At 69.8% G+C, this 57,300-nt stretch carries 47 protein-coding genes and 7 pseudogenes (2 of these 54 running past the window's edge); 24 read left to right on the top strand and 30 right to left on the bottom strand.

Features of this window, described 5'->3' with window-relative positions; all coding sequences use genetic code 11:
• Positions 1-2,626, top strand: partial view of an AAA family ATPase gene (locus tag KBY19_RS07020; RefSeq protein WP_307843456.1) — the 3' portion only. 194 nt of this gene lie to the left of the window's left edge; 2,626 of the gene's 2,820 nt are visible here — the last part of the coding sequence; its start codon lies beyond the left edge, outside the window; it ends in the stop codon at positions 2,624-2,626.
• A 168-nt stretch (positions 2,627-2,794) separates the two neighbouring features.
• Here the strand turns inward: KBY19_RS07020 and KBY19_RS07015 are convergent, their stop codons facing one another.
• Positions 2,795-3,385, bottom strand: a complete 591-nt coding sequence (locus KBY19_RS07015) for a hypothetical protein (protein WP_210965394.1) — start codon at positions 3,383-3,385, stop codon at positions 2,795-2,797.
• A gap of 538 nt (positions 3,386-3,923) precedes the next feature.
• Here KBY19_RS07015 and KBY19_RS07010 point away from each other — a divergent pair.
• Positions 3,924-4,811, top strand: coding sequence for a PP2C family protein-serine/threonine phosphatase (locus KBY19_RS07010; protein ID WP_307843455.1), 888 nt, complete (start codon positions 3,924-3,926; stop codon positions 4,809-4,811).
• A 138-nt stretch (positions 4,812-4,949) separates the two neighbouring features.
• Here the strand turns inward: KBY19_RS07010 and KBY19_RS07005 are convergent.
• The 5 genes and pseudogenes from KBY19_RS07005 to KBY19_RS06985 form a co-directional block, all read right to left on the bottom strand.
• A pseudogene (locus tag KBY19_RS07005) lies at positions 4,950-5,180 on the bottom strand (ABC transporter permease); the annotation flags it as partial.
• A gap of 150 nt (positions 5,181-5,330) precedes the next feature.
• Complete coding sequence (locus KBY19_RS07000) at positions 5,331-5,657, bottom strand: DUF1048 domain-containing protein (protein WP_099886136.1); 327 nt, start codon at positions 5,655-5,657, stop codon at positions 5,331-5,333.
• 1 nt (position 5,658) lies between these two features.
• Complete coding sequence (locus KBY19_RS06995) at positions 5,659-6,015, bottom strand: DUF1048 domain-containing protein (protein WP_210956862.1); 357 nt, start codon at positions 6,013-6,015, stop codon at positions 5,659-5,661.
• Positions 6,012-6,338 carry a PadR family transcriptional regulator gene (locus KBY19_RS06990; RefSeq protein ID WP_210956863.1) on the bottom strand — a complete coding sequence of 109 codons (327 nt, stop codon included), beginning with the start codon at positions 6,336-6,338 and terminating at the stop codon, positions 6,012-6,014. Before KBY19_RS06990 ends, KBY19_RS06995 begins: the two co-directional genes overlap by 4 nt.
• A 251-nt stretch (positions 6,339-6,589) precedes the next feature.
• Complete coding sequence (locus KBY19_RS06985; RefSeq protein WP_099886139.1) at positions 6,590-7,360, bottom strand: methyltransferase domain-containing protein; 771 nt, start codon at positions 7,358-7,360, stop codon at positions 6,590-6,592.
• Positions 7,361-7,421: 61 nt separating this feature from the next.
• On the opposite strand from KBY19_RS06985, the gene KBY19_RS06980 reads away from it, so the two are divergent.
• Positions 7,422-7,859: a MerR family transcriptional regulator gene (locus KBY19_RS06980; RefSeq protein ID WP_099887038.1), complete on the top strand. Its 438-nt coding sequence runs from the start codon at positions 7,422-7,424 to the stop codon at positions 7,857-7,859.
• 404 nt (positions 7,860-8,263) lie between these two features.
• Here KBY19_RS06980 and KBY19_RS06975 read toward each other — a convergent pair whose 3' ends face one another.
• The gene (locus tag KBY19_RS06975; protein WP_185019228.1) at positions 8,264-8,920 is read right to left on the bottom strand and encodes a TetR/AcrR family transcriptional regulator; all 657 of its coding nucleotides are present in this window, start codon (positions 8,918-8,920) and stop codon (positions 8,264-8,266) included.
• Positions 8,921-8,999: 79 nt separating this feature from the next.
• Here KBY19_RS06975 and KBY19_RS06970 point away from each other — a divergent pair, with 79 nt between their 5' ends.
• Positions 9,000-9,407 (top strand): RidA family protein, encoded by a 408-nt coding sequence (locus tag KBY19_RS06970; protein ID WP_099886141.1) that lies wholly within the window; start codon positions 9,000-9,002, stop codon positions 9,405-9,407.
• A gap of 628 nt (positions 9,408-10,035) precedes the next feature.
• Here KBY19_RS06970 and KBY19_RS06965 read toward each other — a convergent pair.
• On the bottom strand, positions 10,036-10,368 hold the full coding sequence (locus tag KBY19_RS06965; RefSeq protein WP_185019230.1) for a hypothetical protein: 333 nt from the start codon (positions 10,366-10,368) through the stop codon (positions 10,036-10,038).
• Between the two features lie 559 nt (positions 10,369-10,927).
• Here KBY19_RS06965 and KBY19_RS06960 point away from each other — a divergent pair.
• From KBY19_RS06960 to KBY19_RS36295, 3 genes and pseudogenes are all read left to right on the top strand, one after another.
• Positions 10,928-11,377: a hypothetical protein gene (locus tag KBY19_RS06960; protein WP_210965393.1), complete on the top strand. Its 450-nt coding sequence runs from the start codon at positions 10,928-10,930 to the stop codon at positions 11,375-11,377.
• 19 nt (positions 11,378-11,396) lie between these two features.
• Positions 11,397-12,662 carry a hypothetical protein gene (locus KBY19_RS06955; RefSeq protein ID WP_185019232.1) on the top strand — a complete coding sequence of 422 codons (1,266 nt, stop codon included), beginning with the start codon at positions 11,397-11,399 and terminating at the stop codon, positions 12,660-12,662.
• Positions 12,663-12,919: 257 nt separating this feature from the next.
• A pseudogene (locus tag KBY19_RS36295) lies at positions 12,920-13,033 on the top strand (IS5/IS1182 family transposase); the annotation flags it as partial.
• A gap of 86 nt (positions 13,034-13,119) precedes the next feature.
• Here the strand turns inward: KBY19_RS36295 and KBY19_RS06945 are convergent.
• Both KBY19_RS06945 and KBY19_RS06940 read right to left on the bottom strand, forming a co-directional pair.
• Positions 13,120-13,569: a GNAT family N-acetyltransferase gene (locus KBY19_RS06945; protein WP_210965391.1), complete on the bottom strand. Its 450-nt coding sequence runs from the start codon at positions 13,567-13,569 to the stop codon at positions 13,120-13,122.
• A 462-nt stretch (positions 13,570-14,031) separates the two neighbouring features.
• Complete coding sequence (locus KBY19_RS06940; RefSeq protein ID WP_210956867.1) at positions 14,032-14,265, bottom strand: nuclear transport factor 2 family protein; 234 nt, start codon at positions 14,263-14,265, stop codon at positions 14,032-14,034.
• Positions 14,266-14,776: 511 nt separating this feature from the next.
• Between KBY19_RS06940 and KBY19_RS06935 the strand changes: the two genes are divergently transcribed.
• Positions 14,777-15,355, top strand: coding sequence for a LysR substrate-binding domain-containing protein (locus KBY19_RS06935; protein ID WP_210965390.1), 579 nt, complete (start codon positions 14,777-14,779; stop codon positions 15,353-15,355).
• Entirely contained in the window at positions 15,286-15,483 is a 198-nt protein-coding gene (locus tag KBY19_RS37740; RefSeq protein ID WP_368860984.1) for a hypothetical protein, read from the top strand. Before KBY19_RS06935 ends, KBY19_RS37740 begins: the two co-directional genes overlap by 70 nt.
• A gap of 159 nt (positions 15,484-15,642) precedes the next feature.
• Here the strand turns inward: KBY19_RS37740 and KBY19_RS06925 are convergent, their stop codons facing one another.
• Complete coding sequence (locus KBY19_RS06925; RefSeq protein WP_307843454.1) at positions 15,643-18,489, bottom strand: AAA family ATPase; 2,847 nt, start codon at positions 18,487-18,489, stop codon at positions 15,643-15,645.
• 371 nt (positions 18,490-18,860) lie between these two features.
• On the opposite strand from KBY19_RS06925, the gene KBY19_RS06920 reads away from it, so the two are divergent.
• From KBY19_RS06920 to KBY19_RS06910, 3 genes and pseudogenes are all read left to right on the top strand, one after another.
• Positions 18,861-19,856, top strand: a complete 996-nt coding sequence (locus tag KBY19_RS06920; protein ID WP_210965389.1) for an MBL fold metallo-hydrolase — start codon at positions 18,861-18,863, stop codon at positions 19,854-19,856.
• A 52-nt stretch (positions 19,857-19,908) separates the two neighbouring features.
• Positions 19,909-20,445: an SRPBCC family protein gene (locus KBY19_RS06915; RefSeq protein WP_210965388.1), complete on the top strand. Its 537-nt coding sequence runs from the start codon at positions 19,909-19,911 to the stop codon at positions 20,443-20,445.
• Positions 20,446-20,575: 130 nt separating this feature from the next.
• Positions 20,576-22,062, top strand: a pseudogene (locus KBY19_RS06910) (carboxylesterase/lipase family protein).
• Positions 22,063-22,232: 170 nt separating this feature from the next.
• Here the strand turns inward: KBY19_RS06910 and KBY19_RS06905 are convergent.
• Positions 22,233-23,189, bottom strand: coding sequence for a LysR family transcriptional regulator (locus tag KBY19_RS06905; RefSeq protein ID WP_210965387.1), 957 nt, complete (start codon positions 23,187-23,189; stop codon positions 22,233-22,235).
• A gap of 146 nt (positions 23,190-23,335) precedes the next feature.
• On the opposite strand from KBY19_RS06905, the gene KBY19_RS06900 reads away from it, so the two are divergent.
• The gene (locus KBY19_RS06900) at positions 23,336-23,701 is read left to right on the top strand and encodes a darcynin family protein (protein ID WP_185019236.1); all 366 of its coding nucleotides are present in this window, start codon (positions 23,336-23,338) and stop codon (positions 23,699-23,701) included.
• 199 nt (positions 23,702-23,900) lie between these two features.
• Here the strand turns inward: KBY19_RS06900 and KBY19_RS06895 are convergent.
• Positions 23,901-24,486 (bottom strand): annotated as a pseudogene (locus KBY19_RS06895) (DinB family protein).
• 305 nt (positions 24,487-24,791) lie between these two features.
• Positions 24,792-25,472: a TetR/AcrR family transcriptional regulator gene (locus tag KBY19_RS06890; RefSeq protein WP_099886153.1), complete on the bottom strand. Its 681-nt coding sequence runs from the start codon at positions 25,470-25,472 to the stop codon at positions 24,792-24,794.
• A gap of 152 nt (positions 25,473-25,624) precedes the next feature.
• Here KBY19_RS06890 and KBY19_RS06885 point away from each other — a divergent pair.
• Positions 25,625-26,552 (top strand): annotated as a pseudogene (locus tag KBY19_RS06885) (NADP-dependent oxidoreductase).
• Between the two features lie 154 nt (positions 26,553-26,706).
• Here KBY19_RS06885 and KBY19_RS06880 read toward each other — a convergent pair.
• Complete coding sequence (locus KBY19_RS06880) at positions 26,707-30,399, bottom strand: hypothetical protein (RefSeq protein WP_210965386.1); 3,693 nt, start codon at positions 30,397-30,399, stop codon at positions 26,707-26,709.
• Complete coding sequence (locus KBY19_RS06875; RefSeq protein ID WP_247690687.1) at positions 30,389-31,240, bottom strand: DUF4132 domain-containing protein; 852 nt, start codon at positions 31,238-31,240, stop codon at positions 30,389-30,391. The genes KBY19_RS06880 and KBY19_RS06875 overlap by 11 nt, the downstream gene beginning before the upstream one ends.
• A gap of 876 nt (positions 31,241-32,116) precedes the next feature.
• Between KBY19_RS06875 and putP the strand changes: the two genes are divergently transcribed.
• Complete coding sequence (gene putP, locus KBY19_RS06870) at positions 32,117-35,710, top strand: sodium/proline symporter PutP (protein WP_210956900.1); 3,594 nt, start codon at positions 32,117-32,119, stop codon at positions 35,708-35,710.
• Positions 35,711-35,814: 104 nt separating this feature from the next.
• On the opposite strand, the gene KBY19_RS37175 is transcribed toward putP, so the two are convergent.
• The 5 genes from KBY19_RS37175 to KBY19_RS06845 form a co-directional block, all read right to left on the bottom strand.
• Positions 35,815-35,943: a hypothetical protein gene (locus KBY19_RS37175; protein ID WP_282102991.1), complete on the bottom strand. Its 129-nt coding sequence runs from the start codon at positions 35,941-35,943 to the stop codon at positions 35,815-35,817.
• 252 nt (positions 35,944-36,195) lie between these two features.
• On the bottom strand, positions 36,196-36,987 hold the full coding sequence (locus tag KBY19_RS06860; protein ID WP_210965385.1) for an ABC transporter permease: 792 nt from the start codon (positions 36,985-36,987) through the stop codon (positions 36,196-36,198).
• Positions 36,984-37,919: an ABC transporter ATP-binding protein gene (locus tag KBY19_RS06855; protein ID WP_210965384.1), complete on the bottom strand. Its 936-nt coding sequence runs from the start codon at positions 37,917-37,919 to the stop codon at positions 36,984-36,986. The genes KBY19_RS06860 and KBY19_RS06855 overlap by 4 nt, the downstream gene beginning before the upstream one ends.
• A gap of 211 nt (positions 37,920-38,130) precedes the next feature.
• Entirely contained in the window at positions 38,131-38,454 is a 324-nt protein-coding gene (locus tag KBY19_RS06850) for a transcriptional regulator (RefSeq protein WP_099886158.1), read from the bottom strand.
• Positions 38,451-38,915 carry a hypothetical protein gene (locus tag KBY19_RS06845; RefSeq protein ID WP_185019238.1) on the bottom strand — a complete coding sequence of 155 codons (465 nt, stop codon included), beginning with the start codon at positions 38,913-38,915 and terminating at the stop codon, positions 38,451-38,453. The genes KBY19_RS06850 and KBY19_RS06845 overlap by 4 nt, the downstream gene beginning before the upstream one ends.
• A 671-nt stretch (positions 38,916-39,586) precedes the next feature.
• Here KBY19_RS06845 and KBY19_RS06840 point away from each other — a divergent pair.
• Positions 39,587-39,808 (top strand): annotated as a pseudogene (locus tag KBY19_RS06840) (MBL fold metallo-hydrolase); the annotation flags it as partial.
• A 141-nt stretch (positions 39,809-39,949) separates the two neighbouring features.
• The gene (locus KBY19_RS06835; RefSeq protein WP_307843453.1) at positions 39,950-40,519 is read left to right on the top strand and encodes a DinB family protein; all 570 of its coding nucleotides are present in this window, start codon (positions 39,950-39,952) and stop codon (positions 40,517-40,519) included.
• A 136-nt stretch (positions 40,520-40,655) separates the two neighbouring features.
• On the opposite strand, the gene KBY19_RS36290 is transcribed toward KBY19_RS06835, so the two are convergent.
• Complete coding sequence (locus tag KBY19_RS36290) at positions 40,656-41,054, bottom strand: TetR family transcriptional regulator C-terminal domain-containing protein (RefSeq protein ID WP_307843452.1); 399 nt, start codon at positions 41,052-41,054, stop codon at positions 40,656-40,658.
• A 751-nt stretch (positions 41,055-41,805) separates the two neighbouring features.
• Positions 41,806-42,429: a TetR/AcrR family transcriptional regulator gene (locus KBY19_RS06825; RefSeq protein WP_180289985.1), complete on the bottom strand. Its 624-nt coding sequence runs from the start codon at positions 42,427-42,429 to the stop codon at positions 41,806-41,808.
• A 114-nt stretch (positions 42,430-42,543) separates the two neighbouring features.
• On the opposite strand from KBY19_RS06825, the gene KBY19_RS06820 reads away from it, so the two are divergent.
• A complete protein-coding gene (locus KBY19_RS06820) occupies positions 42,544-43,980 on the top strand; it encodes an amidase (RefSeq protein WP_210965383.1) in 1,437 nt (478 codons plus the stop codon).
• A gap of 824 nt (positions 43,981-44,804) precedes the next feature.
• Here the strand turns inward: KBY19_RS06820 and KBY19_RS06815 are convergent.
• Both KBY19_RS06815 and uppS read right to left on the bottom strand, forming a co-directional pair.
• Positions 44,805-46,274 carry an oxygenase MpaB family protein gene (locus KBY19_RS06815; RefSeq protein WP_210965382.1) on the bottom strand — a complete coding sequence of 490 codons (1,470 nt, stop codon included), beginning with the start codon at positions 46,272-46,274 and terminating at the stop codon, positions 44,805-44,807.
• Positions 46,271-47,035 (bottom strand): polyprenyl diphosphate synthase, encoded by a 765-nt coding sequence (uppS, locus tag KBY19_RS06810; protein ID WP_307842639.1) that lies wholly within the window; start codon positions 47,033-47,035, stop codon positions 46,271-46,273. Before uppS ends, KBY19_RS06815 begins: the two co-directional genes overlap by 4 nt.
• A gap of 363 nt (positions 47,036-47,398) precedes the next feature.
• Here uppS and KBY19_RS37735 point away from each other — a divergent pair, with 363 nt between their 5' ends.
• The 6 genes from KBY19_RS37735 to KBY19_RS06780 all read left to right on the top strand — a co-directional run bounded on the left by KBY19_RS37735 (position 47,399) and on the right by KBY19_RS06780 (position 53,769).
• Positions 47,399-47,842, top strand: a complete 444-nt coding sequence (locus KBY19_RS37735; protein ID WP_099886162.1) for an AMP-binding protein — start codon at positions 47,399-47,401, stop codon at positions 47,840-47,842.
• Positions 47,764-48,297 (top strand): hypothetical protein, encoded by a 534-nt coding sequence (locus KBY19_RS06800; RefSeq protein WP_210965381.1) that lies wholly within the window; start codon positions 47,764-47,766, stop codon positions 48,295-48,297. The genes KBY19_RS37735 and KBY19_RS06800 overlap by 79 nt, the downstream gene beginning before the upstream one ends.
• A 192-nt stretch (positions 48,298-48,489) precedes the next feature.
• Positions 48,490-48,699, top strand: a complete 210-nt coding sequence (locus tag KBY19_RS06795) for a hypothetical protein (RefSeq protein WP_099886164.1) — start codon at positions 48,490-48,492, stop codon at positions 48,697-48,699.
• A 390-nt stretch (positions 48,700-49,089) separates the two neighbouring features.
• Positions 49,090-49,251 carry a class II lantibiotic LanA gene (locus KBY19_RS06790; RefSeq protein WP_099886165.1) on the top strand — a complete coding sequence of 54 codons (162 nt, stop codon included), beginning with the start codon at positions 49,090-49,092 and terminating at the stop codon, positions 49,249-49,251.
• A 91-nt stretch (positions 49,252-49,342) separates the two neighbouring features.
• Positions 49,343-52,459, top strand: coding sequence for a lantibiotic dehydratase (locus KBY19_RS06785; RefSeq protein WP_210965380.1), 3,117 nt, complete (start codon positions 49,343-49,345; stop codon positions 52,457-52,459).
• Entirely contained in the window at positions 52,456-53,769 is a 1,314-nt protein-coding gene (locus KBY19_RS06780; protein WP_210965379.1) for a lanthionine synthetase C family protein, read from the top strand. The genes KBY19_RS06785 and KBY19_RS06780 overlap by 4 nt, the downstream gene beginning before the upstream one ends.
• Before the next feature lie 72 nt (positions 53,770-53,841).
• Here the strand turns inward: KBY19_RS06780 and KBY19_RS36285 are convergent.
• From KBY19_RS36285 to ureG, 5 genes and pseudogenes are all read right to left on the bottom strand, one after another.
• Positions 53,842-53,966, bottom strand: a pseudogene (locus KBY19_RS36285) (alpha/beta hydrolase); the annotation flags it as partial.
• A 71-nt stretch (positions 53,967-54,037) separates the two neighbouring features.
• Positions 54,038-55,132: a hypothetical protein gene (locus tag KBY19_RS06775; RefSeq protein ID WP_210965378.1), complete on the bottom strand. Its 1,095-nt coding sequence runs from the start codon at positions 55,130-55,132 to the stop codon at positions 54,038-54,040.
• Positions 55,129-55,374 carry a hypothetical protein gene (locus KBY19_RS06770; RefSeq protein ID WP_210965377.1) on the bottom strand — a complete coding sequence of 82 codons (246 nt, stop codon included), beginning with the start codon at positions 55,372-55,374 and terminating at the stop codon, positions 55,129-55,131. The genes KBY19_RS06775 and KBY19_RS06770 overlap by 4 nt, the downstream gene beginning before the upstream one ends.
• Before the next feature lie 911 nt (positions 55,375-56,285).
• On the bottom strand, positions 56,286-57,074 hold the full coding sequence (locus tag KBY19_RS06765; protein WP_247690686.1) for an urease accessory protein UreD: 789 nt from the start codon (positions 57,072-57,074) through the stop codon (positions 56,286-56,288).
• Positions 57,075-57,157: 83 nt separating this feature from the next.
• On the bottom strand, positions 57,158-57,300 hold the 3' portion of the coding sequence (gene ureG, locus KBY19_RS06760) for an urease accessory protein UreG (protein WP_210965404.1). Its footprint extends 601 nt past the window's final position; only the last 143 of its 744 coding nucleotides appear in the window; its start codon lies beyond the right edge, outside the window; it ends in the stop codon at positions 57,158-57,160.

The following is a 57,300-nucleotide window of genomic DNA, read 5'->3' as shown; positions in this document are numbered from 1 at the left end:
GCCGTTCGCCGGTCTGCACTTGCTGCTGCGGCCCGCTCTCGACCGCATCGATGTGCTGCCCGCACCGCAGGCACGAGCCCTGCGGGGGGCGTTCGGACTCGCATCAGCCGAACCGGGCGACCGTATGCTCGTCGGCATCGCCCTCCTCTCCCTCCTCGCCGAGTTCGCCGACCAGGGCCCCCTCCTGTGCCTCGTCGACGACGCCCAATGGCTGGACCGGGCATCGGTCGAGGCCTTGCTGTTCGCCGCGCGGCGGCTCGACGCCGAAGGCATCGCGCTGATCGTCTCCGCCCGGACCGGTTTCGCCGCGCCCGGACTCGCTCAGCTACCGCTGACCGGGCTGGATGCCCCCGCCGCCGCCGAACTCCTCGACGAGCACGCCGCCGCACTGTCGCCCGTCGACCGGTACCGGGTGCTGGCAGAAGCCCAGGGCAACCCACTCGCTCTCCTCGAACTGCCGGCCGCCCTGGCTGCCGACCCGACGGTCCTCGCCGGTCAGGCTCTGCCCATGACCGGCACGGTCCAGGCGGCCTTCCTCGACCAGGTGCGGCGGCTGCCCGAGCCGAGCCGGCACCTGCTGCTCGTCGCGGCCGCCGAGGACACCGGCGACCGCGATGTCGTCCTGCGCGCGGCCGCCGACCTCGGCTGCCGACCGACGGACCTGGTGCCCGCCGAGGAGGCCGACCTGCTGCGGGTGGACAACCGCACCGTGCGCTTCCGCCACCCCCTCGTCCGGTCGGCCGTCTACCAGGCGGCCCCGTTCAGCCTGCGTCTTGCGGTGCACACCGCCCTCGCCGAGGTCCTCGACCAGCCGGAGGACGCCGACCGGCGCGCCTGGCACCGCGCCGTGGTGGCCACGGGCCCCGACGCGCAGGTGGCCGCGGAACTGGAGAGCACCGCACAGCGCGCCGCCGCGCGAAGCGGATACGCCGCGGCGGCAGCCGCCTACGAGCGGGCCGCACAGCTGACCTCGCCCGGCCCCGACCACGCCCGCAGACTCGTGCTGGCCGCCGAAGCGGCCGCCGAGGAAGGCGATGTCGAGCGCATGGCGGAACTCGCCGGTCGCGGCGCCGCGCACGCCGACGACCTGGCCCTGACCGTCCGGGCCAACCGGGTCCGCGCCGCCGCCGCGTTCCACCAGGGTTCGCTCCGCACGGCCTGCCGGCTGCTGGCCGAGGCTGCCGCGCTCACCCGGGACGACGACCCGTCGCTGGCCGCCCACATGATGCTCGACGCGGTGCACGCCGCCTGGTACCTCGGCGAACGCGAGATCGCGGAGACCGCAGACCAGCTGGACGCCCTGCCGTTGCCGCCCGAGGACCCGCTCACCCACGTCGCCCGCCTGCTGACCTGGGTCGTGCGCTCCGCGATCGGACAAGGTGACCGCCGACCGCAAACCCTCACCCGACGCATCGCCGCCGCCCAACGGAGCGGATTCGGCGGACCGCACGACACCATCCTGGTCGGTGCCACCAGCCTCCAGGCCGCCGGCCACGACACCGAGGCACACCGGGTCGCCGGGGAACTCCTTGCCCGCTGCCGCACCCTGGGGCAGCTCGGTCCGACGCCGCCGGTGCTGGCGTGTCTCGCCAGAGCGTCGACCTTCCTCAGCCGCCACTCCGACGCCTGGGACGAGGCGACCCAGGCGCTGCAGCTCGCCCGCGAGCTCCGGCACCGGCAGTGGATCGCCGAGACCAGCGGCATACTGGCCTACCTGGCCGCGGTGAGAGGGGACGCGCAGGACTGCCACGCCTTCGCGGACGAAGCACTCACCGCACCGGAACCCGGCGTCACCGCACCCGGTACGCCCTGGGCACACTGGGCGCTGGCCCTGCTCGACCTGGGCCACTCCCGCTGGGAGGCCGCCCTCAACCGGCTGGCAGCCCTGCACGCCGGACCGGTACGACATCAGCTTCCCGGCCTGCGGAGCATCCCCGACCTGATCGAGGCAGCGGTGCGGCTCGGCCGACCGGCTGACGCCCGCGAGCCGCTCGCCCGGCTCAACGACTGGGCACGCCAGACCGAGCAGCCGTGGGTCGAGGCGCACGTGCAACGCTGCCGAGCCCTGCTCGCACCGGAAGCCGACGCCGAGGAGCTGTACCGGGCGGCCCTGCGGCTGCACCCCGACGACAGACAGTTCGAACGCGCCCGCACCGCGCTGCTCTACGGCGAATGGCTGCGCCGTATGCGCCGCAAGTGCGATGCCAGAGGCCAGCTCCGCGAAGCCCACGAGACGTTCCGGAGACTGGGCGCCACCCCCTGGGCGCAGCGGGCTCGCGCCGAACTCGACGCGACCGGCGAAGTCGCCCCGCAGCCCGCGGCCGCAGACGGAGCACTGGCCGTACTCACCCCGCAAGAGGGGAAGATCATCCGGCTGGCCGCACGCGGATTGTCCAACCGTGACATCGCCGCACAGCTCTTCCTCAGTCCCCGCACCGTCGGATACCACCTTTACAAAGCTTTCCCCAAACTCGGTGTCACCGCCCGGGCCGAACTCGCCGCCCTCGACCTCCTGGACACCGTCGAGCACCGTCCGCACCCCGGAGCCGTTCCACCTTCCTCAGCCTCGTACCAAGAACGTGCCCACCACCAGGCGAGTCCGTCCAACCTGACGAAGCACCATTGAGAGGCCCTCACGGAAGCTGCTGAACATGTGGCTTTCGGCTTGGGGGCGGTGGCTTGTGAAAGGCGGCACGGCGAGCTCAGACCGACCTCCCCGATTCGTCTGGGAGTGGGTCGCGCGAACCGCGCCTTGGCGTGGCCGGCAGGCCGGCGTTGTGGTGGCGCCGGGTGGTCAGGAGACGAAGTCGTGGAGGGCGGGCAGTGCCGCGGTCGTCCCGACAGGTGCTATGTGGACCACGGCTTCCTCGAACTGGAAGTAGGAGAGCCCTTCGTGGCGCGGGCCGATGACGAGAAGGTTGCGCCCGCAGCGCCAAGCGGCGTGCCGCCAGTCGCCGGATCCCATGGCCAGGGTGCCGCCTTCGGTTCTGAGATCGCGTTCTGGGGGGCCGAGGCGTTGAGTGAAACTGGTGATGGCGTCGTCGATCTGCGCGTCGAACACCTCCCGCCCGGCGTTCTCGTGGCTCGACCAGCCAGGCAAAGTACCCCAGAAGTCCTCAGCCCATTCCTCGCCACCAACCCAGTAGAAGTGGGCAAACGACAGGGACAGGTAATCCCCGAGATAGGCGAGATGGCCTTCGGCGGTGATGAGAGTGTCCTCCAAGGGCAAGTCGTCGCTTTCCCGCCAGCCCAGACGTCCCACTGCTGCCTCAAAGACCGCCCGGTCGTCCCACGGCAGTTCCGCCAGGCCGACGATCTGCTGCACAAGGAGGGGTGTGACGGGGCAGGCGGCGACGTGGTCGGCGATCGGGTCCTCGTCTGTCATGGCGGAACGATATCCAGCTCATATGACCACATTGACTCTCACCCCACGTGATCTTCAGCTGGTCGGTCCGAGTGTCTGTCGCCGGATCGGACGACCTGAAATCTGACGGACGCGGAACTGCTCTGTCTCTCCGTCGCACAGGTTCTGCCGGGCTTTCCCTCTGCCCGGCACTGGATAGGATTCGCGCATGCCTGGCGACCTGGTATAGACCGGAAGACACCGTCCGACTCGCCGCCCAGCGCCTGCTGCATCGCCGGTGTGGGGGCAGGGAACTGGAGCGGCTGCGGGTTATACAGGGACGGTGCCTTCTGGAGAGCGTGTTCGGGTTGCGGGGCGGTCGTGGCAGCCGCGCCGTGTGTTGCTGGCGCTTCCGCTCGGGCTGATCGCCGTTGTCACGGTGGTGGATATCCTGGCCCCGCCTGACGTGCACCTCGGGCCCTTGCTGGTGGCGGCGCCGGCTGTCACGGCCGCCATCGGCGGGCCCTGGCTCGTGGCATCGGTGGGAGCTGTTGCCACGGCAGCGCAGCTCACGATCGGTGTGACACGGCGTGGGTGGCTGACCCTCAACCATCAGATGCAGATTCTCGCTCTGCTGGTCGTCACTGCGGTGATTGCGGTGTTCGTCGCCTTGCGTGAGCGGCAGCAGCGGGAGATGACCCAGGTGCGTTCGGTCTCCGAGGCCGTGCAGCGGGTGTTGCTGCGTCCGCTGCCCCCGCGTCTGGGGCCGCTGCGTGTTGCTTCGGTCTATCTGGCCGCCGAAGCCGAAGCGCAGGTCGGCGGTGACCTGTTTGCCGCCGCCCGCACGGAGGGACAGACGCGTGTGATCGTCGGTGATGTGCGGGGGAAGGGGCTGAGCTCGGTCAGTGACGCGGCTCTGCTGCTGGGCGCCTTCCGGGAAGCGGCACACCAGCACGCCGATCTCTCCGCGCTCTCCCTGTATCTGGAGCAGAGCGTCAGCCGGGACCTGGTCGAGCTCACCGAGACCGACCAGGGCAGCGAGGAGGACTTCATCACCGCCGCCATCGTGGAGATCCCCGACGACCAGGCCGTGGTGCGCGTGGTCAACTGCGGTCACCCGCCGCCGTTGCTGGTGCGCGGCCGGAGTGTCACACTCCTCCGGGCCGAGCAGCCCGAGACCCCGCTGGGGCTGGGCGCGTTCGCCGCATCGGACTACCGGGCCGACACCTTTCCCTTGGAGGATGACGACGTGCTCCTGCTGTACACGGACGGTGTCATCGAGGCGCGGAACGCGGCAGGAGTCTTCTATCCGCTGGCCGAGCGGCTCACCGCGTGGACGGGAGACGACGCCGAGACCCTGGTACGGCGGCTGAAGGACGATCTGCTCGCCCACAGCGGTGGCAGTCTGGGCGACGATGCCGCCGTCGTCGCCCTCCAGCGCACCCCCACGCCATCGCACATCCCGTAGCACGACAACGCCGTGCACCGGCGCTTCCTGGTCCGGCAACCGGCCGTGCCGCTCATGCAGATCGAGATCGACCTCCCGCGTATCGAGCAACAGGACGTATTCACGGAGACGCCTGGGCAGGCCCGGGGTGGTCCGCGTCTACTTCGGGTCGCGGTTGAACTGCGCCGTCGACCAGCGATAGCCGAGCGCGACCAGGCCGACCCACCAGGCGATCGCGATCCAGCCGTTGTCGCCGATCTCGGTGCTGAGGAGGAGTCCGCGGAGGGTTTCGATGGCGGGGGTGAAAGGCTGGTACTCGGTGATCAGCTGGAACCAGCCCGGCATGGTGTCGGCCGGGATGAACGCGCCGGAGACGAGGGGGAGGAGGACCGAGCGAGGTCTTATCCGCCGTTCGACCACTCGGTGGACAGGATCTGCGGCGGCTTCCGGCGGCCGACCGGCCCGTGACTGCCGGCGCTGCGCCGAGGCGGACGAACCGCGTGTGAGGGTTGTGCGCGCTGGTATGAGGCGACGGGTGGGTTACTTCTCGGCCGTTCCGGATTCCCGACTGATGGACTCCTGGTAGACGTCCGCATAGGTGCGTGAGTCCGCGACCAGGTCGTCGCAGAACGCGGCGACGTCCGTGCCGATGAGTTCCAGAACCCCCTTGCCCGCGGCGGCGCCTTCCTCGAAGAAGTCGACGATCCCGGGGAGCAGGGACCCGTCAGGCAGGTCGACCGGTCCGACCTTGAACAGGTACTTCTGCATCTCCTTGTAGACGATCTGGTAGTCCGGCGGGAGCGCCTTGACCCGGGCCAGGTGCGCCCGCCACTGCTTCTTGCCCTCGACGATGTCCTGGATGCTCACGTCAGCCTCCCAGCCGGCTCAGCTTCTTTGCGACATTCCTGTTCAGCTGCTCGCGCCACCGGTCGCGATAGGTGCGAGCCCCTTCACCACCGGCCAGCGCGGCGCAGAAGCCTGGGATGTCGTCGCCGAGTACCTCATGGACGCTCTGCCCGTCGGCCGCTGCTACTTCGAGAAGCCCCAAGGCGGCGTCGAGGATCGGCAACAGGTTGCGGCCGGTGAAGTCCCCATAGGGGAAAAGGTGGGCGATGATCTGTCCCCACGCCGCCCGGTAGTCGGCCGGCAGGGCCTCGGCCCGGGCTTCGAATACCTTCCATTCCCGGGTGAGATCGCTGCCTGTGATCTTCTCCCAGAAGTTCATCTCCCGCCCTCCTTGAGCTTGTTGATGCGTGATGAGACGTACTGCCATTTCGCCCAGAACTTCGCGAGCTCCTCGCGTCCGGCGTCGTTGAGCGCGTAGAACTTGCGCGGCGGACCCACTCCTGATGGTCGTTTCGTCACCTGGACGAGTTTGTTCCTCTCCAGCCTCAGCAAGATCGTGTACACCGTCCCCTCGGTGACGTCGTCGAAGCCAAGCTCGTGCAACTGACGGGTGATGGCGTACCCGTAGGTTTCCTCGCCGCCGATGATTTCGAGCACGCACCCTTCGAGCGTGCCCTTCAGCATCTCCGTCAGGTCGTCCATCGCTAGTCCTCCTCGGCCCCCCAAGCAGTACTTCGTAGCACCGAGTACCACTATACGGTATCACCGAGTAGTGGAGGCCGTCAGCGACCGGCGAACACGGGCCAGACCGGGCCAACCGTGAAACCAAGACAGGGGACCACCGCGACCGCCCTCGCACGCGCCGTTCCGAGGCCAGAGAGCTGACGCAGCGGAAGCCGGTGCCGTTGTCGAGCATCGCGGCGTCGGCCGAGCGTTGGGCAACGCAGGTGTGACTAGGCGGAGGCGGCGGCCACGAAGAACGGAATGGCGATGAACAAGCGGCCGGCATCGGCGCGCCGACGCTGCTCGATGAGCCACTCGTCGGCCTGAGCACGGTCGACGGCGCCGCTCGTGCAGGCCGGCTCGGCGAGCCTGGTGAGCAGTGACAGCATCGCGGGGTCGGTGAACACGCTGGTGTGCACCTCGACGGTGACGTCGTCGAAGCCGCCGTCCAGGAGAAGGTTGCGGTACTGGCGGCCGGCGCGGGGCGTGCCCAGGAGGTCGGCGCGGGCATGCACGATCGTGCGGGTGAGCGCCGCGTCGTCCGAATCGATCATGATGGCGTCCCAGTCCTGCCCGACCAGGACTGCCCTGCCGCCCGGGGCAAGGACGCGCCGGGCCTCGGCCATCGCGCGCCCTGGTTCCCGAAGCACATGGAACACCTTGTCGGCGCGGTAGCCGCGCACGCTTCCGTCGGCGAACGGCAGATTCTCCGCTCCCGCCTCCCGGAACTCGGTCGCCGCCCACCGTTCCCGGGCTGCGGTCAGCATCACCGGGTCGGGGTCCACGCCCACCGCGTGGATGCCGCGTTCGGCCAGCTCGGCGACGGCGCGCCCGGCGCCGCAGCCGATGTCCACGACAGTCGAGCCCGGGACGAGAGACAGCAGTTCGTAGGAGCGGGCCCGCAGCCGGGTGGCGCTGGGCAGCTGGTCCGCCGCGTCGAGGAGGGCCAGCAGGGACTGGGTGTCGCGGTGCTCTTCCACCGCTTCCTGGTTTCTGGACATGGACGCCAGGCTGCGACTTAATGTCGGCGTGAAGTCAAGCGAAGACCACGGCGCCGCCGGCATGAGCATCGGTGCTCTTGCGGCACGCTTCGGCCTGGCCACTCATGTCCTGCGGCATTGGGAGTCGATGGGCCTGCTGCACCCCGACCGGGACGCGGGCGGGCGCCGCCGCTACGGTGCGGACGACCTCACCCGCGTGGCGATAATCCTCATATCCAAGGAGGCCGGCCTCGGCCTGGACACCATCAGGAGCCTGTCCGCCACCGTCGACCGCACCACCCGGCACAAGATCCTGCATCCCGAGGCCGAGAAGCTCCGATCGAGAATCGCGGCAGCCCAGGTCTCATTGGAGCTCATCGAGGGCGGGCTGAGCTGCGCACACGAGGACATCACCCAGTGCCCGAACTACCAGCGGCTCATCGCCGAGCGGGCCGGCCCCCGAGTGCCGGCGCGCGGGCGGGCGCAAGACGGGAACCCGCCTGCTGCGCGGACCGATTGAGCACCGGTCGGCCGGCGAGCCAGTGATCATCGCTGTGGCGCCGACCTCAGGAGACGGCACACCCAGGGCCCGACAGGTGCTCGGGGCATGGCGGCGTGCTGGAGGTGTGGCTGGTCGGCGCTTGCGGCTTCGACCGGGTGCTGGGAGAGCAGTGGGTCGTGGTGCTCGTTCGCCCGGTCAGGGTGCGGTGCAGCGTCAGGGCGAGCTGCTCCGGGCCCGGTGGCTGCGGCCGTGTTCCTGCCTCTGGCTGGTACTCCGTCGTGCCATTCGTCGCCGCCAGTACGGTTTCGGTAGGGCGGCCGGGAGGACGGCCGCCTGCCCTAGACCCCGCCGTACTGCCGGACCACACTCCGGCCGAAGCGGTGCCGCACTTGGGAAACGACACCTTGTCGACGCCCTACACCTCAGGCCGGATCGCCTCGCACAACCGCGCGGCGATCCGCCACCGCACCGGGTGGCTGGCCCCAGCCCTGCTCGACCGACTGGCGGCATCGGGCGGGTTCGTCTCCTGCACTGGTGAACAGTGCGGTCAGCATGGGCGCACCGTGAGCAAGTGTCTGGTGCGGCAGGGGGCCTGTGGCGACGAGTGAGGCGAGTCCGTGGCCAATGGTCCAGCTCTGTGTCGCCAGTTCCAGCGGGTCGACCTCATCACGGAAGCGCCCGCTCGCCCGGGCCCGCTCGACGGATCGGACGAGACGGTGCAGGGTCTCGTCCGCGGCGTCGCCGTCTTCGAGGTCGAAGCCCGCGTCGAACATGACGCGGTAGAGGTCGGGATTCTCCAGTGCGTTGGCCAGATAGGCGGCGCCCAGGGCGGCGAGGTCTCGTACCGGGTCTGCGGACATCTTGACGGCTGCGAGTCGGGTGGCCAGGCGTGTGAAGCCTTCTTGTCGCAGTGCCTTCCAGAGGCCGTCCATGCCGCCGAAGTAGGTGTAGACGGCCATCGTCGATACGCCGGTTCCGGCGACCAGGGTGCGCAGTGTGACCGGTTGCCTCGTCCGCAGCATCTGTGCGGCCCGGTCGAGCAGCAGGGAGCGGACCGCTGGGTCTTTCGTCCTCGCCATGACACCACAATACATAGCATCGCTATGTTTTGATGGTGCAGATCTTGCCGCTCCATATGCCACGAGGAAGAGGTCGCTCATGTCTGTGACGCTGCTCAATCCCGAGGGATTGCCGAAGCCCGAGGTCTACCGGCAGCTGTCGGTAGCCACCGGTTCGAAGCTGGTGTTCCTCGCGGGACAGGTCGCCCGCGACGCCGACGGCCGGCCTGTGGGCCAAGGGGACTTCGCCGCGCAGGTCGAGCAGTGCTATCTCAACATCAGCACCGCTCTGGCCGCGATCGGCGGCTCCTTCGATGACGTGGCGAAGCTGACCGTCTACGTCGTCGACTGGAGCTCCGAGAAGATGCCGCTGCTGGGTCAGGGCGTGAGCCGGGCGGCAGCGAAACTGGGCATCGACCCGGTCAAGCCGATCACCCTGCTGGGCGTCGCGGCGCTGGGGGAACCGGACCTGCTGGTCGAGGTCGAAGCCACTGCGGTCATCGCATAGCCGTAGCACCGCGAGCAGGGCGACTCCGGGGCCGACCATGCTGAGTCGGGGGGCCTGACGGACGGTGAGTGGGCAGTGCCGGAGGCGCCTTTACCGGTGAGCAACGACCGGTGCGGCCGGTGGCGCGATCACCAGCAGGTGAACAACGGGACCGTCCACCGTCGGGGCGCAGTTGCGGGCACTGCCCGAACGCTTCGGCCCAATGGAAGACCGTCCACACGCGGCACTTCCTGCGGTCGGCCGACGGAACTGGGAGAAGCTCCTGCGGCACGTCCGGTCCGCCGCCGACGCCGAAGGCAGCATCGACTGGAACACCAACGCCGACTCCACCAGCACGCGCGCTCACCAGCACGCCGCCGTCCGGGTGATGGCTCGGACCTTGATCTCGGTCTCTCCGCACTTCAGGCGCACGTCGAGACCCCTGTCGTCGATGCCGTACCGCAGGACTCGACGTGGTACCGCAAGGCCTCGGGGCCATCACCGCATGCGCGTGGCCCACCGACGGCGGAGAGACGCGCCTGGCACCGGCGTCGTCAGCTCCCTGTCCTTTCACGCCCGCTTCCGAGAAGCCCCTCCTGCGAGACAGGCCTGCTCGGATAGGGGAGCCCCTGACGTGCACCTCGGTGTTTCAGCTGCTGCGGATCTGCTGCGGGTGCGCGGCCGGTCCGCTCCGGCGGCGCAGCCGTCGTCGCACGTGTATGGCGCCGCCCAGTACGGCGGTGCCGGCTCCCCATGCCATCAATTGCCTGGCTCCGCTCCACCGGGCAAGGCGGGCGTGTTCGCACACGGGCGTGAGATAGGAGTCTCCTGAGGCGGTCTTGAGTGTGCGGGGGGAGAGGAGGGATCCACACTCCTCCCGCACTGTCGCAGTCGGATCGGCGGGATCCTCGTTCGCGTGGAACGGCACCAGCACCACGACGACCGAGGTCACGAGCAGCAACACCGGGATGGACCACAGCACGAGGGCCACTGTCAGCCTCTTCCACCGTTGCGCTGTTCGTCCTGCTCGGGTTGCTGCGGCCTTGGTCATTGCCGGTGTTCCTCCCCGCCGAGTGCTTCCCGCGCCCGGATGCACGGTGCGCACCTGTCTCATGCCCGGAGTCGGTTCCCTGAGGGCTCACCTCGTCGGCGATGCGACAGACGGTTGGTGTTGGCAGGCTCCCGTCTTGCACCTTGCACGCTTGCGCTCAGCGTAGCCATCGACGCTCCTCGTCAACGGCCGGGCTCTGCGTGTTCGCCCGGCGCGCTGGCACGTGTGCGACCGTGACAGGTTTCCGGCTCTCGCGTCCGATTCTCAGGGCCTCTTCGGGTTTCTTCGTGTCAGGGGTTCGGAGGCGCATTGATGCTGATCGATGCTACTGGGGCAGCAGGTTCAGCGTGCGGTGCTCGACCGGTGCGGGGATACCATGCCCACGTCACGGAACGTCACGAATGGCGAGAGAGCTGAGGGCACGTTGGACTCGTTCACGGCGGAGTGGGGTGCGCTGGTTACGCGGGCGCACGAGGGGCACGATTCGCGGATGCGGCTCGACTCCGCAGCTGCGGAGGGCGGCGGGGGCACCGGCCCGGGTGGTGCCGATCGGCTGGCCTCGGACCCTGCGGCGAAGAAGGCTTCGGCGAAGTATGTCGACGAGGAACTGCTGCCGCAACTGCGCAGCGCGGGCCGCATGGCCGGGCAGCCGTCCGAAGGCTCCCAGCCGGGGATGCTGGGCAGCGAGCGCGCTCAGCCTGGCGGCACGATGCATACCTGGGAGGCCTGGCAGGGCGTCGAGCACGTGTTGCGGCAGTGGGGCAAGCAGGTCCGCAACCTCGAACAGCGCCTCCAGGGCGAGCGGGACGCACTGCGCGGAGTGCGGGTGCTCTTGCAGTCGAGGGACGGTCTCGTGCACCACTCCATCTTGACCGGCAGGGACCTCTACCAGCCCACTCTTCCCGGCAACGAACCCACCGGCCTGCGCCCGGCCCGGTAGGGGCAGAAGGGTCGGGGCGATGACGCTCACCTTCCGCGACATCATGTCCGCCGACGCGACCGAACTGGAGGATGCCGCAGCGGCCTTCCGGCGCATGGGCAAACGCTTCGGTGAGCTGCACACCGACTACGACGCCCGCGTGCGCGGCCAGGTCTCCAGAAGCTCCTGGGAGGGCCTCGCGAGAGTGGGCTACGACGAGGTGGCGCGTGTCTCCTCGGGCCAGTTCGGCGATGCCAAGCACCAGGCCCAGAACATCGCCACCTTGCTGACCAAGGCGTACGACGACCTGGCAGACAGGAAGCGGACCCTCGGCCGGCGGGTAAAGGCCGCTGAGGAGGACAGGATGAGTGTGGACGGCGACGGCCGGGTCACGCTCGACACCACCGAACTCAACGAGGGCGAACGCCTGGCCAGAGGGCACGACAACACCTACGCCGAGGCCCTCGACGAAGAGGTCGCGAAATGGCAGTCCCGTATCGACGCGGCCGTCGAGGCTGTCAACGACACGGACGCCGCGATCAAGAAGACCCTCATCGCCGCCGTTGAGCCACCCGATAGCCGCGCGGCCGGAGCACACGGGTTCAACCCCGAGAAGGTCGAGTACACGCCCCCGGGAACCCGGCAGGACCTGGATCGGATCCTCCGCGACTATCAGGTCGACCCCGACTCGGGCGGCTTGGTCGAGTATCCCCGCAACTGGATCCTGCACGCAGGTGCCCTGGTCCTGGAGATGAACGAGAGTGTCACGGAGCAGGAGGCGGACATGCTCGACGGTCTGGGACTCAGCGGGTTGAAGGACTTCAAAGAGGTAAAGGGCAAAGCATTCGACACCGCCGACGACCGGTTCGCGCCCGAAATACGAAACGGCAATCCGGACCGGAACGACAACCACAACGACGCTTTCCGCCACACCTACTGGAACGCGCTGATGACGAAGAAGTACGGCGCCCAGTGGACCGAAAAGTACGCCACCACCCACGAGGCCCGGCCCGGTAACCAACCCGAGCGCGAAGCCATGGACCTCTACAACAACGAAATCGGCAGACGCATCGCCCAGGACCACCCCGACGCGAGCGAGGAAGAACTCGCCGACCTGGTGGAGAAAACCGTGCGAGACGGCGACACGGTCGTAGTCGACCACGGCGGAGGCCGTCTGACCTTCAGTGACCGGATCAGCTCCCGTGAGACCGGCGAGCCGAAGCTCCAGCCCCCCGAGCGAGGACAACCCGGCAAGTCCAGCAGCCTGGGCGGCGGCTCGGCAGTCGGAGAAGACAGCGGAAGCTGAGGAGCGGAACCGGCGCCCGCAGCGAACCCGCTCGGGCGGTCGGGCTCACCGGCCGTACGGATATGCCGCAGCTCGGAACCACTCGGCACGTGCTCGCAGCAGCTCGTCCTGGCGGCGTCGCCGCCGAGCCGGACGACCACGGGCTCGGACGCTCGCGCGGCGGGCCGGCGACCAACAAGAACCGTACTTGCCTGCGCCGACATGGCATCCGCTGCACCATTCCGGACAAGGCCGACCAGGCCCGCGACGGCGAGAACCGCGGCTCGCGCGCCGACCGTCCGCCGCAGTTCGACCCCGGGGACTACAAGGCAAGGTATACGGTCGAGTGCGGCACCAATCACCCCAAGGGGCACCGTGCCGTGGCCACGAGGTCGACAAGCCCGCTGTCCGCTGCGAAGCGACCGTCCTCGTAGCGGCCATCAACGAGTGGCCGTGGTCTCTGGGCGGCAGCGCCTCGTCAGACGGTGGTGAACCGCAGTTCCGGGCGTTCCCATGCGACCTTCGGAGGCGATGGGGCGATCGTCCCCACCCGCTCGGCGCCCAGACGCCGGTAGAACTCCTCGGCCGGGGGGTGGGAGACCACACGGACGTCAGTCAGGCCGACCTGTCTGGCCTGGTCGATCATGTGCTCGATGAGGAGTCGGCCGATGCCCGTTCCCTGCGCGCTGTCCGCCACGAAGGCCAGGTCCAACTCCGGTGGCTCCACCACCAGGGCGTACAAGCCCAACAGTCGCCCGACCGCATCGACGGCCACGAAAACCCGGTGCCGGGCAATGTAGTCGGCGGTGACTCGGTAACCGGAGATGATCGATGCGTACCCTCCCCGGTAGGCGCTGGAATCGTGGATCAGTGTGGTGAGGTGCTCTGCATCGGATGCGACTGCGCGCCTGATCGCCATGGACTCCATCCGTCGCAGTATAGGAGCGAATACCTTCAGAGCCTATTACCTGTCCGGCTCTGATCGACTTCCGGTACGCGTCCGAGTGCGCTGACTTCAGGCGCGCTGCCTGCAGGTCGGCGTGCGCCCAAGGGCGAGGCAGGGTTCGTGGATGGCGTCGCGTATCTCCCAACGGATCCGTCGACAGCAGAACGAGCGCAGGTCCCGGACCGGCTGGAGTTGCCCGCCCCCGCAACCGCCCGCGCCGAGGCTGCCGGACCCCCGGCCTACCAGCGAGATCATGGCGGTGGTCACCCCTGGCGACCATCCGCTGCGGGCGGGCTGCGGCCACTTGGCCGAGAACGAGCAAGGCTTGTCCACCAGTTGTGGCCACACCCCCGGGCGACCCCGGGGCCAGTCCGCTTACCGCTTCCCAGAGAGCGAAAACGGGCATGAGCTCATGCACCGCCTCTCACTCCGGGCAACGCGGCGTCAGCCCGCCCACATTGTGCTGTTCACGTGCGCGGTGTCGTGGTGCTCGTGGTATTTGCTGATCTTTCCGCCCCTTATCTCGAAGAGGAAGTGATAATGGTTGCGGTGGTCTCGCGTGTTCTTCAGTTTCATTGTCGAGAACGCTTCCACGGCCACTCTATGGTCTTGAATGGTCCATGCGGTGGGTGTGATGACCAGCGGGCCGTCCGCGATCGAATCGAGCGGCTTGAGCATGGCACGGAACTGGTCCTTGGTGACGTGACGTCTCCCGGAGCCCCGCTCATCCACCATTCGACGTCGTCGGTGAGGCAGTCCAGGAGTTCCTCCAGCGGCTCCGTGTTGTCGGCCGCTCCCCACCGCCCTTCGGCATAGAGGCTCAGGAAATGTTCGACGATTGCCTTCTTCTGTACGTCGTCCATCACGCATCTCCGGTTTCTCGTGGTTGGTGGCCAGTGCGTGCGCCCCAGCGTGCATTACCACAGGTGCGCGCACAAATGATGATTCAGCACCCCAGGTATGTGTTCTGGGAATACCTCGGCTGTAGGGTGAAGGGCATGGCTGATATGACTGTCGTGGGATTGCGGGTAGTGCGCGAAGTCGCTGCGACGGGCTCCTTCAGCGAGGCGGCAGCTCTCTCGGCTACACGCAGTCGGCTGTATCCCGGCAGGTGAAGATGGTCGAATCCGCCGTGGGCGCGGCCCTTTTCGAGAGAAGGGCACGAGGGGTGAAACCTACGGCGGCCGGCGTGGCTTTCGCGCGGCACGCGGCCGACGTGCTGTCGGGCCTCGACGCCGCCATCCGTGAGGCCGGCGCACTGCGTCAACACATCACCGGCTGGGTGGCGATCGGCGCGATCCCGGCCGCGGCTACAGCCCTGGCTCCGCGTGCCCTCGCTCAGTTGACGGACGAACACCCCCAGGTGACCGTCGGCTTCGTGGAGGATTCACCCCCCGGCCTTTTGCGGCAGCTGCGTTCCAACCGTCTGGACCTCGCCGTCGTGGGTGTGTGCGCCGGGCCGCAAGAGCACGACCTCGACGGGCTGCGCCAGGAAACGCTTCTGGAAGACGATCTACGTGTGGCGCTGCCCCGGCACCACCCCTTGGCCACCCGGCCCCTGCTGCGGGCCGATGAACTGCGCCACGACAGTTGGATCGTCGAGACCGCTGCCGGTGACACCCCGTACTACGGGCCTGGCCCACCCTTGTTCGGCCAACTGTCGCCCATCGGGCGCGCGAATGGTCCACCCGCCTGGGAATGGTGGCTGCCGGCCTGGGGGTCTGTCTGCTGCCGGGTATGGCGGTCTCCTCCGCTCCAGCCGGCGTGAGAATCGTCCGGGTCGAGGACCGCCACCGGCAGGGACGTGCGACCATCGCCGTGACCAACGAACAGCGCTCGGCGGAAACCGACGCGGCTGTAGCAGCCCTCAGACAACAGGCGCTTGACCTGCGTTGAGCCTTTCCCGGCATTGCCTCTCCCGAGTGGAGTCAGCTGCGGTGACGGCGTCATCGCTTCGCGTTGCTCCGCGATCTGCGGTCGAGCACTCACACCCACACCGAACGGAAGAATCACCCGACCGGTCACGCCTGACCAGGACATCTCAACAAGCTCGTGTTACGAGCTCTCAGGAGCGGACAGTGGTGGACGCTGCCGGCCAGTCTCGGCGTCGGCGCCCGACACGGTGCCCTCGACCACATCGCGGAGCTGCGCCCGTGAGGTGATGCCCAGCTTGGGGAACGCCCGGTACAGGTGCGAGCTGACCGTGCGCGGCGACAGATAGAGCTTCTCGGCCACCTCACGGTTGGTCAGGCCGAGCGCCGCGAGCCGCACGATCTGCTGTTGCTGCGGGGTGAGAGCGGCCAAGGCGTCCGGTGCCGACGTTCCGCTTCGGGTTCCGGCGGCCCTGAGTTCGGACTGCGCCCGCGCCACCCAGGGCTGCGCGGCCAGCCGACGGAAGACGGCCTCGGCCTCGTTCAGCGGAGGACGAGCATCGGCGATCCTGCGCCGGCGGCGCAGCCACTCCCCGTACGCCAGCAGTGCCTGGGCGCGCTCGAAGGGCCGGCGGCCGAGCACCGGAGTCTCCAGCGCCGCGGTGAAGTGCCGCTCGGCCTCGTCGGCGGGGGCGAGCACCGCCCGGCTCAGCCGGACCAGTGCGGTCCTGCGCGGTGCGAGCACGCCCGCGTCCGCCAAGGATTCCTCCACTCCGTCCACGATGCGGGCGGCCTCCTCCTGGCGGCCCTCACGCGCCGCGGCAGCCGCCAGCTCGGGCAGCACCGGGTAGGAGAGGTGGTAGTGGGCGGGATGGCCCTGGTCGTCGAAGACCGCCCGATAGTGGCGGTACGCGGTCTCATGGTCGCCCTCCGCGGTGGCGGCGGTACCCAGCGCGCGATGGGCGAGTGCGAGGACGGAACGGCTCTCCCGGGGATCGACGAGCGACAGGGCGTACCGAGCGCGGGAGCGGGCCCCGGCCAGGTCACCGCGCAGGGCGCGCAGCAGCGCTTCGGTCGCGGCGGCACAGGCCGCGGCATGGTCCAGGCCGGCACAGGACGCGACGGCCGCAAGTTCGGTGCACGCGGTCTGAGCGCGGGCCCACCGGCCCTGTTCCAGGTAGGCGAGGGCAGCGACCCCGCCGAGACCGTCCGGCAACGGCCCGTGGGACGTCCACGAGGCGAAGGCGTCGTCGAAGGTACGGGCGGCCAGCTCCGTCTCGTCCAGCAGCCAGGCCGCGACGGCGAGCAGGGTCAGCGTCTCCGGCTCCTCCCGCGCCCGCGCTGCCAGGGCGGGCAGCCGCAGGGCGAGATGCGGCTCGGCGGCTTCAGGACGCGCGACGCTCCCGACCCAGCCCGCCAGGAGCTTCTCCCGCTCGCCGTACACGTGGCCGGGGTGCGCCGAGGTGCGGGTCAGCAGGCGTTTGATCTCGTGCAGTTGGGTCACATCACCGGAGTAGAAGCGGACCACAGCGGCGGCGGCCAGGGCCTCCAGCGCTGGCCCGGGAGCCCGGTCCGCGAGCGCGGCGGCAGAACGCATCAGCTGACCGAAGGCGGCGCTGTGCGAGGTGGTCAGCGCCATGAGCCGACCGACCTGGAGCGCCGCGTACGCCGCCGCCGTCGGGTCGTCGGTGCCGGCGCGGGTGCGGGCGGCCAGCCGTTCGACCAGGTCGAGCCGGCCGGTCAGGACCGCCGTCCTGGTCGCGGCGCCCAGGAGCCGGGTGCTCTGGCCCCGGTCGGGGTGCAGATCCGCGGCCCTTTCCAGCATGTGCGCGGCTGCCGCGAAGCCGCTGCGGTGCCGGGCCCGGTCCGCGCTGTCCTCCAGCGCGGCCGACACCCGCGCGCTCACGCCGTCGGTGGCGGCGGCGAGGTGCCAGGCGTGCCGGTCCGGGTCCTGACCCCGGAACAGCTCGGCCAGTTCGAGGTGTGTCGCCCGCCGCTCCTCCGCTGGGGCCGCGTGATAGACCGCGAGGCGGGACAGCGGGTGGCCGTGGCGCAGCCGTCCTGCGCCGCGCCGGACGAGCCCGGCCTCCTCGGCGGGCTTCCACACCGGGTCGGTGATGTCGGGCAGCCAGGACAGCACCGCGTGCGAGGGGTCCTCGGTGTCCACGGCGGCCAGGCGCACCACCGCGCGGCGGGTCCCCTCGGGCAGGGCGGCCAGTCGGCCGGCGTAGAGCCGCTCCAGCCGGTCGGTGACCGGCAGCGGGCCGTCGGCCGCGCGGGTGGCGTCGTCGCTGTACGCGGCGGCCCGGGCCAGCTCCACCAGAGCGAGGGGGTTGCCCTCGGCCTGGCCGAGAACGCGTAGCCGGGTGAGCGCGGTCGGCACCTGTGGCTGGAGGTCCAGCAGCCGCTCCGCCGCGCCAGGGCCCAACGGCTCCAGGGTGACGGCCGGCTCCCGAGCTACCAGGCCGCGCAGCGCGCTGTCCCGCTTGGCGACCAGGAGCGTCACCGGTTCGTCGGCCAGGCGCCGGGCGGCGAAGGAAAGGGCGTCCACAGAAGCGCTGTCGGCCCACTGGGCATCGTCCACGACCAACAGCAGCGGCTGTTCGGCGGCCCGGTCCGACAGCATGGTCAGCACCGCGATCCCGATGAGCATCGGATCCGGCGCCTCGCCCCGCTCCGTGAGGCCGAAAGCGGTGTGCAGGGCCTCGCGCTGCCGCGGGGGCAGGGCATCGATGTCCTTGCGGATCGGCCGCAGCAACTGGTGCAGGCAGGAGAAGGCCAGGTCGGTCTCGGACGGGCTGCAGTCCGCCCTCAGCAGCCGCCCGCCGTCCGCGGCGAAGCGGTCCGCGACGGCCTCCGCCAACGTGGTCTTCCCCGCCCCGGGCATGCCCACCACGGTCAGCAGCGCGTCCTTCCGCCGCGTCCTCGGGCGCGGCGGGCCCACCGCCGCGAGAAGCCTGTGCAGCTCTTCTTCCCTGACCACGGTGTGGCTGTCCCGGTCGACTGCGGTAGTCGCTGCGTGCTCGTCCACCAGTTCTCCAGACGTGGCGGGACCTTCGGCACCGGACACCTCCAGTCACCACCTCCCGGCCACCGACGCTACCAGGGCATATGCGGTACATCCTGGGACGCCGGCCAGGTGCGGTCACCTGACGGATGGCGCCGGCAGCCGATCAGCGCGTGCGGCCATGGCGCGAAGACGGCCACTTCCGCCCGCACCCGGCGACCCGCCCGCGCCCGGTGCACGGCGCGGCTCGGGAACTGCCCGCTCGGCGTCCCCGTAGGGGCCCCGTCCTCCCACTCCTGCCCGACAAATGCAGTCAGGTGTCCGATACCGCCGCAGCACCCCCGCTCGCAGGCTGGAAAGCGCCCGCACTTCCCGATGGAGAACAAAGGAGAACCATGTCCGCGCTCACCTCCCCCGAAGCCCGATCCGAGTCCCACCCAGTCGAGTCCGACCAAGCCGGGTCCGAACCTGGAGCCGGGACGCCGACGGTCAGCACCGTCGAACTCGGTGACGTGCAGATCCACCGCGTCATCGAGTATTCCGACACCACTCCGATGACGACCGATGTCTTCTTCCCCGACAGCAAGCCGGAGGAATGGCAGCGCCACGCGGAGCTGCTGGCGCCCCACCACTGGGACCCGGAGACCGACCTCACCCGTGCTGCCACCCAGTCCTGGGTGCTGCGCAGCGAGGGCAAGATCATCTTGATCGACACTGGCGCGGGCAATGGCAAGTACCGTCCCCTCCAGCCGATCTGGTCCTACCTGAGCACCGACTACCTGGCGAACCTCGCCGCTGTCGGTATACGCCCCGAAGACGTCGACATCGTCGTCAACACCCACCTGCACGACGATCACGTCGGCTGGAACACCCGGCTCGAAGGCCGTGACTGGGTCCCCACTTTCCCCAACGCCACCTACCTGATGCCGCATCGCGACTTCGAGTACTGGAAACCCGAGAACCTCCACAACACCGTGTTCGGACGGGGAAACCAGAACGTCTACGAGGACAGCATCGACCCGATCATCGCGGCCGGTCTGGTGAAGACCTGGGACGAGTCGTACACCATCGACGACAATCTCCGTCTGGAGCTGACGCCCGGCCACACGCCGGGCGCATCGATCGTCCACCTGGAGTCCGCGGGGGACCGCGCGATCTTCGCCGGTGACCTGCTGCACGGTGCGATCCAGGTGCACGAGCCGCACATCAACAGCTGCTTCGAAGAGGATGAGGACGGCGCCCGCGCCAGCCGTGCGCGCATGTTCGCGTATGCCGCCGACAACAGCACTCTCGTGCTCCCGGCCCACCTTCCCGGCCACGGCGCCTTCGAGCTGCGCCGTAAGGGGTCCGGTTTCCAGCTGACCGACTGGGCGCCGTTCTCCCTCACCTGACCCCTGATCCGACCGCGCAGCCTCAAAGGAGGAGAAAGGTACAGGAGCCCACATGTCCACCACGTTGCCCGAGAAACCTGAGAGCCCCGAGAGCCCCGGGAGCCCGGCAAAGTCCCTCGACGTGTCCGGCTACAGCATCACCCGGCCAGCCTGGGTCGCGACCGCTTCGAAGCGGGCGTACGACCTGCTGAGCACCGTCTCGAACATCGCTCTGTGGAGCCCCAACGCGATCCGCGCCCAGCGCGAGGACGGCTCCGGCCCGTGGGCCGGAGCCTGGTTCACAGGCCGTAACCGGCGCGAGGGCACGGAGTGGGACAGCCGTTCGCAGGTGCAGAAGGCCGAACGCGGGGCCGAGTTCACCTATACCGTCCTCGGTTCGGTGCCCGTGCCCATCGTGCGCTGGCGCTGGACCTTCACCCCTTACGGGCCGGGGACCCGGCCGGCCCACACATGGCAGCTGCTTGAGGCCGACCCCGTTCTCGGCACCACCTACGCAGAACTCGACGCCCTGCGGGACCAGACCGCCGCAAGCATGGAAGACACCCTGGTGGCGCTGGCCGGCTGGATCGCCGACAACCCCGCGGCCTGAACCGCACCCTCACCCGCCCGACGGCCCCCTGGGGCCGTCGGCAGGCACCCCACCTTCAACCACCCGTCGATGCGGCGGAGCCGCCGATGTGCACGCCGCCTGCCCGTCGACCGACAGCAAGGACAGACCGTTGATCGACCGCGACCTCGTCGTACGGACCGCGCACGGCGCGGTCCGCGGCAGACATGGCGACGACCACACCGTGTTCCTCGGTATCCCCTACGCCGCCCCGCCGATCGGCAGGGGCCGGTTCGCCGCCCCGCGACCGCACGATCCATGGGAGGGGATCAGGGACGCCACGGAAGGGGGACCGACCGCGCCACAGGGGCCGCGCCGTCTGGGCGCGCTGGACATGGCAGCCTATTTCGGGCCCGGCTGGGTGCCAGGGGCCGACTACCTCACCGTCAACATCTGGGCACCCCGCACCCTTCGGTGTGCTGCTCCGGTCATGGTGTTCGTGCACGGCGGCGGATTCGTCGCCGGTTCCACCCGATCGCCCCTGTACGACGGGAGCCGTTTCGCCCGTGACGGAGTCGTCCTGGTGACGGTGAACTACCGGCTCGGCATCCCCGGCTTCCTCGACCTGCCCGGAGCGCCGCGCAACCGGGGGCTGCTCGATGTCCTCGCGGCCCTGCGCTGGGTTCGGGAGAACATCGCGGCCTTCGGCGGGGACCCCGGGAACGTCACCTTGTTCGGCCAGTCGGCCGGTGCCACCCTCACCGGCGCCGCCCTGGCCCACCCCGCCTCGACGGGCCTCGTGAGACGGGCGATCGTCCAGAGCGGCAGCGGACGTGGCGCCTTCACCACCGAACAAGCCGCACGCGTGACGGCCGCAGCCGCCGAGGCGTTGGGCATCGCCCCGCACGTCGAGGCGTTCACGCGGATCAGCGACCGACGTCTCGTCGACATCGTGCCCGACTTGACGGGGATCGACCTGCGGACAGCGACCGACAGCGATCCACTCATCGGGCTGAGCCCGTTCAGCGTGTGCTCGGCCGCCAGCCCGCCGACTCCGTCGCCGACGACCGGGGCGCGGACATCGACCTGCTGATCGGGACGAATGCGGAGGAGGCACACCTGTATCTGGCTCCGTTCGGCGCGCTCTCCACGTCGACGGCGGCCGACGTGGAGGCCACGGCAGCCCTGTTCCGCCCGGACCCCGCCGAATACGTCGAAGCCTTCCGCCGCAGCCGCCCGCACGCCACGGACGGCGAACTGCGCTCCGCCCTGATGTCGGAAGCCCTGTTCATGGGCGGAAGCCGCGACCTCGCCGACGCGCATGCCGCACACTCCGACGCCCGCACCTACCGCTACGAGTTCGCCTGGCGGTCTCCCGCTCTGGACGGTGAACTGGGCGCGGCGCACGCCGTCGAGGTGCCGTTCGTCTTCGACGTGACCGACCAGCCCGGCCTGCGCGGACCCGATGCCCTGCTCGGTTCCCGGACGTCCCCGGCCGGCCTCGCCGCCCGCACGCACGCGGCCTGGATCGCCTTCGCGACGACCGGGAACCCGGGCTGGCGCCCCTATACCGGCCCCAACGGACACCTCATGCGCATCGCCGAGAACTGGCAGCTCGTCCCGGAACGGCGACCGGAACCGGTGCCGCCTGCTGACTGACGGCCGCGACGAGTCAGGCTCTGTTGCGGCAGCTCGGATCATGGCGCGAGCACGTATGGCACTGGTGGGGCCCGGCAGCCTGTCCGTGGGGCCTCACCGGACCTCCTTCCGACTCCCGACCGGCCGCCGACCGCCCCGCAAGGCCCTTGACCGACGGACTCGCTACCGCATCAGTCCGCCGTCGCCCCGGCCCCGGACGCGCCAAGTGTCCGGCGGACGGCGTCGCGGAGCCATTGGTGGGCTCCGTCGGCGGCGTGGCGGGGGTGCCAGGCCATGCCGATGGACACGGGCGGCAGCGGCAGGGGGATGTCGAGGAGGCGCAGCCCGAGAGCGGTGGCGGCGTCGGTAAGCGGAGGCGCGGCGCCGCCGGAGGGGTCGGTGGGGACGAGACAGACGACGTCGCTGTGCGCGGCGAGGGTCATGGCAGCCAGGTGGCTGGGGAGGACGACGGTGACCCGCCGGCGGAGGTTCTGCTCGGCCAGGGCGGTGTCCAAGGGGCCGATGAACCGGCCCCGGCGGCTGACCGCGACATGTTCGGCGGCGGCGAGCCGGGCCGGGGTCACGGTGGATTCGGTGAGGGGATGGCCGGGCCGGACCGCTGCCGCCATCCGGAGAGTGACCAGTTCTTCGACCCGGGTTTCGGGATCGACGTGCTCGATGGAGCCGATCTCCAGGTCGATCCGGCCGTCGCGCAGGGCCGGTCCGCCCTCCAGCTCTTCGGAACGGAACCGCAGCGAAACGCCTGGCGCCTCCTGGCGGACCAGCCTCAGCAGTCCGGGGACCAGTGCCGCGCCGGCCAGGTCGGCGGCTTGGAGAGTGAAGGTGGTGCGCAAAGTGGCGGGATCGACGCCGCCCTTGGGAGTGAGCAGTTCTTCGAGGCGGCGCACCACTGTGGCCGCTTCGTCCCGCAGGGCTTGGGCGCGAGGGGTGGGGACCATCGTCTGCCCGGCCCGGACCAGCAGGGGGTCCTGGAGAGTGCGGCGGAGGCGGGCGAGGGTGCGGCTCATGGCTGCGGGGGACGTGTGCAGGCGCGCGGCGGCGCGGGTGACGCTCTGCTCGGTCAGCAGGGCGTCCAGCGCGAGGGCGAGATTGGCGTCGATGGCGGGCTGTGTGCTGTTCACCAGCATCTTTCCGTTTCTGGCAAAGATCCGTTGCTGAAGTTCCCATTGTGGCAACACCGAGATCGTCCGCAGGATGGTCTGCGTACCGCCCCGGTACCGGCCACGCGATCCGCGCGGCCGTCCTCACCCGCCGATTCCGGAGGCATCCCGTCATGTCCACTGAAGACACCGCACCCCCGGTCACCGCCTTCATGCTCATCAAGACCATGCCCGAGTGGCTCGCCATGACGCCCGAGGAACGGGTGAACGCCCTCGAAACCCAGGTCATGCCCGCAGTGAAGGCCAGGACCAGCGGCGTCAGGTCGCGCTTCTACGACACGGAGTTCTATTCGACCCGGGTCACCGACGTCTGGGTCTGGGAAGCCGACGACCACGACGCCTACCAGCTCCTCATCGACGCCCTCCGCGAAACCCCCTTCTGGGACCGCTACTTCGAGGTCGTCGACCTTCTTGTCGGCACGGAGAACGGCTACGCCCGCACCTACGGAACCGCTCCCGTCGCCACCATCAGCACCTGATACGCCGCCCGGGCGGGCGCTCCCCGCGCCCACCGGTCACCCGCGGCCGGTGGGCCGCCACCACCGGCGGCCCCGCGCCCGCCCGGGCCGCGTCTGCTGCACTCGACAAGAACCACCGCACGGCCGGACAGCGAGGCGACCGTGCTGGACGCAGTGCTCAACGAGTGGCTGTGACCGGCGCGTTCCCCGGACCCGGCCATCAGCCCGTGGTCGTCGGTGGGTGGTTGGCAGTCCGCTGGAGACGGAGTTGGCCGATCTCCGCGGCGTTCTTCATCAGTTCGGCGTTCACCCAGGCGACCATGTGCGCGACGGTGTGACGAGGGTCGTCCTGCGTGGGAACCGGGCGGTCGCTTCCAGGTCGGCACCGGTGAGTCGGCCCAGTGCCTCCAGCCAGTCCTCACGCAGATCCCGCAGCCACTCGACGGCCGGCTTGCCCGGGCCCGGCCAGAGGACCTCGCTCCCTTCCCGAGGCGCTCTGCCGTGAGCGTGATCGATGGCCACGCTCCACCGCCACCCATGTGCCAGCTCAGCCAGCCGACAGTCGGTACAGGAACGGGGTCGGGCTCACTCTCTGCCCAGTCCGGTACCCATATCCCGTCGTCGGCCCGGCGCATCCTCAAGCAGTTCGCGGCGGGCTCCCACAGGAAGTCATCGGGTTCGAGCCTCTTCAGGTGGTACTCGAACAGTGACCAGGTCAGGTCGAACTGCCAGTGCAGCAGGCCGAGTGCGTACTGCGGGGCGGATTCGTTTCGCAAGGCAGTCACTGCCCGACCCTCGCACAACATCGGTGCTTGAGAATCGAGTATTCGGCGGCCCGGCTGAAACGATATCTCCTTTCGCAACAGGCCCTTATCAGCCGCTTCGGGGCGGACTTTTGTTCCGTGAAGCATGTCGCTCGACGCCGGTATCAGGAGAGTCGGCCACAAAGGCGCGGTCCAGGTGGAGGTGCTGGCCGTACCGCGGGTAGGCACGCGATCACCTCCACACGCCACAACTAGCAGTTTGTCCTATGCCAAAAATGTGCGGCAGTGCTCTGGAGCCGAGCGGGGTGGCGATGTCCGGATCACCGAATTTGCCTTCGACAGTCAAGTCATCCCGTTCGGCGCGGTGCCCTGTGCAGGTCGTCGAGGCGGAGTGGCGCGGGTTCGGGCAGCGGTGTGTCGTCCGTCGGCCGACAGGACTGGAGGAAGTAGGCGAGCAGGCGGCGGGATGCGGCCATGGAGGCCGCCGGGGAGTTCTGCAGGACGCCGTTGTTGGCCAGGAGCAGCAGCGTGATGTCGCTGCTGTGGAAGTCCTTGCGCAGCTGTCCGGTGTCCTTCGCACGCTGTACCAGCAGGGCGAGGCCCGACTCGGCGCGGGCACGTTCACGCCGGACCTCGGGCGCGTCGGGGAATTCGGCGAGGAACGCGGCACTGAAGCCGCGGTCCTCCGCCTGCATCCGGCAAACCTTGGTGAGGGCGGTGCGAAGTCCGCGCCACGGATCGTCGTCCTTGAGTGCCTCGTCGACGGTCGCGATGCACTGGCCGAGTTGTTCGGAGAACGCGGTCGCGATCAGTGAGTCGCGTGTCGGGAAGTGCCGGTAGAGGGTGGCGGCACCCACACCGGCTCGGCGGGCGATTGCGCTGGAGGGCACGCCGGTGCCGTCGAGGGCGTACGCGTCGCGAGCGGCCTGGAGGAGCCGAGCGCGGTTGTTCCGGGCGTCGGCTCGCTGCACCCGGGCGGGGGTGTCGGCCGGGGAGGTGGACGGGTTCCGAGACAGTCGGTCGGGCATGTCTCCCACTTAAGCACGAACGGAAGAGGTCGACCGTTTAGCGGGTTAGCGTGAAGTGATGCTGCGGCTTCCCGCAGCCGGTTCCCGGCCGCGGAGGTGAGCGGCTGCGGGTTCTCCTGTCGAACGACGTGCCGTATGTATGGAGGCTGTCCGTGTTTGCTGTGCAGTACCACCGCTATGGCGGTTCCGGGGTTCTTGCCGTCGAAGAGGTCGAGGAGCCGCACGCCGGGCCCGGCCGGGTCCGCATCGCCGTGCGTGCCACCGGTGTCACCCCTGCCGACTGGTACCTGCGTTCAGGGATGTTGCGGGACTTCGTGTCCCTGGACTTGCCGCACATACCAGGCATGGATGCCGCTGGCATCGTCGACGAGGTGGGGGAGGGGGTGACCGGCACCGCCGAGGGAGATGCGGTCTTCGGTCTCGTTCCCTTCGGGGACCAGGGCGGCGCCGCGGCCGAGTACGCCGTGCTGGAGGCGTGGGCTCCCAAGCCTCGGTCGTGGTCCTTCGGGGAAGCGGGCGGCGCCGCGGGCAATATCGACACGGCCACGCGTGTACTGGAAGCCTTGGACGCCGTCGAGGGCATGACCTTGTTGATCGAGGGTGCCGCCGGCGGTGTCGGTACCATTACCGCGCAACTCGCCCGGGCCCGCGGCCTCACCGTGATCGGCACCGCCAGCGAGGGCAATCACGGATTTCTCGAGGGGCTCGGCGTCGTACCGGTCACCTTACGGGCCGGGCCTGGCCGATCGCCTTGCTGCACTGGCTCCGCGCGGTGTCGACGTGGTTCTGGACGCGGCCGGCAAGGGCTCCCTTTCCGAACTGGTGGCCATCGTCGGCGACCCGCACCGCGTGGTGACCATAGCGGACTTCGACGCCGCTCGGCACGGAGTGCGGTTCTCCCGCTCCGAGGCAGGAGAGTCACCGGGCTGGGCAGGACTGCCCTTGGCGGTGGACCTGGCCGATCAGGGCCGCCTCACCGTCCCCCTGCACGCCGCGTTCCCGCTGAAGGAGACCGCCGCGGCCCATGACACCAGTGCCGCCGGCCACGCACGCGGAAAGATCATCATCACCGTGCCCTGAATGATCGCCTTTGAACCGCCCCGTCCATCCACGCAGTTGGGGTGGGCGGCGGCAGCCGCAGGGCTGCCGGGACGCGGCGCCGCCGTACGCACGCGTGCCCTGCTGGGAGCGCTGGGGAGACGCTTTCCACCGACCGCTGATCGAACCGGAACCGTCATCCGGACGGCGGCCGTCGGAATGCCTCTGCCAGCCGCTCGGCCATCATGTGCTGGTTCCACAGCTGTCCCGGGTCGTTGGGCATCGCCGCGTCGTACAGCTCCAGGCGGGTTTCGGTAGGCATCCTCCGCAGCCTTTCGCATGCGTCGGCCGCCTCGGTCACCTTCAGCCCCAAGGCAGCGCGGATGTCGGGCGACAGGCATTTGTCGGCGCGGACGCCGTCGGCGTCGACTCCGGGCAGGCCGGTCAGCCACAAGGCTGCCTCCGCGTGGTCGAGGTCGGCGGCCTTGGCGAGGCAGGCTGCGGCGTCGGGGTCGAACGGCACCGGTTCGCGTCGCTCCAACTCGTCGGCCAGCAAACGCAGCCGCTTGACGGTGGCCCAGCCTCGGGTCACCGGCCCGATGTCGACGAAGCCCTCCGGCCGGGGCAGGTCACCGCGTTGCAGAAACGCCTTGATTCGGTAGTTCCTGCCTGCTTGCGAGCGGGCCCAGTCGCCGAAGTGCATGGCGATGTCCAGCGGCAGCAGCTTGCCCTCCGCGGTGGACTGGGCCGCCGGGGGTTCCTCGTCCCCGTCCTCTCCCGGGTCCAACAGGCCGCGGTGCAGTGCCGGATCGGTCAGGGGCGAGGAGGCCCAGAACCGCAGCAGCCCGATCACCGCCGTGCGGTGCTCGGCAGGGGTGACGGTGCTGGCCGCGCGGAAGCCGAGGCCGCCGATGCGGCCGACGAGCTCCGTCCAGTCGTAATGACTCCCGTGGACCGCCCAGTGGGCCATGGCCGTCTCGCCGTCGATCGAGCCGGTGAAGAACGCCGAGGCCAGTTCGATCTGCCGTACCGTCCCGCCGGTTCCCTCGGAGTAGTAGCTGACCAACCCGTCCAGAGCGCCGTCCAGGTCCGCTTCCGGAACCTCCAGCAGTCGTGGGGTCTGCTGGTCGAGCACTTTCAGGAGCCGGTCCCGGTGCTGTATCCGGCGGTTGGTCTCCTGGAAGAACCCCATCAGGCCGTCCAGCAGCAGTTGGTGGCTGACCTCGGGCAGCAGGAGACCCAGAGCGTTCCGCAGCGCCGAGATGGAGGTGGCCGTCGCCGCCAGCAGTGCCCGCACGGTGTCCTCGGAGATCTCTCGCAGCGCCCGCGAGCCGGGAAGGTCACGGGGCGTCAGGAAGTGCCAGAACGCCTTCGGCGGCATGCGCCGTGTGCCCGCGGCCATCGGGGACGGGTGGTTGACGATCCAGTCCTGGTCCATCATGTAGACCCGCCAGTGTGCTGCACCGGTTTCCGGATCGCGTGCGGTGACGTCGTAGCCGCCGTCCAGCAGCAGCCGTCGGTCCGAGCCGGGAACGTCGAGGAGCCCCCAGGGAATGGGTGGCTTGGACGACCAGCGAGCGTGCGGCAGGTAACCGGTCATCGGGAGAGCCGTACCGTGGACGCCGTCGATACGGTGGTATCGGATCCGTCCCGTCACGCGGTCGTAGGCGACCCTGAAGCCCAGACGGGTGCCGTCGGTGCCCAGGGGCGAGGTCGCGGTGCCGGCGGTGACCGGGGCCAGCGACGAATGCTCGATCAGCCAGCCCTCGTCCTCGCCCAGCAGCGACGGATCGAGGAACGCGGGCAGGCCGGGCTCGCCGAGTTCCTCGGTGGCCAGGTCGACGGGGCGCACCACCCGGGATTCTTTGTCCACGCCGGTGTACCACCAGTACGTCCGGCCGTCGTGGAACATGTGGCCCTCAGGAGCGACCCGGCGTTCGCCCACGGTCAGGAGCCGGTGGCCCACGAAGCGCCGGGCGCGGGGGCCCAGAAAGGTGTAGCCGGAGCGCGTCTTCTCGCCGTACCGCCACTTCCACGAGGTTTCGTGCTCCGTGTGGACCTCGGCCGGTGCGCCGGACCAGTACACGCTCTGGTCCTGGTTGACGGCGTGGAAGACCTGGAACTCTCCTTCGGAGAAGAACGCCCGAACGTCGTAGTTGAACTGGTCGGCGCCCTTCGGCACCACCAGCCGGTGCTCCGCGATCCGGCCGCCGGGGCCGATCGCGATGGCCTTGCGGCGGTCGTGCACGGTCAGGATGGGCCAACTGGCCCGGCACCAGTTGTCCTCGCCCTTCAGCTCGCCGGCGGCCTTGTCCAGGGCGTCCCAGCCCAGCTCGTCGAGGATTCCCGCACGGAGCGTCCTGGTCAGCGGGGCCACGAAGTCGATGGCGGCGAGCCGGCCTGGAAGGTCGGGCAGTTCCGCCACCGCCCGCCGGGACAGTGTGGCGTAGAGCCAGTCGAAAGCGTCGAGAGCGCTCTGGAGGGTGCCGGAAGTGGCGCAGTTCAACCGGTCGTCGATGATCCTGCGCAGGAAGGGCCGCAGTGGCTCGATCGCCCATTCCCTCTTCCAGCGTTCGTCGGACCGCTTGTCTTCGAGGAGGGAATGGAACAGCAGGTCGGAGAACCGGTCGTCGGCGGTCAGCGCTTCCAGACCGACGCGGTCGTGCTCCCACCAGTGCCCCAGCAGCAGCTTCGGATCCGGGTCCGGCACCGGGATGCCCGCTGCCAGGCAGCCACCGATGACCCCCGCGTCGATGCGGTACTCCTTCGCTGTGCCGTAGCTCAGGCGCAGCGGGCCCTCTTCCGGGCTGATCCGTTCGGCCAGGCGCGGCAGCAGGTGCAGCAGCTCCTTGGGGGCCTTGGGAGGACGTGCGCCGGGTCCGCGGTAGCGGCGCAGCATCGCAGTGAGCCACCGTCCGGTGTCCTCACCGAGCTGGTCGAAGGCACCCGCTTCGTCGAGGAAGGCGACCCACCAGGCGTCCATGTCCGAATACGGGAGGTCGACCAGTTGCCACACCAGCCGCTGCTTCATCACCGCGTCCGAAGTGGCGACGGCGGCCAGCCAGGTCTTGCGCTGCGAGGTCCAGAAGCCGTCCGAGGCCCGCCAGAGCGCCGGTGCTTCCACGAGGGTTTCCAGCATGGAGCCGTGTTCGGCCGCCACGTCGAGACCGGCGGCCTTGGCCAGTTTGGTGAGCTGTTTGAGCATCTCGGGCCAGGGCGGCAGGCCGCCGAGCGTACGGAGGACGGCCAGTTCCCGCAGCTCCTGGTAGGCCTCGGCGGGGTCGCCCCGGCGCTTGCCGAGGTCCGCCACATAGGTCTTGATGTCCTTGACCGACAGTGCCCCGGCGAGGGCGAACTCCAGGAACACCGCGCGCCGCCTGGCCGGATCGACGGACGGCAGGTACTGATCGGCCTGGCGTGCCCGGCCGAACATCATCGCAGCCTGCCGGAGGCGGCCGGCGGCGATGAACGCCCGGCCGACCTGTTCCCAGTAGGCCGGAAGGTGGGAGTCCGGCAGCGTCGTGGCGATCTTTCCGTACAGGTCGAGCGCGGGTCCCGGCTTGGGCCCGGCCAGCCGCTCGGCGCTCGCCATCCCGGGCGCCGCCGCGAGGGCCGCGTCGGCGTGGGCGGGGTCGTGGAGCACGGCCCACGCCGGGTAGCCGGGCTCCTGGCGGTACCCGGCCGCCACTGGTGGGCCGGTGTCGGGTGCGGAGAATCCGGCGGCGGCCAGCACCTGATCCTCGCCGGGCGCGGCGGCCTGCCCGGTCAGCCGGACCACGGGGCGGGTGCCGAGCAGCGGATGGGTGTAGCGGCGCGCGGTGACCGGCTCGCCGCCCGAAGTACCGGCGGGCGCCAGGCCCGTGTCCAGCGCGATCCGGTCACTGGTCATCGGTCGTCCTTCCTGCATGGATCAGTTCTGCCATGCGCACGCCTTCGGACCAGGCCACCGGACCGACCTCGCCCAGCGCGACGGGCCGTTCGGATGCGTCCACCCACAGCAGTCGTCCCGTCTCGATGGGCAGGCCGGGATCGTCGGCCCCCAGCCAGTAGCGGGCCTGCAAACCGACGCCACCGTCAACGATCCGTAGCATCGCGAAACCGCCGCGCATGACGAAGCCGTACCGGGCGGCGCGGGCGGTGGCGTGACGCAGCTCCTCGAACCCGCCCCCGGCGTAGTCCTCGAGGCTGGTGGCTTCGGGGTCGACGTCGTCCGGCCGGTGGTGGAGCTCGCGGGAGAGCTGCGGGATACCCTGCGCGGCGTCACGGTTGGCGAGCAGTTCCCGCCACTTTCCCACGTCGGACAGCAGGATCGGATGCGGCAGGGAAACGGGGCCCACCAGTGGGGTATGCGGAGTACCGTCCTGGTCCACCAAGACAGTGCGACCCTCCTCGGTCACCTCCGTCAGCAGGCCTGTCCGCCCGCCGACGACCACCACGAGGTGCTCCAGGACCGACCGCCAGCTCGGGTCCGGCCACACGCGGGCCAGCAGGGCGGCGGGCACCGGAACACCGGCCAGCAGCCAGGACTCCACGGTGGACCGGCATTCCTCCTCGTGCCGCACCAACCGCTCGCGCAACTCGGACAGCTTCTCGCCCACCGAACTGCTGCGCACGGCCCTGGGGACCGACCGCAGCACATTGCCGTCGGACTTCCGGCATCTGAGAGTGGTTCCGTCCAGAGCCAGTTCGTGGCCATGGGTGGCGGGCAGCCACGCGGGGGGAGTTGACATGATCCGCATCATGTCAGCCCCCTGTGACAATCGGCCTGGGCACGCGTCATCGCGCCAGGCTTCATGGGGAGAGCTCCGTTGTGGCGGGCGAACGAAGAGGCCGCCCTGAATGAGGACGCAGTCCGGCCCCCTACCCCCGGAAGGCCTCGGCCGGCGCGGCCTGTGAAGTGAGGGTCGCGATGAGGCACCCTTCCTGCTCCTTGTGGTGACCGACGACGTCGAGGCGGCTTGCCGTCTTCCGCGTGGGTCGATACGGCAGTGCGGTCGAGCGGGGGAGAGGGCGGCGGTCTCGGTGAACCGGCCCCTGTCCCACATGCGCTCGGTGAGTTCGGCCAGTTCCGTCTTGTGCGCGGTCGACAGGTAGGTGCTGGTCCAGGCTGGGGCAGTTCACCGGCCAGGACGTCGGTGAAGGATGCCAGGTGTCCGGGGCCGTGGCCGGGGCCGTGGTCGGGCGTGACCCCCTTTGTGTGAGGGGCGAGAGGGCCCAGCGGTGCCGTCCGGCCGCAGGCGGAGACGGGGGCGGCGCGGCGGCCGGAACCCGGGGTGGGGAGAGGATGGGCGCACGGTTCGGTGCCGGGGCTCACACTCCGGTTGCGGCCGTGTCGATGACCCCCCCCGGCCGCACCGGACCATCCCGGTGTCTTCTACCCGGACGTATGCCGCCGTGTGCGCGCCGCCGCCGAAGGGGCACCGCTCGACATTCGTGCCAGATGGTCTTTCTTTCGGAGCACCTGCGCATGAAGACCTACATGCCGACACACATGCGGTGGTCAAGTTCCGGCGACTGGTTTCAGTACATTGAGACGCCAGTGCGTGCGACTGCCAGGCGTGTCGATGGTCGCCTCCGGGCTCATGAACCTCTCCAGCGGGAACAGCATGTTCGAATTGAGTACGCCGATCGTGACCGTGGTCGCCCTATACGTGGTCGCCATGGTCGGAATCGGCGTCTGGGCTTACACCCGCACCCGCACCTTCGCCGGCTTCGCCCTCGGGAGCCGCAGGCTGAGCGCGCCCGTCGCCGCTCTGTCCGCAGGAGCCAGCGATATGTCCGGCTGGCTGTTTCTCGCACTTCCCGGAGCGGTGTACGCCGCCGGCCTCGGTGCCAGTTGGATCGCGGTCGGCCTGGCGGCCGGCACCTATCTCAACTGGCTCTTTGTCGCGCCCAGGCTGCGTACCTACACCGAACGGGCCGGGAACGCGGTAAGCCTGTCGGCCTATCTGGAGGAGCGCTTCGAGGATCGCACCCGGATGCTCAGGATGGTTTCGGCCGCGGTCACCCTGGTGTTCTTCACCGTCTATGTCGCCAGCGGTCTGGTGGCCGGAGGAGTGCTGTTCGAGCAGGTATTCGACGTCCGGTCCGGGCTCGGCGTGACGGTGACGGCTCTGGTGATCGTCACCTACTCCTGTCTCGGCGGCTTCCTCGCAGTGAGCCTGACGCATGTGATGCAGGGCGTGCTGATGTTCCTCGCCCTGCTGGTGCTCCCGGTGACGGGTGTCGCAGTCCTCGGAGGTTTCGGGGCGCTGGGCACCGCCCTCGACGACAAGGGGCCGGGCCTGCTGGGCATGGGGTCGGATGTCGACTACGCCGACGGCCAGTGGTCGGCAGGCGGAGGGCTGGGCGCCGTCGCGATCGTCTCGCTGCTCGCCTGGGGCCTGGGCTACTTCGGGCAGCCGCACATCTTGGCCCGCTTCATGGGAATCCGCAGTATCCGTGCGGTTCCGGCGGCCCGCCGTATCGGCACGGGGTGGGTCGTGGTCGTACTCGCCGGGGCCACGCTCGTCGGACTGGTGGGCATCGCCGAGCTCGGCGCGCCGCTGTCCGACCCGGATACGGTGTTCATCGTCCTGAGCCGGACGCTGCTCAATCCATGGGTGGCCGGGCTGATGCTGGTCGCCGTGCTGGCCGCCATCATGTCGACCGCGGACAGTCAGCTCCTGGTGTCGTCCGTGGCTCTCACCGAGGACTTCTACCGCGCGTTCCTCAACCGGCGTGCCTCGGACAAGGCGCTGGTGTGGGTCGGCCGGGCCGCGGTCGGCCTGGTCATCGTGGTGGCCTTCCTGATCGCGCTCCATGCCGGCGGACTGCTGAGCATCGTCGCGTATGCCTGGGCCGGATTCGGTGCCGCCTTCGGGCCGGTCGTCGTCCTCTCGCTGTACTGGCCGCGGATGACCTGGGCGGGGGCGATGGCCGGGATCGTGTCGGGCGCGGCCACGGTGCTTCTCTGGGAGCGGATCAACCCGCTGCTCGGACCACTCGAGTCAGGCATCTACGAAATGGTCCCGGGCGTGCTCGTCGCCACGGGGGCCGCTCTGTTCTTCGGCAGGTTCGTCGGCCGGCCGCCGAAGCGGGCCTTCTGGCGGATGCCCGGCGGCGGGGTGAGCCAGCTGATGCTCGTGCCGTCTCTCACCCACGCGCCTGTCGGCATGGCCGTTTTGGACACGGACCTGCGCTACGTCTGGGTGAACGAGCCACTGGACCGCCTGATCCCCCTCGAACAGCGGCTGGGGCGACAGGTGAAGGAAGTGCTGCCAAAAGAGGAAGGTCAGGCGTTCGAGGAGAAAATGCAGTCGGTCCTGGAGACCGGTGCTCCGGTGATCGATTACGAGTTCCGTGGCCCCCGATACGCGGACCCGCGCCGCAAGCGTGCCTTCTCCGCGTCGTTCTTCGTCATGAAGGACCGCCAGGGCCGGCATGTGGGCATCTGGTACATGATCATCGACGTCACCGAGCGCTGGCAGGCACAGGAACGGCTGGCCCTGCTGAACGACGCCGCCGTCCGCATCGGCACCACACTGGATGTGACGCGGACGGCGCAGGAACTGGCCGACGAGGCCGTGCCCGCGCTCGCCGACTTCGTCGCCGTCGATGTACTGGACTCGGTCATGAGGGGTGAGGAACCTGCCCCCGGACCGGTCGGCATGACGCCCGTCCTTCGCCGCGCGGGGCAGCAGTCGGTGCGTGAGGGCTGCCCGGAGGCCAGCTGGGCCGTGGGGGAAGCCGTCCGGCGTGCTCCGTCGTCGCCGGTGACCCGCTGCCTGCTGCAGAGCAGAACGCTGGTGGAACGGACCCTGGACCCCTTCACCAGTCCCTGGGTGATGGAGGACCAGCCCCTGGGCGCCTCCGTCCGGGCGTTCGACTTCCGCTCGCTGATGGTGATTCCGGTGCGGGCGCGCGGCGTCACCATGGGCGTGGCGACGTTCGCCAGGTCGCAGGACCGGGAGCCCTTCGAGGCGGACGACGTGCGTCTCGCCGAGGAAATCGTCTCCCACGCGGCGGTGTGCGTGGACAACGCGCGCCGCTTCACCCGCGAGCGCACCGCCGCCCGTTCCATGCAGAGTTTCCTGCTGCCACGACAGTTGGCTGCGGGGTCCGCGTTGGAGGTGGCGTCGTGGTATCTGCCGACAGATGCCCCCAGCGGCGTGGGCGGGGACTGGTTCGACGCGATTCCGCTCTCCGGAGCCCGGGTCGCCCTGGTTGTCGGGGACGTGGTCGGACATGGCATCAACGCGGCGGCAACCATGGGGCGTCTGCGTACCGCAGTGCGCACACTCGCCAACCTGGACCTCCCTCCGGACGAATTGCTCGCCCATCTGGACGACCTCGTCATCGGCCTCATGGAGGCACCCGACAGCGAGGAGCCCACTCAGGAATCCACGGCGGCCGAGAGCGAGACCGCACGCGCCGCGTTCCTGGGGGCCACGTGCCTGGTCGCGGTGTACGACCCGGTCAGCAGGCGGTGCACCCTGGCACGGGCCGGCCACCTGCCGCCCCTGATCGTCGCCCCTGACGGAAGCGCCGACATCCTGGACCTGCCGGCCGGACCGCCACTCGGCCTCGGATACCTCCCCTTCGAATCCCTCGAACTGGAGCTGGCCGAGGGCAGCCTCGTCGCGCTCTACACCGACGGCCTCATCGAGACCTATGACCGGGACATCGATGTCGGGCTCGCCCGACTGGGTGAAGCCCTCCTGGCACCCAGGCCGACGCTGGAGGAGACCGGCCGCAACGCGCTCGACGCCATGCTGACCGGCCCGCCGGCCGACGACGCGGCCCTGCTGCTGGCACGGACCCGTGTCCTGGCCCCGGACCAGGTCATCACCTGGGACGTGCCCAGCGATCCGGCTGCTGTCGCCCGCGCACGTACCCTCGCCGGCGAGCAGCTGGGGGAGTGGGGCATGGACGAGCTGACGTTCACCACGGAACTGATCGTGAGTGAACTGGTCACCAACGCCATCCGCCATGCGACCGGGCCGGTCTGCCTCCGCCTGATCCGCGACCGCTGCCTGATCTGCGAAGTCTCCGACGCCAGCAGCACATCACCGCGCCTGCGCCACGCCCGCACCACCGACGAGGGAGGCCGGGGCCTTTTGCTTGTGGCCCAGCTCGCCCAGCGGTGGGGTACTCGCCATACGGCGACCGGCAAGGTCATCTGGACGGAGCAGGCCCTCCCCACCTCTCCGGCCGTCTAGGAAGTGGGATCGGAGGGCGAACTGCCGCGCGGCGGCTGCTTGCGCGGTGCTTCACGCCCGGGACGGCGAGTCCGCCCTCTTCACCCATAGCGGCAGCGTGCAGCTCAGGGCTGTGCCTCGGGAGTGCTGAAGCGGACCTGCCCGCTGTCGGCGAACAGCTCCAGACGTGAGCAGTCGGCGCACTGGACGCCGGTCGCCGACGCGTTCGCCCAGTCCAGATTCAGGAAACTCATGCCCGCGGTGTTGAGCTGCACTTCCCGATCCCAGAACAGCGTGCCTCGGCACAGCGGGCAGAGCAGTTGATGTGGGCCGACCCACACCAGCCACGGCCCACGGTAGCGACGCGCTCGGACTGCCACTCTGACCACCCCGTTCTCGTTCTCGATCGCTATGCGTCGGTTCTGTCTGTCGCTTTGGGAAACCCTCCGGGCTCATCTGCCGTGTGGCGGCGAACTGCGGCGGAGGGGTATCAGGACGAGTCGTCGTCATTCGGGCCGGGGGTCCCAGCGGAAGCGTCGGACCGCCACCGCCGCTCCGAGGACGCCCCAGAGCACCAGTACCAGAAGGTGCAGCCAGGCGAAGCCGCCGTCCGGGCCGATTGCCTGCAGCAGGGCTTGGTTGAACGGCCGTACCGGCAGCACGCCGGTGAGGTTCTCCAGGATCGCGTTGTGGACGGGCATGTACGTGCCGGACATGAACACGAGCGGGAAGAGGATGAACTGTACGACGGCGGGTGCGGCTTCCGCGTTTCTGATCAGTGAGGCAACCGCGAAGCCCAGCGCGCAGAAGCTGGCCGAGCCCAGCACGAGTGTCACGGCGACGGGCAGCCACGCCGCGGCGCTCGGTATCGGAACGTTGTAGAGGCGCCCGACGCCGACGATGAGCAGGACATCGACGATGCTCACCATCACGCAGTGTGCCAGCAGGCCGACGAAGTACATCCACGGCGGCAGCGGCGTGGCTCGAACCCGCTTGAGGATCCCGTTCTGGCGTCGCGTCGACAGGACAATGGCCAATTGGCTGTAGCAGGAGCCGAGCACTGACATGGCGGCGAGCGTCGTCACGTAGTACTGGAGAGCTGAGAGTCCGCCGAAGTACGGGCTGGGCGTGGTGCCGTCGAACATGAGGCCGAAGACTGCGATGACCACAACCGGCAGGACGAAAGTGAAAAACGCACTTTGCGGATTGCGCCAGAAGGTGAGTTGTTCGTAGCGGATCTGGTGCAGAAGAACAGTCAGGTCGCGCCGGGAAGCGCGCTGGATGACGGTGCTGCTCACAGTGCGTTCCCTCTCGTCGCCGGCTCTGGCGCGTCGCGGTCGGTCAGGTCGAGGTAGATGTCCTCCAGGCTCGGTCGCTCGACCGTGAGCTGGTCGAGGACCGTGCCGCGCCGCAGCGCCCAGTCGGTCAACCGGTGCAGGGTCGCGGTAGGTTCGTCGGTCTCGGTCACGATCCGTGCGCCCTTGCCCGGTATCGCGTCCACCGGCAGATCGGCTGCTGTGGACCCGGCCGGGGGGACGAAACTGATGCGCACGCGCGAGGTGTCGCGTCCACCGAGGTTCTCCGGTGTTCCCTCGGACACGATGCGTCCGTCGGAGATCACTGCCACACGGTCGGCCAGCTCTTGCGCCTCCTCCATGTGGTGTGTGGTGAGCACGACGGTGGTCCCGGCCTCGCGCAGATTGCGAACGATCTGCCACGCGCTCCGGCGTGCGCTCGGGTCGAACCCGGTTGTCGGCTCGTCAAGAAAGAGCAGATCCGGGTTGCCGATCATGCCGAGTGCCAGGTCCAGGCGGCGCTTCTGCCCACCCGAGAGCGCTCGTACCTTTCTGCGCTCCAGACCTGAGAGATCGACGAGCTCGATCAGCTCGTCGACGTCACCCGGGTTTCGGTAGTAGCCCGCGTTGCGGGCGATGGTTTCGCGGACAGTCAGGTACGGCTCGACCGCGATGTCCTGCAGCACCAGCCCGATGCGTTCGCGCAGCTCCCGGGCCACTGCCCGGTCGCCGGGGTCCAGCCCGAGCACTTCGACACGCCCGCCGTCACGGGCGCGGAATCCCTCGAGGATCTCCAGCGTGGTGGACTTCCCGGCGCCATTCGGTCCGAGCAGCGCGAAGATCTGCCCCCGCTCGACCGTGAAGCTCACCCCCGCCACGGCTTTCACGGAGCCGTAGCTCTTGTGCAGCCCTTCCACAGCGACCACATCGGACATGAACACCTCTCTTCCGGTGCGCACACCCGGCGGTGGGACGCACCTGTGTCGCAGCCCCCGTGTGGTGCCGCTTGTACTTCGATACGCGTCGCCGCGGAGCTCAGCCGTCCCTCGGTCCCATTCCTCGCTCGCTACAGCGGATGGCAGCGGGTACCGAGCCACCGGCTCGCCGGACCCGCCGTCTGACGCGCCCGGAGGTGGCCTTGAGCCGTCATGGATTGGTCGCTGGTCCGTCCACTGGCTCCGCGGCTGAGGCAACGATCTGCCGCAGAGCTGCGACATGCCCGTCGAAGGCATCCCGGCCGGCAGGTGTCAGCCGGGTCCGGACCCTCCGCCGCCTGCCTTCGAGGCGGCGTTCCGTAACGATGTACCCGGCTCCTTCGAGCGTTGCCAACTGCTTCGACAGGGCCGAGTCGGACATCCCGAGCCGGTCCTTGAGGAAGGCGAACTCCGCCCAGTCGGCGGCTGCCAGGGTGGCGACCAGCGAGAGCCGGGTGCTGGGGTGGATCAGCTCATCGAACTGTGGGCCGGTCATGCCCCCGCCCAGCGGCGGAGTACGCGCAAGATCTCGGGCCCGCCGAACCCGGTGATCGCAGCTGTCAGCAGCGCCGCCCAGATGGCCGGATGGTCGGCGCCATCGGCGTTGAGCGCGAGTGCCGCCAGTATCGTGATCCCGACGAGTCCGAGGAGCATGCCGACGATGATCAACGGGATCCGTCGACCGGCGACCGCCGCGCTGACCTGGAGCCGGCTCGTGCGCCGACGTCCGCTGAGCGAGCGTGCGGCGAACGCTGAGTGCCCCACGCCGAAGCCCACGGTCGCAACCGCGGCCAGCCACGCGGGTCCGGCTTGGGCGATCAGGCTCAGGACGAGCCAGCCGGCTGCCATGGCCCACCAGTAGCCACGGGGCAGGCCCACCTCAGCAGCCACCTGACGTTGGGCGTGGTCCACCAGGCCGAGCGCGTCACCGGCCTGTTCTGCGGCGGAGTTTTCCATGGCATTCTCACTTTCCTGGTGGGAAAGTGAGGACACCACTTTCCTGGCAGGAAAGTCAAGGGTGGGGACGGAGGCGCCCTCTTCGACCGGCACGTCGTTACCGACAGCAGTGCGGACTCGCCCGCCTCGCAGGAGGATCTTCGGCGGGCAGCTGCTCAAGACGGGTGCTGTAGCGGAGACCGAACCGGAGACGGGCGTCCTTGATCCGGCCGCCTCATCAGACCGAGATCAGCGAGTGCCCCAACTGTGAACGCTCGTAGTGGACCTCGCGTCCGCTGCGCTTCATGGTGATCAGACCGCTTTCGCAGAGCACCTTGAGATGCTGGCTGACCGCGCTACGGGGTCATGGCCGGCCTCCGCGCCGGAATGCTGGTGGTAGTGGCTTCGCCGAGGGCGACCAGGAGTCCGGCGCGAGTGTGGCCGATGAGGGCGCCGAGCGCGTCCGGGGTGGGAACGACACCTTGCGACCAGACCGTGCCGACACCGGGGACGGGGTATACCAGGTTCGGCAGCGGGTGCGGCGAAGTCCGGCAGCGGCCGGATCGGGGGCGGAGTCAGGAAGTCGGCGATGCAGGGGCCGACGGAACCAGCGCGAGGAGCAGTCGCAGATCCAGCCTGGCGAGCCGGGGGCGGACTGCGCGAATCCACGGCAGGTGCAGAGCATGGCGACCGGGCACCAGAGGGTGCTCGTCACCTCCGGGCGTGAACTGGTCGCCGTCACCGGTGACCTGCTCGTGCACGCGATCCAACTGCTCCACCACGAACTCGCCTACGCCCACGAGATGGACGCCGAGCAGGCAAGAGCCTCAAGAGAACAAGTCCTCCCCGACAGCGCCGCCGACACCCTCCACCTCGCGACCCCGCACCTGACCGAACCGTTCATGGCCCGCTGATCCACCCGGCGGACCGGTCACTCCCGCAGTGCGTACGGACCGACGAACGGTCGACACGGCTACGAGGCAACCATCCTCCGAGTAGCCATGCCGCCGGATATTCGATTCCCCACGGCGTCGATGCTGTGCGAGGGTCGGCCAGTGACTGCTGCCTCTCGAAACGAACGCGTCCCGCAGCCCGCATTTGCCCTGCTGTGCTGGCAGTTCGACCTGACCTGGTCGCTGTTCGAGTACCACCTGGAGAGGCTCGAACCTGACGACTTCTTCTGGGAGCCCGCTGCAAACTGCTGGACGGTGCGCCGGGCTGATGACGGGACATGGGTGCCCGACTGGGCTGAGAGCGAGCCCGACCCCGTTCCTGTACCGACCATCGGTTGGCTGAGTTGGCACATCGGCTGGTGGTGGAGCGTGACCATCGACCACGCTCACGGCAGACGACCTCGGGAGAGGGCTGACATCATCTGGCCAGGCGCGGGCAAGCCGGCCGTCGAGTGGCTCCGCGGTCTGCGTGGGGACTGGCTGGAGGCGCTGGACCGGTTCACCGAGGCCGATCTGGACTCAACCGCCCCGTTCCCGTGGCAGAACGACCCCCAGCACACCGTCGCGCACATGGTCGCCTGGGTGAACGCCGAGCTGATGAAGAACGCTGCCGAGATCGGCCAACTCCGCCTCCAGCGAGCTGCGAAACGCCCGTCGGCAACCACGGACTGACGGCCCGACCTGCGGGCAAGTGCTGCCGCTCGAGGCGATTGATCACGCACTCGACCGGGGGTCGCTCGCGGCTGTCCGTCTCGTCGGACTGCGGCGGTCGACCGCTGGGCCGGTACGCCGGGTACGGCTTCCGGTCTCAGGCCCGCAGTGCGTCGATCGCGGTGTCGATCGCGGCCAGGGCCGCGGTCCTGTCGAGACCTGCCCTCGATACGAGCGAAAGTCCTTGGACGACGTAGAGCAGTAGCTGGGCTTGGGCCTCGGGGCGGGCGGTGCCGGTGACTTCGCCGGCGGCCTGTGCGCGGCGCAGGGCGTCGGTGAGGATATCCGTGAACCGGCGATATGAGCGGGTGACGACTTGTGTGGCTTCGCTGTCGTGGGGGACGAGCTCCGCGGTGGTGTTGCCGACCAGGCAGCCCTGCGGTACGCCCATGTCGGAGATGAGCTCATCCAGGCGTGCCGGGTGGGTCAGGATCTCGCGCAGCGCCGGCCGGAGCGGGGTGGTGTCGAGCGCGGCGATCAGGTGTCGCTCGTACACCTCCCAGTAGAGCCCGACGGCGTCGAGGTGGAAACGGCGTTTGTCCCCGGAGGTTCCGTAGAGGCTGCCGCGTCCGACGGCCAGTGCGTCGACACGCCTCCGCTACGCGGGACATCTGGTCGGGATCGGGCTTCCCGTCCAGCACCGCCTCAGCGTCGACCTGCGCCGCTGATCTCGACCATGGTCCGGTTCGGGTCCGGGGCGTTCGGCTCGATGGCCAGCGCGAGGTCCGAAGCGCCACTTGAGCGAGGGCAGTTCTTCCTCGATCCAGGAGCTGATGCCGCCCAGGCTGGTGAGTGACCCGGTGTCTGCTCCGAGTGCGGAGAACCGGTTGATACAGGAGCGTGGGGCACCTCCCACGGATTCCGCAGCCTCTTCCAGTGAGCTGATCACCGTCTTGAGGCGGCCGGGGTCGACACCGCTGAATGTGCTCGGCCCGTACCCGCCGTCCGGCTCGGTCATCAGACGTCCCCCCCCAGGCCCCCGGCTGTGCGGCCCTGCTCCGGACCGGGCAGGAGCGGGCGCTCCTGCAGGACCATCTCCCTGCTCGCCGTCGGGCCAGGGCCCAGTGGTGCTCCTCAACGCCGGTTCACTGCGCGGCGAGGCCCTCTCCTCAACGACGGGGAGACCTCCGCGACCGTTCTTCCCCGGCTGTCCAACGACCGGCTGGAGAGCACCGTCCGCACGCTGTACCGGGCATGCGCGCGGCGGACGACGCGCTGAAAGCGAAGGACCGGTCCGGATACCTGCATCAGCAGCGCACGGTGCCGAGGCGCTCCCACAGACCGACCAGGTGCGTGTGCAGGACGTCTTCGGCTTCCTGCGTGGGCAGGTGGCCCATGAGTACGTGGCTGGTGAGGCCGTCGGCGAGGGCGAGCAGAGCGCGAGCCTCGCGCTGCGGATCGGGTGGCGCTGTTCCTTCATCGTCCGGGGCGCTTCCGGCTGCCTCCGTGATGAGGCGGACGAGAAGACCGTGGAGGGAGGCGTAGCTGGTTCTCAGCGGGGCGGCGAGCTGTTCGTTGACGGCGGCCTTGGCGACGAATGCGAGCCAGATCCGTGCTTCGGCGCGGTTTTCCTCGCGGAGCAGGGCGATTTCAGTGGCCGCGTGCCCCAGAGCTGTGGCGGCCGACTGGGCCGGGCTGCCGACCAGGCGGGCCCGCGCGCGCTCGGTGATGCGTTCGCCGACGTGGTCGACGGCGAACAGCAGCATCTCCTCCTTGCTGCCGAAGCAGCGCTGAACGGCACCCAGGGAGACCTGTGCGCGGGCGGCGACATCGCGCATCGTCACTCCCTCCGGGCCGTGTTCGTCGGCGAGGTGGCAGACGGCCTCGGCGATCTGGCGGCGTCGGCCTTCGTAGTCCACCTGCTTGGGCACGCCCGGCCCCTCCTTCTTCCAGCACAGCGACCCTGTTGCGATACGATCGTATCGCATCCGGTGTAGGGTTCCGAAGCCAGCGCGTCGACACGTGGACGGGGAGTTGCGAGGATCATGGAAGAGGCTCTGTGGAAGCTGACGGCCGCCGCCCAGGCGGAGGCCGTGCGAAGCGGGCAGATATCGGCGGTCGAACTGGTCGACAGCCACCTGGACCGCATCGCTGAGGCCAACCCGCAGGTCAACGCGGTCACACAGCTGTTGGCCCAACCCGCTCGTGAGGCCGCCGCGCGGACGGACCGGCGGCGTGCCACGGGGCAAGAGCTCGGGCCACTGGCCGGCGTGCCGTTCACGGTCAAGGAGTCCACCGCGATCGAAGGCGTGCCGACCACCTTCGGAACAAGGCGGTTCCGCGATCTGGTCGCGCGGGCCGACGCTATCCCGGTAGCGCGCCTGCGTGCTGCCGGAGCCATACCGATCGGGCACAGCAACATGCCCACCCTGGTCCTGGCGGGACTGCACTCCCGAAGCGAGCTGTTCGGCGACACCGTCAACCCTTGGGACCCGAGCCGGACCCCCGGGGGCAGCAGCGGTGGCGACGGGGTGGCCGTCGCCACCGGCATGGCCGCGCTCGGGCTCGGCAACGACTCCGGCGGATCCGTACGGATTCCTGCTTCGTTCTGCGGTGTGGCAGGGCTGAAGCCGACCTCCGGACGGTTCCCCGCCGATCACCGCGTCCTCGGCCCGGACGACCCGGGACCGGCCTCGCAGATGCTGGTCACCGACGGGCCTTTGGCCCGCAGCGTCACCGACCTGCGCCTGGCGTACGAGGCGCTGGCCGGGACCGATCCGCAGGACCCGCGGGCCGTGCCCGTGCCCGTTCACGGCCCGGAGCTCCCGGGGCCGCTGAAGGTCGCAGTCGTTGCCGACCCCGGTGGCCACGGCGTCCACCCGACGGTCCGCGGCTCTGTGGCCGCGGCGGCCGACGCGATGCGGGACGCTGGATACGACGTGCGGGAGGTGGAGGACGTTCCACGACTGGAGGAGGCACTCAAGACATACGGTCGGATCACCGTCACCGAGTTCGCCGAGACCTGGCCGGTCGTGCGGACACTGCTCGGCGAGGGCGGAGACCGCTACATCGAGATGGCCATGGAGAAGACCCCGCCCGCCACTGCTGCGGAGTTCATGCAGCTGATGGGGGCCTGGCTGGGCATCCGTCGTTCCTGGGCGGAGTTCCTCGATGAGTATCCGCTGCTGCTCGGGCCGGTGTTCACCGAACCGCCCGTCGAGCCTGGGCTGGAGTCGCGCGACAGAGCGGGACAGGAACGGGTCGGCGCGGGCATGCGTCTGTGCACGGTGACCAGCTTCGTGGGCGTTCCCGGAGTCGCCGTACCGACCGGCGTGACCGATGGGCTGCCGGCCGGCGTGCAGATCGTCGGTCGCGCGTTTCGCGAGGACCTGTGCCTGGCCGCGGCACAGGAGGTGGAGGACCGCCTGGGTGTGCTCACACCGGTCGATCCGCGTTCCGAAGCCCCGACCGCCGCGCGGTAGGCGGGGTTCTCGCGCTGGGCAGGGGGCAAGGGGCAAGGGGCAAGGGGCGAACACTGATCTCGGTGCATCGCAGGGCTTCCCGCTCCCGCCTCGTCTTCCGCGCGCGGCGTGGCGGTCATGGGGGAGCGGCGCGCGGGTGGTGGGTATTGCGGGCGCATCGGACAGGACGCTGGGCATGGGACCCCGAACGAGGGGTAAAAGCAATTGATTAGCTTTTGCTGTTTCAGGGTACGTCGGTGACGTGGGCCGTGGGCATCGAATTGTCCGAGCACATGGCAGCGGTCCTGCGGCGCAGAGCAGGCTGTTGCTCCATACCGGCCGCAGGAGCCGGCGTGGTTCCTCAACACGGTGGCCGTCTCTTCCGAAGCGCAGGGGAAGGGCCTTGGCCGCGCGGTGCTGTTCCCGGCATCGAGGAGGCAGGTCACGTCGGGTATCGGCGTTCCTGGAGACCTCCAGTGAGAGGAGCGTGCGGTTCTACGAGCGGCTCGGCTTCCGGGTCACGGCTGCTGTCACCCTCCCCGACGGCGGCCCCCACACATGGTGCATGCGTAAGGACCCGCGCTGAGGTCCGGGATCCCTGCTGGCGAGGGGGCGCACTCGGGCGGGCCACCTCGCCGGGAATCGCAGTGCGGGTAGTTGCAATCCTGGCGCGGGCCGGACCCGACCGGGCTGGGAATGGGGAGAGCAACTGCGCGATCATCAGGGGTTGTGGTGGGCTCCTGAAGATCATGCGCTGGCCGCCATCGCCCGCACTCTGCCGCCGGGAACCGATCTCCAGCCTCCCGACTCCATGCAGGCGTCACCAATGTCATGGCCTCATACCGTCAGGCGTCAGCGAGAAGGGGGTCATACGGGGTGTTCCTGCGGCGACCTGATACGAAGGAAAGGAAGTCGCCCACGAAGGCGCTGCGGTCGTATGTGCCCTCGGTGGTGGTGAGGTCGCGGTGGAAGGCGGTGCGGAAGAGCGCCCGGTGCTCGGCCGCGTTGATGGTCCCGCTGCCGTCCTTGTCGGTGGCGTCGAAGAGCACCTCGGCGACGCGGATGAGCGCGGGACCGGCGAGGGAAGGTACGGCGGCGGCGTACTCGTCGGCGCTGACACGGCCGTCGCCGTCCGTGTCGAGGGCGGTCTGGAGTTCGCGCCACCAGGCGGCGAAGGCGTCGTAGAGTCGGGTCTCCTCGGGTTCGTCCAGGTCCAGCCGGGTGGCCAGTTCGCGCGCCATGGCGGCGAGGTCGGGCCAGTCGAGGTGGCCGTCGCCGGTCTGGTCCAGCACCTGACGGAAGAACTCCTCCGCCGAGCGCCGGCCCTCTCCGGTGGCCGTCGGGGCGGCTGGGACCGGTTCGGTGCCGGTGCCACCGCTCGATGGTGTGAGGAGGCGGAGCAGAGCCGATGCCCGCTTCATGCGGGCGCGCAGTGCGGTCACGGTCCGGGCGCGGGGGTCGTCGCTGTCGGGCGAGAGGGAGAGGGCTTCGATGATGGTTTCGGCATTGATCCAGCCCTCGGGCAGGAAGCGGGTGAGTCCGGCGGCGAGATAGGCGCCCTGCATGAGGGTCGTGGCGCCGGGCATCTCGGGCAGGCCTGCCCTGCGCCGGTAGGGCTCGGGAAGCGAGGCGACGGTGATCGAGCCGAGGAGCGGTCCGACGACGGCCCGTCCGGCCGCCCACAGAGTCGGCGCGCCGTCGAGAAGTGCCGGGGCGGGCAGGTGGTCGAAGAGCCGGTAGAGGATGATGCGGGCTGCCTCGGTGTTCTCCAGCTCGTCCTCGACGACCCTGTCGAAGTACCGCCAGAAGTCGTTCAGGTCCTCGGGGAGTTCACCGGCGTCGCCGTCGAGCGCGGCGAGGAAGGCGCGGTACTCGGCGTACACGTGCTCCATGGTGTCCTGGTCGAGCGGCTGACCGCTCAGCCGGCACATGGTGACGGCGCTCTCGTAGAGGGTGGCCACCACCCAGGCGCGGGTCGCGCGGTCCATGGCGTCGTAGGCGCGGCCGCGGGAGTCGGAGCCGCTCATGCGGGCGTGCAGCCTGTTGAGGCGGGCGGCCTCCCGTTCGCGTACCGCTGGGTCGGCATCGAGCATGCGTCGCATACTGAGGAAGGTGTTGCGCAGTCGACGCCAGGGGTGAGCGACGAAGGTGGAGTTGTCGGCGAGGGCGGCGCCGATCTGCGGGTGGGCGGCCTCCAGCACGGTGGCGCGGATGATGGCCAGCGCCCAGCGCGGGTCGTCGAAGAAGGCGCGGAACTGCGATTCCGGCCCCAACAGGGGTGCCTCATCGGCCGTCCCCGTGGTTCCAGTCGTCATGACAGGTCTCCGTTCGTCTGGGGCGGCACGCCGCCGAAGCGGCGGTCACGGTGCCGGTAGGCGTGCAGGCAGGCGAGGAAGTCAGGGGCCCGGAAGTCCGGCCAGTGCGCCTCGGGGAAGACCCACTCGGCGTAGGCGACCTGCCAGAGCATGAAGTTGGAGATGCGCTGCTCGCCGGAGGTACGGATCACGAGGTCGACGTCGGGGGTGTCGGGGAACGGCAGGTGGTCCGCGAAGAGCCGCTCGGTCACATCACCGGCGGGTATCCCGTTGCGGATCAGCGACCTGGCGGCCTCGACGATGTCTCGGCGTCCGCCGTGGTCGAAGGCGACGGTCAGCGTCATGCCCAGGTTGTCGGCGGTCAGCGTCGCCAGATCACCGAAGTCCTGGGCCAGTTCGCGGGGGATGCGCGGGTCGGCGGCCCCCAGGAAGCGGCAGCGGATGCCGCGGGCGAGCAGCAGCGGCGCATGCTTGCGCACAACCCGGCGGACCAAACGCATCAGATAGTCGACCTCGGTGCCGGGACGGTTCCAGTTCTCGGTGGAGAACGCGTACAGGCTGAGCCACTCGACTCCGGCCGCTCGGGCCGCCTCGATGATGTCGATGACGGTGCTCTCCGCAGCCCGATGGCCCTCCGTTCGGGGAAGCGAACGCCGTTGAGCCCAGCGGCCGTTGCCGTCCATCACGCAGGCTACGTGACGCGGCACCGCACGCGCCGGCCCGTCGTCCCGCCGCTGCTCATCGCCGTACTGTCGCTCCACCGGCCAGCCCCCCGTCGTCGCGCGTGCGCGGTTGACGCAGTGGTCCGTCACACCCACACCCACACCCAGCCCCGACTCGCCCGGAACGGCATGGTCGGCCCTACCGCGCTCGCTCAGGCCCCCTCCGTAGCGCTCATACCCCCCGGGTGTTCTTTTCAGGAGTCTGACAGCGCGGAAGGGTCCTGACCGGCCGAACGGGGGGCTGTCACCCTTGGCTCATATGTCCGAATTCCTTTCGGTGTCGCGCAACTCGAGCGGTCTCGTCGTCCGGGACCGGCGCGCGCCCCGTCTGTGTGATCACCACACCCGGCATGCCACACACCCCGAACCTGCCCGTCGTGGTACCCGGACGACAGCGAGACGATCACCGCACCCGTCCCCGGAGCGGACGAGGGCCAGCCCGCGTACGTCATCCACACCTCGGGCTCGACCGGCACGCCCAATGGCGTCGTCGCCACCCGCGGCGGGTTCGCGGGTCATCCCCACTGGCAGGGTGCGGAGTCCGGACTCACACCCGAGGAGACCGCACTCATCCTCGCCTCGGTCGCCTTCGATGCCGCCGCCTTCGAGCTGTGGCTGCCACTCACGCTCGGCGCCCGCGTCCACGTCGTGGACTCCGCGGTGCCGCGCGACACCGGGCGGCTGCGCGCCACCATCGCCGAACACGGTGTGGCCGCCACCCACATCGTGCCCTCGGTGCTCGGAGCCGCCGGCTCGCGGGCTGCCGCATGTACCGCACTGGCGACCTGGTGCGGCTGTGGCCCGACGGGAACCTGGAGCACCTGGGTGGCACCGACGATCAGGTGATGACTCGCGGCTACCGCATCGGGCCGGAGGAGACCGCAGCCGCGCTGCGCGCACTCGACCAGGTCGCTGACGCGGCGGTGGTCGTGCGCGAGGACCGGCCGGGGGACCGGCGGCTCACCGGGTACGCGGTGCTGGCCGCATCCGGCGGCGCTGCTTCCCCCGACGGCGCCGAGCTGTGCCACCGTCTCACCGAGCGCTTGGCCGCCCACCTGGTGCCCGCCGCCGTCGTCCTCGTCGACCGGCTGCCGCTGACCGTCAACGACCAGCTGGACCGGCGTGTCCTCCCCGTCCCCCCGGAGCGGGCCCACGGGGGCCGTGCGGCCGGCGACCTGCCCGGCGGCACAGCGCTCGCGGACTGGGCGCCCACGCGGACCTGTTGGACCGGCGGCTGCGGGAGCTCGCCGCGCACACAGGCAGCGAACACACTCTGTCCGACTGGCCGCTCCTCGCCCTGACCCAGGACGAGGTCGACCATGTGGAGGCCCAGTTTCCGCAGGCGGAAGAGGTGTTGCCGCTCGCACCGCGCCCGAGGGGCTGCTCTTCCAGAGTCTGCACGACGCCGAGGGCCCCGAGGTCTGCACCGTCCAGATGGTCCTCGGCCTGGAAGGCCCGCTGTCCGCGCCCCGCCTGCGCGCCGCCGCGCAGGCGTGCTGACCTGCCGCCCCCATCTCGGTGCCTCGTTCCTGCACAGCGATCTGGCCGTCCCCGTCCAGGCGGTCGGCCCGGTGGAGGTGCCGTGGCCCGAGTACGACGCCGCAGACCCGGCCGAGACCGAGCGGTTGCTCGCCGACGAGCGCACCCGATGCCACTGGACGAACGTGCGCCCGCGCAGCCTGGCTGAGCGCAGCGGGAGCTGAGTGCGGGAGCGGTTCTCCGACGCGCCGCGGTTCGCGGCCGCATTGGCCGAACTCCTCCTCGGTGACCCGGGCTCACGCTCCCACTGTGCCCCCTCTCCGGAGGGGCGGCGCGCTTTCGAGCCCCGTGTGATCATGGCGCGAAGTCGCCGTCGGCCAGAGACACGCGAAGCACACGCTTCACACCGGGACGCCCGGTCATCACACAGGGAGTGGAGCCGTGCGAAGTGTCTCCAATACCTGTGGGAGCGAACGCCAATTCCGGTCAACTTGCCGCCGCACAGGCGGTGTTCGACATCGGCCATGCATATGCTCCGGTCTGGTTCGAACAGGACCGCCGCATTTCGCCGACGTCCAGCCGACATCGGCGAGCCACTGAACGGGAGGAGTCTCATGAGCACCAACCTTCTGCTGGAAGACACCACCACCGACCTCGCCGAGCTGGATCTCGACATCCAGATCTCGGAGACCGAAGGTGAGGGCCCCGCGTTCGCGTCCGGTGGCTACACCTCGCCCAGCACGTACGGGTCGCCCTGCAACCTCTGCTGCTGGTAAGCGTCCCATCGCGCCCGCGCGGGGCCGGGGTCGTTACCCCCGTCCCGCGCGGGTCGCGCCAGTTCCCGGGATCGAGGGGGAGCCAGAACACGTGCGGGATGATCACTACACACCGCAGGACTGCCTGTTCGTACGCATGACGGCGATTTCCCGGACCGGCCCGGGTGGCCGTGCCCTCGGCGATTCGGCCGCGCAGGTGCGCGAAGCCGCCGCCGACCCGCTGTTCCGCGAGGCGTTGCAGGTCGCCAGCGGCAGTCTCGCCGACTCCCTCGACCGGCTCGACTCGGGGGCCGGCCTCGGGGCCAAGGGGCTGCGCCGTACGGCGCTCGCCCTCTCCCGGTACGCATTGCGGGCCGAGACCAGACCGACGCCCTTCGGACTCTTCGCCGGTGTCGCACCCGCCCGAGCGGCGGACACCACCCGGGTGAGAGTGTCCGGACCGGGCCGGAAGAAGGTACGGCTGGACGCCGCCTGGCTGACCCGGCGCGTCACCGAATGGCTCGAACTGCCCGAGGTCCGGCGCGGCGTCGATGTCGTACTGAGCGACCTGAGCCGAACACGGGGCGGGCGGCTGATCGTCCCGCGCAACGGCAGCGAGGCCTCCGTGCGCAACACGGCCCTGGTGGCCTGGGTGCGCGAGCGGACGGCGCAGCCGATCGGCTACTCCGTGCTCCTGGAGCAAGCGTCGGCTTCATTCCCCAGCCTCACCCACGGCCAGGTGGACGCCGCGCTGTTCGAACTCGTACGGCACGGCTTCCTGCTGACCTCCATCACCCCACAGGCCCTGGACGACGCACTGTACGACCGCATCGCGGCGGCAATCGCGCCCGTGCCGGGGGCGGCGGCACAACTCGACGCCGTACGCGCGGCGTTGGACGCCTACGCCACGACGAAGCCCGGCGAGGGCCACGCGGCGTGGCGCAGGCTGATGCGGCTGACCGACCCGGAGGGCACCGCTGCCAGACCGCCCGTCCACGTCGACCTGCGCATGGACGCCGACCTGCGGATCTCGCGGGTGGTGACCGACGAGGCCGCCCGCTATGCCTCCGCCATGTGGGAGCTGTCCGGGTCCTGGCAGACCCACGCCCACATGCGTACGTACCTGGACCGGTTCCTGGAGGCGTACGGCACCGGCGGCGTGGTTCCGATGGGGCAACTCGTCGACCGGCATCGGGGCATCGGCTTCCCGCCCGGCTACGGCGAGCGCTCCGATGGGGAGCCCACGGCCCCCCAGGAACCTGAGCAGCTGCCCAAGGAACGCCGTCTCCTCACCCACGACCTGGTGCAGGAGGCACTGCTGAGCGGTGATGACGAGGTCAGGCTCACCCCCGGCCTCGTCGACCAGCTGGCCGCCGACCGGACGGGCGGGGCGGCCGTACCCGCGCCCAAGTCGCTGGAGCTGTGCTTCCACCTGCTGGCCGAGAGTGAACAGGCCGTCGACCGGGGTGACTTCCGGCTCCTGTCTCCGGCCTACCCGGGTTCCTGGGTGGCCGGGGCGACCGTCGGACGATTCGCCGAACTCGTCGGGATGGAAGGCGAACTGGCGTCGCTCCTCGAAGGTCTCGGCGATGCGGAGACAGTGCCGGCACAGGTGGTGTACCGACCGCACACGGTGCGCGGGCTCAACATGGCCCAGGTTCCGCGCCTGTTGCCGCACTCGATACCGGTGGGCGTGTACGCCGACCGCGACGCATCCGGCACACTGGACTGGCGCCGACTCCTCGTCACGCCGGGGCCTTTCGGACTGCGGCTCATACTGCCGGACGACGGACGCGAGGTCCTGCCCGTCGTGCCGCACATGCTGGCCCTCGACCGGGAGGCGCCGCTGGTCGCCCGGCTGCTGGTGGAACTCGTCTCCGGCAGAGCCAGGACGTGGACGGGCTGGAACTGGTGCGGGCTGGAGGGGCTGCCCTACCTCCCCCGTATCACGTACGGCCGTGTCACGATCTTCCCCCGGCGCTGGCTGCCCGACCGGCACCTGCGCGCGGCGGCAGACGGCACGTCCGGGTGGGAGGAGGCGGTCGAGGCATGGCGGGAGCGCTACCGCGTACCGGACGAGGTGAACCTCGCCAGGTGGGACCGGATGTACCGGGTGGACCTCACCGACCCCTGGCGCCGGGAAGTCTTCCGCCAGGAGGTCCGCGGCGGCGGCTCCCTGGTGATCATGGAGGATCTCACGGACGGCGGACGCGGACTGGGCTGGTCCGGCGGACACAGCACCGAAGTCGTCATTCCGCTCGCCCGGTCCGCCACCACACGGGTTCGGTACCAAGAAGCCGCACAAGACCGGCACCGAGAATCCGTCCGCCGGCCACGCCGCCCGGTGACCGCGCCGCGACCCACGGACCACACCGCCGCTCACCTGCCGGGTGAGGAGTGGCTCTACGCCAAGTTCTACGCGGCTCAGGACACGCACGACGAGTTGCTGCACGCCGGCCTGCCCACGCTCGTACGCGAGGTCGGAGACGACCTGCACAGCTGGCACTACATCCGGTACCGCGATCCCGATCCCCACATCCGTCTCCGCCTGCACGGCGAGGCCGAAGCCCTGCGGACCACGGCGCTGCCCCGGCTCGCCGCGGTGAGCCGGCACTGGCAGGAGACAGGGCTGATCCGGGGCATGGTCCTGGACACCTACCGGCCCGAGACCGACCGCTACGGCGGACCCGACGCCCTCGCCCACTCGGAGCGCATGTTCTGCGTGGACAGCCAGTCGGCACTGGCCCAGCTCGGAATGCGGGCGCGGGGCGCTCTGGCCCTGCCGGCGCCCGTGCTCGCCGCCGTCAACCACGCGCTGCTGCTGGAATCGCTCGGCGACTGGGACTGGTCGGCCTGGATCAGCCGCGCTCTGCCCAAGGGGCCCGCCCACGCGGCCTACCGGAAGTATCAGCAGCAGGCCACAGCGTTGATCGTGCCTGGACGTACCGCACAGAGCGCGGCGCCCGTACTGGGCGCCCCCCTCGGCGCCCTGTGGAGCACCACACCGGAGACCGGGAAGTACGGTGCGCTGCTGCTGTCCGACGGAGGACGGGCGCCCGGTACCGAACAGCACGCCGAAGCCGTCATGGCGCTGCTGCACATGCAGCACAACCGCCTGCTCGGCATCGACAGGACCGGCGAGGACACCGGCTACGCCGTGCTGCGCGGTGTCGCCCGTGACCACCAGGGTCGCCTGGCCCACGCCAGGGACGGGAAGGAGACCGGATGACCGCCCCGCGTCACGCGGACGAGGCCCGGGACGTCGCCCGGCAGGTCTTCGACCGGCTCGCCGATCCGGACTCCACCGCTGCCGACACCCGCATTCCGGGCGACGCCTCGCACATCAGCCTGCGCGAGCCCCTCTGGCAGGACCTGGCCCTCTCCAGCGGCCATCCGGGAGTGTCCCTGGCGTTCACCGGCCGCGGCACCCCTGGACCCGAAGACGCCGCGCGAGCGCACGCCTACCTCGTCCGGGCGATGCGGGCCACGGCCGCCACCGCCCACGCCCCGGGCGGCATCTACACCGGCGCGGGCGCCGTGGCCTTCGCCGTCCTCGTCGCCCACCGCGCCACCGGCGGCTACCGCTCCGCCCTCGGCCGGCTCGACGAGCATCAGCGCCGCCTGGTCCACCGCGCGCTTCCCGAGGTCCGTGACACCCCGGCGACGACCAACGGTGAGTTCGAGGTGGTCCGCGGCATGAGCGGCGTCGGCCGCTACCTGCTGGCGCGCCGGGAGCAGTGCGAGGAGGAACTGCGGCTCGTCCTCACGTATCTGACGCACATGGCGCACGGCGAGATCACCCACCGGGGCCATCAGGTGCCCCGCTGGTGGACGTGGGCAGCGCCCAAGCTGGGGCAGGAGGTCGAGATGCCCGACGGGCACCTCAATCTCGGGCTCTCGCACGGTGTGGCGGGGCCGCTCGCCCTGCTCTCGCTGGCCTGGCAGCAGGGCGCGGTCGTCGACGGACAGCGCGAGGCCATCGAGCGACTGGTCGACCTCCTCCAGCAGTGGACGTACGAGAGCGAGGGCGGACTGCTGTGGCCTCCGCATCTGACCCTCGAACGCTGGGTGGCCGGTCCGGACATCCCCCCGCCGCGCCAGCGCCCGTCCTGGTGCTACGGCGCCCCGGGGATCTCCCGCGCGGTACAACTCGCGGGGCTCGCACTCGGCCGTGCCGAGTGGCTTGAACTGGCTCACCGCTCCCTGCTGCCGTTGCTGGCCACCGATCCGGACAGCTGGAGCATCGACAACTCCAACCTGTGCCACGGGTGGGGCGGGATGACGCACCTGCTCGCCGTCCTGAACGAGTCCATCGGCGACAAGCGTCTGACCGACCTCGTCGACGGCATGGCGGCCCGTACCCTCGCCGAGTTCCGTCCCGAATACCGCTTCGGGTTCCGAGCCACCCTCACGAGCGCCCCGCAGGGCACCGATGTCCCCGCGTTCCTGGAAGGCGCCGCGGGCACGGCCCTCGCCCTCGACGCCTACGCGGACGGCCGCACCACGACCGACTGGGACATGGCCCTGCTGCTGGCCTGAGGGCGTCCCCTTCCCGGAGGACGACGTGCGCCCTTCTGGCAGACGGACATCCGGTTGGTGCCGGTGGCCCGCTCGCGGGGGATTCTCAGGGATGGGCGGGTGTCCGAGAGCGGGCAGCAACTCGATCTTCGTGCCCGGAACGGCGCGGTGATCGGCGGCGGATGAGGATGCCACCTGCGGTCGTCCTCGCCGACCAGCCCATGCACCGACGCGACGGTGGACGGTTCGGCGTCCACGCCGTGTACCGGAGTCCGTCGTGGCGGGAGCCCTACGGCGAGCTTCGGGGCGTGGGGCTGAGGCCTGGGCTCGGCTGGGGGATGGCCGGTGGGATGGGCTGGGGAGGGGTGGGCTGTGTCTTCCAGGGGCGCAGCGGCACGGCGGCGTTGAGGAATTCCTGGTTGCGCATTGCCCATTGCGGCATCGAGTTGCCAGGGACGAGTTTCTCCCCCAACCGGCCTTCCCTGGCTCTCTCGTCCAGATCCGCTTCCCACTGTGCCAGGTCGCGTCCCTGATACAGCTGGGTGAGCATCGGCACGTCGTAGCGGATGTTGTAGTGCCCTTTCCCCCTGTCCTCCGTGACCTTGGAAAACGCCCCCATGATCCCGGCTATGTACTGGATCGACCCCTCATCGCTGGTGAGCAGCGACTCTCGTTCCCGAACGGTTTTGCGTGGGAGATATCCCCGTTCCTCGACCTGATTGACGAGGGGCGCGCCGACGTGCACCTTGCCCGGCCCGAAGGACGCCTTCTTCACGATGCTGCCGATCCCCGAGCCGGCGATCTGGTTGGCGGGGATGCCCTTCACGTTCTCCATCGCCTCCCACGCGATCGCGGCGGCGATCGCCTGCGGGGAGATGTTCCACTTCCGAGCTTCCGCGACGATGGTTTCCCGGTGCGCGGCCATCCAGCTCAGCACCGCGTCTTCCTCCGGGGAGAACGGTGTGCCGTCGGAGCGCTTCCGGCCCGCGCGGGGCAGCAGATTGGCGTCCCACAGCTCTATGGACAGCTTCGCCGGATCGGTGGGAGGCGGGTGGCCCGGCTGCGGCGTGGGGACGGCGGTTTCGGGCAGCTCCCAGTAGATGCTCCCAGGGGTGCAGAGCTTGGCACCGCTGCGCTGCCGTTGCATCGCATGGACCCGGCTCTGGCGTGTTTGCAGCTCCGTGGCCTGGCTGCGGACCCGCTGTGCGAGCGTGCGCAGCCGCATCGCGGGAGAGGTGTCGATATTCAGCCTTTGCAGCTCCCACCACAGATCCCCGGCGAGTTGTTCGAGCACGAACGCGGCCCGCCCATGCCTGCTCACCAGATGGTCGAAGGCCGGCTGCTGGACGCCGGAGAAGTTGGGATTGCCCACCGGGTAGCTCATGAGGCCCTCGGCATGGACTCGAGCTTCGCGTTGGCTTCCCGTACCGCTTCTGCCAGTTGGGCCTGCAGCTCGCCCACATCGGCCCGTACGGCCTCATGGAAGCCCCGGGCAACCGGCCCGACCCAGGCGTCGTCGTCCATGGACTGGCTGGACGCGTCCAGCGCGTGCCAGCACTCGTCCGACAGGCGCTGAATGCGCGCCACTGCGCGCTGTGCCTCGCGATAGGCGTGGTCATCGGTCATCTCTGCCCCCTCCCTGTTCCTCAGCCTATGAACGGCCTGATCTGGCGTCGTCCAGTGCTGGTTTGAAGTGGGGCAAACTTTGGCGGTATACGGGCCACCGGTCCCAGGGAGCCGATGGGCATTGGTCGTGGCCGGTCTCCCGGATGACGTGCGCAGCCCAGGTGGCCGAGCGCCTGCCCGCCCTGGTGGCCGCCGCGCGCCGTGAGGCGGCCCGGAGCATCCAGGAATCGGAGCCGGCATCGAATACGTGCTGCCGCCCGCACGGCACGCCGCCGGCCTGAGGTCGTCGTACTGCTGGCCAGCAGCTTCGGCTTGGGCCCACTGGGCATCGCCACCATGCTCGCCACCACGCAGCAGGAGACCGGAGCCCGCCTTGCAGCAGCTCTTGGGCTGGTCACCGACGGTGACCCCGGCCACACCATGTTGCCGTGACTGCCAAGCCCTTCGCCGGACGGTGGAGGTGTCGTTCATCAGGTGATCTCCCCGAGGGAATGGGCAATTTGAGCCCATCAGTGTGCCGTCGCCTCCGTGATCGTCAGGACGCTCTTGGCGTGACGGCACCCGCTCCGGGTCCGGGCAGTCTTACTGCCCCCGGGCCTCGGTGAGCGCCACCGCTAGCACGTCAAGGTCCCTGGTGCAGGCGATCACGTCCTCGTCGACGACGGGAGGATCGAAGCGGGCGAAGAAGTCGTCCAGGGCGTCGGGGGTGACGGTCAGTGCTTGGCGTCCTCGCGTTGGTTGCGTTCGGTGAGGCGCAGCAGCAGCTCGTCTCGGTCGGCCGGGAGGTTTCGGGGAGCGAGTCGGCTCCCAATCGGCTCCCAGGGAGCCATCCGCCGCGCAGCATCGTTGCGGGGGCAGCGCCGATCTCGTGCGGTCCGAGAGGGCCTCGTGTAGGTCGATCTGACATCCGGTTAGGGAGCGCAGCATGTACCAGCACGGGGCCGCCCGGCCGCGGCTGCCGCGGCGTCCGCGGCCGGGCCACGATCAACTTCTCCGAGGCAGGTCTCCTCCTCTGCCTGCCCCAGGTGCCGTTCGGCGTGTCGGTGCCGGTAGTCGCGCATGGCTTCCTCGCGCCAGGCGGCGAAGGTGGCGTCGCACAGCTGGTCACGGAATCGGCCGATTCCCATCCAGCGCAGTGCGGCCCCGGACCGGTCCAGCGGGAAGTAGGTCTCCCCGGGCCCGGTGGTGCCAGCCTCCGGTTCACCGGTTGGTTCAGGTGTCCATCCCAGGGCGGTGACCGTGTCCATAGAACGCAGGTTTCCGAAGACGCCCGGCATCTGACGGGCCTGCTGTCCCAGGTTCAGGTGTTCCACCTGCACCGGCCCGGTGTCGTCGCTCGCCTCCAGGGACATGCTCAGGTCCCCGCCCAACTGCCCGGCACGCCCCAGTACGACCTTCTCCTGCATCAGCACCTTGCCGGTGCCGTGTAGCCGGATCCGGGTGCGACGGTGGGTGGCGATCTCGTCCGAGACCACGAACGGCTTGCCCGCCCAGGTCAGGACGGCTCCGTCGCCCACGGTGGCCTCGACCGTCCAGGACGACGGTGCCTCGCCTTCGTAGGCGACCGTGCCGGTCGTCTCCACGACGTCGAGCCAGGCGCCGGGAGCGACGTCCACCTCGATGCGGACGTCGTCGCCGGACAGCAGCAGTGCCTGGGTGGCGAGCAGGCCCACCCTGGCTCCGTCAGCGTCCTGGTCCATGACCCGCACCGTCAGGTGCCCGGTCGTGTGGTGGACGCGGCTGCGGCTCCCCGTGGGGGCGACGCTCAGGCGGGTCGGGCGGGTCACGCGCTCTGCCCTGCATTCGCTGGTGCGTGGTAGTGCGCGTGGTTAGTGCCGTCAACATGGGTGTGCGGGTGACCGCTCTCGCCGTCCTGGTCGGCGTGGAAGTGCGGGGCCATGGGACCGGGGTCGACGGGGGTGTGCT

This window comes from Streptomyces sp. B15, assembly GCF_018070605.1.
Taxonomy (GTDB): domain Bacteria; phylum Actinomycetota; class Actinomycetes; order Streptomycetales; family Streptomycetaceae; genus Streptomyces; species Streptomyces smyrnaeus.
The sequence above is the reverse complement of the archived record's forward strand: the minus strand, read 5'-3'. Positions and strand labels throughout refer to the sequence as shown.

Coding starts and splice junctions, on each gene's coding strand:
- KBY19_RS06960 (WP_210965393.1), top strand. CDS start 10,928: ATGCGGCTCGACTCCGCAGCTGCGGAGGGCGGCGGGGGCACCGGCCCG.
- KBY19_RS06875 (WP_247690687.1), bottom strand. CDS start 31,240: ATGTCAACTCCCCCCGCGTGGCTGCCCGCCACCCATGGCCACGAACTG.
- KBY19_RS06920 (WP_210965389.1), top strand. CDS start 18,861: ATGTCCGCGCTCACCTCCCCCGAAGCCCGATCCGAGTCCCACCCAGTC.
- KBY19_RS06995 (WP_210956862.1), bottom strand. CDS start 6,015: ATGAACTTCTGGGAGAAGATCACAGGCAGCGATCTCACCCGGGAATGG.
- KBY19_RS06940 (WP_210956867.1), bottom strand. CDS start 14,265: ATGCTCAAGCCGCTCGATTCGATCGCGGACGGCCCGCTGGTCATCACA.
- KBY19_RS06850 (WP_099886158.1), bottom strand. CDS start 38,454: ATGACCGGCCCACAGTTCGATGAGCTGATCCACCCCAGCACCCGGCTC.
- KBY19_RS06780 (WP_210965379.1), top strand. CDS start 52,456: ATGACCGCCCCGCGTCACGCGGACGAGGCCCGGGACGTCGCCCGGCAG.
- KBY19_RS06765 (WP_247690686.1), bottom strand. CDS start 57,074: ATGGACCAGGACGCTGACGGAGCCAGGGTGGGCCTGCTCGCCACCCAG.
- KBY19_RS06945 (WP_210965391.1), bottom strand. CDS start 13,569: ATGGAGTCCATGGCGATCAGGCGCGCAGTCGCATCCGATGCAGAGCAC.
- KBY19_RS06985 (WP_099886139.1), bottom strand. CDS start 7,360: ATGTCCAGAAACCAGGAAGCGGTGGAAGAGCACCGCGACACCCAGTCC.
- KBY19_RS06900 (WP_185019236.1), top strand. CDS start 23,336: ATGTCCACTGAAGACACCGCACCCCCGGTCACCGCCTTCATGCTCATC.
- putP (WP_210956900.1), top strand. CDS start 32,117: ATGTTCGAATTGAGTACGCCGATCGTGACCGTGGTCGCCCTATACGTG.
- KBY19_RS37175 (WP_282102991.1), bottom strand. CDS start 35,943: ATGAGTTTCCTGAATCTGGACTGGGCGAACGCGTCGGCGACCGGCGTC.
- KBY19_RS06790 (WP_099886165.1), top strand. CDS start 49,090: ATGAGCACCAACCTTCTGCTGGAAGACACCACCACCGACCTCGCCGAG.
- KBY19_RS06775 (WP_210965378.1), bottom strand. CDS start 55,132: ATGAGCTACCCGGTGGGCAATCCCAACTTCTCCGGCGTCCAGCAGCCG.
- KBY19_RS06970 (WP_099886141.1), top strand. CDS start 9,000: ATGTCTGTGACGCTGCTCAATCCCGAGGGATTGCCGAAGCCCGAGGTC.
- KBY19_RS06905 (WP_210965387.1), bottom strand. CDS start 23,189: ATGCTGGTGAACAGCACACAGCCCGCCATCGACGCCAATCTCGCCCTC.
- KBY19_RS06855 (WP_210965384.1), bottom strand. CDS start 37,919: ATGTCCGATGTGGTCGCTGTGGAAGGGCTGCACAAGAGCTACGGCTCC.
- KBY19_RS06845 (WP_185019238.1), bottom strand. CDS start 38,915: ATGGAAAACTCCGCCGCAGAACAGGCCGGTGACGCGCTCGGCCTGGTG.
- KBY19_RS06890 (WP_099886153.1), bottom strand. CDS start 25,472: ATGCCCGACCGACTGTCTCGGAACCCGTCCACCTCCCCGGCCGACACC.
- KBY19_RS06990 (WP_210956863.1), bottom strand. CDS start 6,338: ATGGACGACCTGACGGAGATGCTGAAGGGCACGCTCGAAGGGTGCGTG.
- KBY19_RS06770 (WP_210965377.1), bottom strand. CDS start 55,374: ATGACCGATGACCACGCCTATCGCGAGGCACAGCGCGCAGTGGCGCGC.
- KBY19_RS06820 (WP_210965383.1), top strand. CDS start 42,544: ATGGAAGAGGCTCTGTGGAAGCTGACGGCCGCCGCCCAGGCGGAGGCC.
- KBY19_RS37740 (WP_368860984.1), top strand. CDS start 15,286: ATGGTGGCTGCCGGCCTGGGGGTCTGTCTGCTGCCGGGTATGGCGGTC.
- KBY19_RS06800 (WP_210965381.1), top strand. CDS start 47,764: ATGTACCGCACTGGCGACCTGGTGCGGCTGTGGCCCGACGGGAACCTG.
- KBY19_RS06915 (WP_210965388.1), top strand. CDS start 19,909: ATGTCCACCACGTTGCCCGAGAAACCTGAGAGCCCCGAGAGCCCCGGG.
- KBY19_RS06980 (WP_099887038.1), top strand. CDS start 7,422: ATGAGCATCGGTGCTCTTGCGGCACGCTTCGGCCTGGCCACTCATGTC.
- KBY19_RS06815 (WP_210965382.1), bottom strand. CDS start 46,274: ATGACGACTGGAACCACGGGGACGGCCGATGAGGCACCCCTGTTGGGG.
- KBY19_RS06955 (WP_185019232.1), top strand. CDS start 11,397: ATGACGCTCACCTTCCGCGACATCATGTCCGCCGACGCGACCGAACTG.
- KBY19_RS06975 (WP_185019228.1), bottom strand. CDS start 8,920: ATGGCGAGGACGAAAGACCCAGCGGTCCGCTCCCTGCTGCTCGACCGG.
- KBY19_RS06880 (WP_210965386.1), bottom strand. CDS start 30,399: ATGACCAGTGACCGGATCGCGCTGGACACGGGCCTGGCGCCCGCCGGT.
- KBY19_RS07015 (WP_210965394.1), bottom strand. CDS start 3,385: ATGACAGACGAGGACCCGATCGCCGACCACGTCGCCGCCTGCCCCGTC.